The organism is Legionella drancourtii LLAP12 (assembly GCF_000162755.2).
Lineage (GTDB): Bacteria > Pseudomonadota > Gammaproteobacteria > Legionellales > Legionellaceae > Legionella > Legionella drancourtii.
In genome coordinates this window covers 1-50,289 of sequence record NZ_JH413796.1, presented here as the reverse complement: position 1 = coordinate 50,289, position 50,289 = coordinate 1, and the positions used below count along the sequence as shown (strand labels likewise).

The following is a 50,289-nucleotide window of genomic DNA, read 5'->3' as shown; positions in this document are numbered from 1 at the left end:
GAGTAGTTTTAACTTCCGCACTCTCAGGAGTAGTTTTAACTTCGGTGTTCTCAGGAGTAGTTTTAACTTCGGTGTTCTCAGGAGTAGTTTTAACTTCTGCACTCTCAGGAGTAGTTTTAACTTCGGTGCTCTCAAGAGCAGCTTTAGACCCCTGCACACTTATATTATCCATACCTTTAGATAAGGTAAACTCTTTTTGTTTCGCATTAATTGCTGCGTTAAGCTTTGTTTTCGCCTTATTTACATGTTCTTGCTGGCCAATTCCCGCCACCTTAGGAACTTGAAAAAAGTTTTTTTTCTGCATCTTTTTATAAAAGTTTAAAATAGAATCCAATTCGTCAACTGAAGCACACTTTTCTATTCTCTTAGTAAGATCCTCTGTTCTTTGTAAATAAGCATTATAAGCTTGATTCTGCTGTTGAACTCTTTTTCCCATTACCAACTCCTAGTAAATCAATGAACACAAAATGGGCATAATGTACTCTAAAAAAAGGAAAAAGACCACTGCAAGTTACAAAGCAAATACGCAATAAGTGTGTATTTTATTTACATAAATCACATCTAACTAAATTAATTTAAGCGAAAATTCCAACCTGTTAATGTTCCGAAAAGGAATTGGGTGTTATTATATTATCCATAAAGATTTATTTTTTACTAAAAACCCATTAACCAGGATGGTTAGCATAAAGAGGTAAGATCCTATGTTCGCTAAGACTGATGCAGATAAATTAAATCCTATCGTTGAAAATGATGTATTTAAAGAAATGGTAATGACCGAAATGACGTATAACAAATCATTAACATTATTAGACCTTATCCTCCACAATCACGATGTGAATGATAAGCAAGTTCTTTCAACCATAAAACCATTAGTCGCAGCTTTAAAAACCATTTCTGATAAACTATTGACCAATGTTGAAGAAGCGGTTAAGACAGAAACTACTGATGGCCCTAAATTAAGAGAACAAAGACGGCAGTTAATTACGGCCTTTTTCAATGCCTATAAGAGCTATGCAGGACTCTATCAGCAATTTTCTGAGGCCTATAAAAAAGATCGAAGTCAATTTAAAGAAATTAGCGCTTATATTCGTGGCGACCAACGACTCGAAAGTGAAGAAAATCCAGAGCTAGCGAATAAAATTTTAGAACTTATTGAGCGGAAAAAACCACTTGACCTCCAAGCTCATTTAATCCAACCCATACAGCGCGGCCCTCGCTACTTGTTACTTCTAAATGCTACAGAAAAATTAAATAGCAACGTAGATGAAACAAATATCCAAGAGCTAAAAAAATTAAAAAATATAGTCGCTGACTTTTTATTTTCGGTTAATGCCAATATACCCAAGAATAATTCAGAGAAACCCTATGAATTTGGAGATTATTCTAAAGCTCTTTTAGATTGGATTGCTACTCTTAATCAACCTGTAGTAGAAGAACAATCAAATTATCAACCTGGCGATTTGACAAAAGGAGCCATCAAAGCCTTATATGGTTTCTTCACCTCCTCTAAGCCCACACCAGAATCAACGCCAGCATCTGAGCAAACAAGTAATCAGCAACAAGCTGAAGAACACAAACAGGACGATGAGACCGACTTTACTTTTATCTAAAAGGTCAATCCTATGGAACATTGATACAGAAAATTCAATGTTCCATCTCTAAGCAAACATTTTTGGGTGGTTTGCGTCACTATTTTATGATAAAATTGTCTTCATTTTTCTCAACACTAAAACCAGGTATGCAAGACAACTACAGCCAATTTGAACAACGCAAACGCTGCCCTATAAAACTTGCGTAACGCCGTAGATAAAGGAGAAAGCATGCCGCTAGCACCAAATACTGACGAATTATTCCGTGGATTTTCAAAACTCTCACGTGACGAACGCTTTAAAAGATTGCTTGCCCTTGGCGCAGTAACCCCAGAAGATATTACTTTTCTAAAAAATGGCGGCATCAAAGATTTAAACCTCGCAGACAAACTCATTGAAAATGTTATCGGTTATTTTCAACTGCCTTTAGGCGTCGCCACCAATTTTAATATTAACGGCCAAGACTACGTTATCCCTATGGCTGTTGAAGAAACATCGATTATTGCCGCCCTATCCAAATCAGCCAAATGGATTAGACAGTCTGGCGAAATCAAAACCTGGGTAGCGGGTGATTGCATCCTCGGCCAAATTCAATTAGCCAAAGTAACTAATTTCCACAAATTTGCACAAACCTTTGCAGAAAATCGCCAATATCTGATTGAAAGAGCCAATGAAGATGTTGCTGCAAACATGGTAAAACGTGGTGGTGGAGTCATTGATTTGCAATTGCGCCAACTCAAAAGAGAAGATGGCCATGATATGGCGGTAATTCATTTAACCATGAATAGCTGTGATGCCATGGGTGCGAACATCATTAATCAAGTTCTAGAATACTTAAAATCACCGATTGAGGCGTTAACTGGTGAAGAAGTCACCATGTGCATTTTGTCCAACTTAAATGACCAAAAATTAACAACAGCACAAGTGACAATTAATATGATTGATCCGGTGCTTGGGCAAAAACTACAAGAAGCCTCTCTTTTTGCCGAAATGGATCCTTACCGAGCTGCCACGCATAATAAAGGGGTGATGAATGGCATTGATCCCGTACTCATCGCCACGGGAAACGATTGGCGTGCCGTTGAAGCCGGTGTACATGCTTATGCTGCTCGTGAGGGCCGTTATCAAGCCATTACCCGCTGGCGCTATCAAGATGGCGTTCTGACCGGACGACTCACCGCACCAATTATTGTTGGCACTATTGGCGGTGTAACCGCCCTGCACCCTACGGCGAAAATGTGTTTGCGTATGATGAATATCACTTCAGCAAATGAACTATCGCAAGTGATCGCAGCCGTCGGACTGGTACAAAATTTAGGTGCAATAAAAGCCTTGTGTACGGAAGGAATTATTCAAGGCCATATGAAATTACATATTGATAATCTACTCCTAGCCGCGGGTGCTAATGAAAACGAAATGCCAGAACTAAAAGAGCGTTTGCAAAATTGGCTTAATCTGCATAAACGAATCAGCCTGAATAATGCTCATGATTTACTGGCAGAAATCAGACAAACACCGATTGCTGTATGAAATGGTCAATCCCTGCCAAAACCTTTTTATTAGGTGAATATGCGGCAGTAGCCGAAGCTTCTGCCATTGTATTAACCACAGCCCCCTGCTTTGAGCTATCACTCACCGCAGAGCAAGGTTTATTAGGAATTCATCCTGAATCGCCCGCAGGCCTTTGGTGGCAACAACAAGCCTTAAACCAAGGCTTGGCTTGGCATGACCCTTATGCAGGTCGTGGTGGCTTAGGCGCATCCAGCGCGCAATTTCTAGCAAGTTATCTAGCCAGTTGCTCCATGCAGAATAAAACACCCGGGCTAAACACCATGCTTAGCGCTTATTATCAATCATCCTGGACTGGAAAAGGCTTAAGACCCAGTGGCTATGATGTGATTGCACAGTCGCAACAAGGATGCGTCTACATCAATAAACAAAACAGAATCATCCAATCTTATGATTGGCCCTTTCATGATTTAGCTTTTTTTCTAATTCACACGGGCGTAAAACTCGCCACTCATCATCATTTACAAGACACCGCCCTCCCCCCGAAAATCGATTATTTATCCGCTCTAGTTGATGAAGCCAAACAAGCTTTCGAAAAAGCTGATTCACAACAATTAATTACCTGCATTAACCGCTACCATGAACAATTAGCCCAATTAAACCTGGTTGCTGAACATAGTCTTAAGTTAATTAAGCAATTTAAAGAATATCCCGAAGTATTAGCAGTTAAAGGTTGCGGAGCTTTAGGCGCTGATGTTTTGCTCTTAGTTACTTCCCGAACCAATGCATCCTCACTAAATAATAAACTTAATGCTGAAAATCGCACGCTATTAGCGACAGAAAATTCTTTTGCTTTTACGAAAATGCATTCCCTCCATATAGATTGGCACTAACCAAGAAAAATTCTCCTCACAAAAATCATCTTAATCGCACCCACGAGTTGTTCAATAGAAAACCAAAAAAGCATTGGGTGCGCAAATAAATGAACCATTGTATGAGAAAATCACAAAAAAATAACAAAAATTGATAAAAACACTTGAAATTCTACGCTAATCCGGTATGATTTCAGCCTCTTTAGGGCCGTTAGCTCAGTTGGTAGAGCAGGAGGCTTTTAACCTCTGTGTCGTAGGTTCGAATCCTACACGGCCCACCAGTTTTTGTAGTAGACGTTGTAGTAGTATTGTTTTAAGAATTACCCTTGAAGGGCCGTTAGCTCAGTTGGTAGAGCAGGAGGCTTTTAACCTCTGTGTCGTAGGTTCGAATCCTACACGGCCCACCATTTTGGTCATCGTTTCGATTGTTCCGACCAAAATAAAATATAGTAAAAAGCACATCAAATCATTACCCCATTGCGCTCGTAGCTCAGCTGGATAGAGTACTTGGCTTCGAACCAAGGTGTCGGGGGTTCGAGTCCCTCCGAGCGCACCATTTAATCGTTTTAAAATCAAATAGTTAGCTCTTATCTTTTCAATTAACCTATTGCCCTAATTTCACACTGTGGGGATTTTGTGGGGATAGTGTGGGTTCCACCTTGTTTTACTCTCAGAATAGTAAGCTCTTTACTTTCTCGTCTGCTTTGAATAATTAAATTCGCAGCTTCCAATAAGTTGCTCAACTCAGCCTGAGAATAATGAGTAGTAATCCTGCCAGAACGATGCCCTAACAGATCCTGTCTATCCTCATAACTTACACCAGCTGCTCGAAGTCTTCTTCCAAAAGTGTGTTTTAAATCATGAACTCTCAGATCACTGAGATTTGCTTTTTTACGCGCATTTCGCCAAGCAGTGTTGTTCATGCGTGTAATTGGCTTTCCATTGTAAGAAAACACAAACTCAGAATGAATACCTCTAACCTCCTCGATGACTGCTTTAGCTTCGTCATTAAGAATAACCAGCCGGTCTTCCCCATTTTTTACGAGCTGTCTTAACTCGCCATCCCTATTAATATGGCTAGGGATAATAAAAACGCTCGTATTTAAGCTTGGAACACGTTTTTCCCATTCCCAACGTAACTGACATACCTCTTGCTCTCGGCATCCTGTATTGACTTTAAAGCGTGCCATTTGATTTAAATGAACTGGCAATGCTTCTAAGAACCTGGATTGCTCTGACCAAGATAAAGGAAATGGTGCTCGTGCATCTTTAACTGGCAATAATTTAATCTTAGGAGCAACCAGAAGCCAGGTTAAACTATTCTCATCAATCCACTCAGTTGCTGCAACGTTTAAAATATGCCGAACTAACTCCAGTGTATTATTAATTGATTTCGTTTTAAGTTTCGCTTCTTGTTTTGCTTTTATAAATGATTGCAACGTTCCTATATGCACTTGCTCCAAGGTCAAATCACCAATAAACGGGCAAATAGACTTTAGGAGTATTGCATCGGTATCAATGCTGGCCTTATGTTGATTTTCATTTAAAAATCGCACCGCAGCTTCTTTGAAACTGCGTTTTGGCCTTACTCCATAAATCGTTGCCTGTCTAATCTCTTCACACCGCCTAGCTAAGTATTGCTCCGCTTCCTGGAGCGACTTTGTGCCAGTGCTTTCTCGAATGCGATGTCCAAGGACTTGCTTTTCGATATGCCAAACTTGGCCTCTTTTAAATAGTCCTGTTGTTTGTTTACGTCCCATGGCTTTGTACTCCTTTGCTCTTTGCCGCCTGGACGCCCACTACACTGCTTATATTGATCTACCCAAGCATCCAGGTCAAGTCGATCAAACGCTACACCTTGTTTGCCTATAGGAATTTCTATAAGATTAGGTCTTACAAACGTATTAAATCGATTTCTGTCCATGCCAATATACTTGGGGACATCTTTCAAACGAATAAGCCGAGGTAGTAAAGCGATAGTAGACATATTAAAAACCAAAAAACACGATATGTTGTTTTATTTAAACATATCGTGTTTTTTGGTTCAATTGTTTTTCTTTAATTTTTTGAAAAATAATTTATTTGGAATGCTTACTATTCCTCATTGTCCCACTGTAATGCAAACTCGTGTAACTTATTTTGCAATACAGCTTTACTGATTAATTTGGTTTCATACTCTGCAATTAACGTTGGAGAAGCATGTCTATTCATCGCATATTGAACAACCTCCTCATCCTTCGTTTTGCAAATTAATATACCAATCGTTGGATTTTCATGTGCTTTCTTTATGTTTTTATCCAATACTTCTAAATAAAATTGTAATTGTCCTAAATGCGAAGGACTAAATTCAGTGCACTTTAATTCTATTGCAATCATACAGTTAAGCGCGCGATGAAAAAGCAATAAATCCACGCGAAAGTCTTTCATTCCTACTTGCAAAGGGTATTCCTCTCCCATCAAACTAAAATCAGGACCAAGTTCAAGTAGAAATTTCTTTAGGTTTGCAACCAAGGCTCGTCTTAAATCTTTTTCTTTGTGATCATCAGGCAAATTTAAAAACTCAAAAACATAACTGTCTTTAAACCTCCCCTTAGTCTCGGGTAATTCTGTCAGCACTGCTGACAGTTTTTGATCAGCAAGCACTGTTCTTTCAAATGTTCCAACGTTTATTAACCTTGAGAAATCGCGCTCAGAGTAATGATGTTTGGCAGCTAAACGTAGATAAAACTCTTTTTCTTCAATAGACTTTGTTTTAGACAAAATATGTAAATGATTTGTCCACGTAATTTCTGTCAGCACTGCCGACAGTTCTGTATTCTCATGATAAGTCTCATAAAATTGCTTCATTCTCCATATATTACGCGCTGAAAACCCCTTAATTGTTGGTAGCTCTATTGATATATAGTCCGCTAGTTCTTCTACAATACGCTTGCCCCAACCATCATGTGTTATCTTATTAGAGACATATTGTCCGATAGACCAATATAACTGAATAAGAGTTTTATTGACTTGTAGCCACACTCTGGATTTAGCCTCAGTAATCATTTGATGCACTTTAGCAAAATCCGTCTGATTGTTTCCTTTTAATTCTTTGGCCACTTATAAAATTCCTAAAAATTATTAAATTGATATACTTAACACGTCGGTTGGATGAGAGAACAAACTACCTTCACAAACTACTTTCGCACCATGCTTTTCATATAATCGATTTAAACTAGGTTTTAGCGTATCTAGCAAAACCAAATCCGATCCTGCCGCAGCTGCTAAACGTTTTGCTTCTTCAATAATCTGCTTGCCAAACCCTAGTCCTCGATAATTTTTATCTACATAAACGTACATTAGTTCACGCGCACTTAATTCGCGTGGATTGGGAAATTCATGTTCCAATAGAGCAAACATCGCCACAGGTTGTCCTGCATAAGTGCCAATATAGACATCATGACTCAACGAATGCATTACACCTTCACGATATTCAATTCCTTTGTTTCGTATGTATCCCCATTCCTCTTCAGCCCATTTAGCTGCAAGGGGAATATGCTCTATACAATCACTTAATCGTGTAAAAGTAAGTTTGTGCTTTGCTAACGCTGAACTAAACAATAACATTACAAATACCTCATTTTAATAGGCTAAAGCAGGTTCGACAGGAATCAATTTTCTTCGGCCTTGTTCACAAATCATTATGGAGCCTAATCCTATGATTGCTCCAAACATATAATACCAAGCAGGTGAAATAAAATTATTAGTTATATTTACCAGCCACATCATCACTATAGGTGTTGTACCGCCAAACAATGAAATACCCACATTAAAAGCAACGCCAAACCCGCTATAACGATACTGATGAGGAAATAGAGAAACCATATAGGCGTTGAGTGGTGCATAAGTAATAGCAATCAAGATAGACATAAAAACCAATCCCGTCGCCATCAAAACAATCTTTCCAGTAGCAAGTAGGTAAAAAATGGGAATACTCAAAAGCAACATGCCCGCCATACCCAATCGAACTACTTTTAATAGCCCGATTTTGTCTGCTAACAAAGCAATAAATGGTTCAAGTGTGGCATCAACTGCTAAAGCTATGGTGATAATTAATGTAGCTAAACCAAGTGAAATATGAAAATAACTATGCAGGTATGTAGCAGTAAACACATAAGTTCCAAAAGTCATGATACTCACCAACCATGCTATCCCTATAATACCAACTACTGCCAGAGGTGCTTCTTTTAGTGCCACCAGAAAAGGCAAACTTCGTTTATCATGTTGCGCAATATGTTCATATTCAGGCGTTTCAGCAACATGGGCTCGTAAATAAAAAATCAAAATACCAGCAATCAAAGCCAATCCAAAACCGATTCGCCATCCCCAGTCCGGCATAAACGAAGCCGTAAAGAATGAAGCGGCCAGGCCAGCTATCATCAAACCAGTACTGTAAGCTGAGCTGGTTAAACAACCATAAAATGCTTTGTTTTCAGGCTTAGCATGTTCAACAAGAAAAATAGCAGATCCAGTAAATTCACTACTTGCGACAAAACCTTGAATAACCCTTAACAAAGTAATAAGAAGAGGTGCTGCGATTCCAATATATTGGTAAGAAGGAATGACGCTTATTAGAGCCGTAGGAATAGCCATTGCTAAAATACTTAGAGTTAAAGCACGTTTTCTTCCGAACTGATCACCAATATAGCCAAAAAATAGTGAACCAATTGGTGCCAATAAATAACCAACAGCGAATACACCAAATGCACTTAAAAGCGAAGCAAATTGATTGTCGTTAGGAAAATAAGCCGCTGCAATAATTGGCGCGAAATAGCCAAACAGCGCAAAATCATACCATTGTAATGCAGTGCCAGAAACTCCAGCGAATAATGCTTTACTCGAAGAGGATATGTTCATCAGCAACTCCTATGCTCAACAAGTTATTAATACCCATTTGGTCACACTTAAAAATTTGCCAGTCTAATAAAGCGACCCCACCAATTTTTTTATAAAAATGCCTGGCCTCTCGGTTATTTCGAGATACCCACCACTCTATTCTTGAACAGTTATAAGCAGCTGCTTTACATGCAACATACTTGAATAAAGCACACCCAATACCTTGACGCCGATACTTAGGAGAAACATATAAATTCTCAATATAAATTCCCCGCGTTACATTGACGCAAATGTTATTTTGGGTGTAATTAAACATCACCAAACCACAAATTTCTTCTTCCACCAAAGCAACACCGATGAAATGGTGAGGCTCATCACAAAAAAGAAGTTCACCAAGCTGTAATTCCGTTATTTTAATTTTATCCAGAATGTTCTCATACTTTGCCAGTTCCAGGATTATTGCATAAATTTGATTCAAATGCTCGAATTTTGCTTGAATTATTGTCACCATAGGATATCTTAATAAGGGTTGTAAATAATGTGATCATAAACTATGAATAAGGATATAGTACTCATTCCTGGAGCATTGGCAACTCCAAAGCTCTGGAAGCAACAAGAACTTTTTCTTCAGCGGGACAAGCAGTTAAGGTACGTTGATGTGCTTGGCAGCGATTCAATTGAAGAAATTGCTAATCGTTTCATTCCACATGCCCCTAAAAAATTTACTTTAATTGGATTTTCGATGGGCGGTTACGTTGCTCTTGAATTGTACAGGCATATTCCAAATAGTATAGAGAAACTTGTTTTAATTAATTCTGCGGCCAAATTAGTATCTGAAAAAGGGCGATTAGAACGTGAACGCTCGCTTGATTTAATGAGTAAAGGAAAATTTGATTTCCTAATCAAGCTCATCTTTAAAAATTCAGTTTTTGATACACAAAAGCACAATGAGCTATTGCCTCTAGCCCAAGAAATGGCAATGGAAGTTGGGGTCGAGAATTATAAAAATCAACTCAACGCCATTTTAAATAAGCCAGATCATTCAACTTTATTGCCTTCAATTGAATGTCCGACACTGTTAATAGCCAGTAAAGAGGATAATGTCATGCCTCCTGAGCGCTCAGAGCATATGGCAAAGAATATAAAGCATTCCAAACTTATTTATATTGAGCAATGTGGCCACATGGCTATGTTGGAGCAACCGGAAAAAAATGAACCAAATATTAGACGATTGGCTGTAAGTAGTACTGCTGTCACAGGTGTAGCAATGCATAGCGTTGATGAAGATGGAACTATTTGTGTTAACTTAAATGACTATAATGAGTTATCAGACTCAATTCGGTTTCGTGCTAAAATTGATCACTTAACCGAGACATTAAATTGCCCAAAAGAAATATCTAATTTTTCTATTTCAATGCTTTTTCACGGCGGTCAACGGTATTACATTTCAAATCTATATCTTTGGGCTATTCCGTATAGGACTGAAGGATTGTATCGTGGAGATGTTGATCATGACCGCAGCATTTATAATGGCAAAGAGTTTTTTATTCAGCGAGATATAAAGTATGATGCAATGCAAATTCCCATTATTCAAATATTGGAAGCCCGTTACAGTTTAAGCACCACATTCGCTATGATTCGCCAATGCGATGAATGTGATTTAATTGTAGAAGCTTATCATTCTGAAAAAATAGCAGATCCCCAAAAGCTTTACTACCAAATCCGAGATACCTTTGAACAATTTATATGCCTTTTTCTGGATGCGATGTTGCCTGAAATAAAAACGGCTCTACCAAATCAAAAATGGTTAGCACTGTTTAATGATCAAGAGTTCAGAAACAATGTAATTATGCGAAAAGCAGTTAAAAAACCACTAACGCAACTCACACCAAGAGAACTACAATGCTTAAGTATGATTTCCAAGGGTATGACAATAAAAAAAATCTCTGAATACCTCCATCTATCCAGTGAAACAGTAAATACTCATGCCAAATCAATACGAACTAAAATGAACTGCGTTAATATTACCGAAGCAGTCTCAAAAGCATTTCGTTTAGGGCTATTATCGTAAAATACCCAAATTTGGGGATAGGATATCTTGCTGAACATTTTATACTCCACCATGTTGTCATAATATTTACACGGAGTTGTAACATGGGATGTATTGTAGAATTTAACGATGGCTTTCGGTTTGATTTTACTCAAAATAAATGTAAGCAGAAGCTATGGATTGATGTTTTACTACGATTTAGTAAGTCAAATATTGAACATTTAGCACACATTATTGATGTGCCAGTTAAAACATTAATTCAAGTTCACCAGGGAAAATCTTATCTGGAGGATGAAGCAGCTAAATGTTTAGGCCAGTTGTTCTTAGTCACATTTTGTGACTAAGAGTTACCCTGAAACAGGCTAATTAAAACGGAATAGTCTTTATCTTTTTTAGATTATGGATCACTTCCAACTCACGTAGTTTTACGTATTGATACATCTTCCCACCTATTTGTATACTTATTGTATCGTTTATGTTTGGGAAAATAGAAATGAATCAGCCTCTACGAATTTTTGTTGTCGGTCACCATGGGGCAGGCAAAGCGTTGCTTGCGAAGAATGTAGCCCAATCATTAGGATGGCGATTTATTGATGCAGATTTTGGATTGGAATCTCATACTGGCCGTCACTTGTCTGAAGTCCTCGGCAGCGAAGGAAGTCATGCTTTTTATGATTGTCAATTTGAAATTTTAGCCTCCTTGTGCACTCAAGAGCATATCGTTGTGACAACCGATCCTAGTGTTGCCTGCTCCGAAAAAAATCGCCAATTATTGTGCCAAGAAATGACCGTATTTTTGGATGTTAGTACGCCAGTTCAAGTCGAACGCACTTCACGCAATGCAACCTATTTATTACCTGTAGCAAGTTTGCATGATTTTTTTGATCAATTGCATAATGAACGCGATAGTTTATATAAAAAAATAGCTACACTGACGGTTCAGGGTGATGATGGCAAACTAGAAGAGCATACACATTCTATTGTTAAAGCTATTTTAGGAAATGAAAATATACCGTCGAGACCAAGCTTAAAATCAACTTTAGAGAAAAAAGATAGGACACTATTCCATAAAATATCTCATACAAAAGTTGATTTGTCTGAACAACAGGCCATATACCTCAAGTTACTAGCTCAAGGAAAAACAGCTAAAGAAATTGCACGGGAAACCCATGTTTCCTATAGGACAGTTGAAGGAACTATTGCCAAATTGATAGAATCTTTAGGTTGCTCTTCAAGTAAGGAATTAATTGCTTTATATCATGAACAACCGTGAACTAAGCTCATAAATTCCTTCAACCGACCACTTAGCTTCCCATGCCGCTGTACTAACATAAATCGCGTTGGCTCACAGGCGAGCCTCAACCTATATTGGGCTAGTGCTTCATAAATGCACCATAGCACTTGCGCCAATTGAAGTGCCTCTAATAAACGCTCTTTAAAATCAAAGTTAATATAATTTCCCAAATAGGCGTCTATAAGCTGTAAATAGGCCTCATCTTTATCGGTTAAAGCATGGTGTGTTTTAACCTGTCGCAAGCAACCTACCAATGAAAAAAATGGATGTGAAATCACGATTTCACCCAGATCAATAAACGTACTATTTTTTGATTGTTCTTCTATCAGGATGTTATTGTCGTGGAAGTCACATTGAACCAATGTTTCTTGGATAGCATAGTCAGATAATTGGTTGCATAAACTGGAAACCGTTGGCAGTAGTCTTTTTAATTCATCAATGTCTACTTCTAAGAGTCCATCGGCTAACAAGATCTCTTTTTGTGACAGCAATTGCCTGTATAAATTGGGTAAGTTATCCAATCGCCAATCAGGAACACCCATGGCAAAAAACGCATCGATACGAGCTGCAACCATTATTTGGAGTAATGAAAATTGCTCCATAGCGTGACGGAACAAATTGACATCAAATCTTGTTTTCAAAATTTCTCGTAATGGCCTGCCTGCGTCTTTCATCAAAAAACAATGAAGTTCGGTATGATGAGCAATAATTTCTGGAACCGGAGCTTGATACTGGGTATACAAAACCTGCGTGATAAGAGCCTCTAAGGCAAGCTGTTCGGGTGTTTGCTTCAGATAAATAAGGCCCTGATCGGTTATAAAGCGCATCACACAAGACCAAGGAGTATCTTGAACTTTTTCTGGTAAGCTGCTCTTTAATGTAAACCCAAGAGATTTAAGGGTATTGTAACCCCAATTAATGATCTCTCGATTTGGATTATCTTGGTTCAATTCAGTGGTCCTTTGTTTTTGATTTCTCTTGACGATGATCTTTCATCACTTCACTAATAATCCCTAACCACGCTTGCTTATCTGTATTACTGGAAGTTGCAATCCCTGAAACCAAAATTAATGCTTTCCATAATGCCCAAGCACGTCCTCTGGCTACTGTAGCTTTATCAAGTTGCAAGGTTTGGAACAATGCTTCACGGCTTTTCTCTTCAAAAAATACCCAAGCAATAGCGAGGTCGCAGGCTGGATCACCTACAGCCAATTGGCCAAAATCAATAACCGCGCTTAATTGGCCATTGCTTACCAGAAGATTTCCTACGCTAATATCACCATGTACCCATACTGGCTCATCTTGCCACTTAGTAGACAAGGCCGTCTCCCATATTTCTATCGCTAAAGGGACATCAATATCATTTTTTAATAGTTCAATTGCTTGTCGTGTTTCAGCATCATAAACAGCAATATCACCACCGCGATAAAAACTTTGAGGGCCAGCAAGTGGGCCATTTGTTGCATCAATACTCTGCAACGCTTTGAGGAACTCCGCCAGTTGAACAGCAAATTGGGATAAATCGTCAATTTTGGAGGTTGCAGCTGGATTTCCTGGAAGCCAGAGATTAATAGACCATGTCCACGGGTAAGCCTCTTCTGGCTTTCCAAGCGCAATCGGTGTAGGTATGGGAAGAGGAAGATGTGATGCAAGTTTAGGCAACCATATCTGCTCTTTCTTGGCTTGCCCCGCATACTCGGCAGCACTTGGCATACGAATAAGCATCTCCGTACCTAAATGAAAAGTTCTATTATCCCAACCACTATTGTTTACTGGCTCAATAGATAAATGACTCCACTCTGGGAACTGTTTGTTAATCAAATACCGTGCTAATACTTTATCAATAATTAGTTTATTTGCCATTACCGCATACCAATTTTATATTGCTAAATAAAACATTCGATTTTATCACAAACAAGCTCAATTAATGTAAACTAGGACAACGTAAAAAATGTGCTTGATTTATGAACTACTCGCAACAATCTCATAGGAATATGATCAACATTATTGTTGAACATCACTTTGCGGAACTACCAAAAAAAATTAATCGTATAACAATCGGTATTTGTAACGAGGTGTATCGTATCGCTTTAGACGATCATGATGTGATTATTCGTTTGAGTACTTCCGATAAATATTTACGCGGCTCAGAGGTTCATATCCCTGAGTTTAAACAGCTAGGCATTAAAGTACCGGATATATTAGCTTCGGACTATAGCCAGACTCGCATCCCTCTTTGTTATCAAATTCAAAGTAAAATAGAAGGACAAGATTTGGGTGTTGTGATTGAATCATTAAATCAAACCGAGCTTATGGGGCTAGCACGAGAAATCGCCACCATTTTTAGCAAGGTTAAAACATTACCAGTAACCACACAATTTGGAGTAATTTGGGGTGGTGATAACGATGTCAGTGATAGCTGGGCAGAGCGAATGAAATTATGGATACAAGAGTCTATTAAGCATGGACGTTTAACAGGGATAATGAATCAACAATTTGAAGGTATTGCAAAAGACCTTTACCGTAATTACGAAACATACTTTGATTCAATAAAACCGACCATGTACTACGGTGATATTTGCTCAAAAAACGTCATGATAAATCAAGGAGTTTTCAATGGATTGGTTGATTTAGATGGGTTAACACAAGGAGATCCTCTGGAAGCTTTGAGTCGGATCAAATTAAGCTGGTATGGCACATCTCATGGCGAATTTTATTATAATGCACTTATTAAGGAGCTTGAATTAACTCAATCCGAACAACAACTAATTACCGTATATGCTCTACTTAATCAGCTATCCTGGATGTGTGAAAACGGCATTCAGTTTAACCAAAATACAAAACCCATTGTTAATTGGGAAAAAGCAGAGAGTGATAAAAATATTTATCTCCAATTAGCCTCCGATCTCAATAATAAATAATAAATAGGAAAAACATGCTTAAGCTGTTACAAATAATATTCATTTCATTCATTACCAATAACGTAAGCGCCTCATCACAACCAAACGATGTAAAACCTCCTATTGTTGATACCAAATTACAGGCTATAGAACATGAGCACCATCTTAAAATAGGTATTTATGCGTTGGACACTAATAGCGGGCGAGTGATTACCTACCATGCTCATGACAGATTCCCTTTTCAAAGCACCTGTAAATTTATAGGGGTATCCGCGCTTTTAGCAAGCGATAAAACGCTTTTAGAGAAAAAAGTGTTAATAAATCCAAAAGAACTTTTATTCTGGCATCCTATTTCAGGGCAATACGTAAACCAGAAAGTTCCGTTAAAAACACTGGCAGAAGGAGCAATCTCCTACAGTGATAACACTGCAATTAACATAATTATTCGTGAGTTGGGAGGGCTTGGAGCAATTAACCAATTTGCACAGAGCATTGAAAACTCATCCTTTAAAATGGCGCATTATGAAATCAATTTAAATTCAAACCCCCAAATAAATGAAGATACATCAACACCTAAAGATATGGCATTAAGTCTTAAAAAAATTATGTTGGGAGACATATTGACTACCCCAAATAAAGCCTTACTTCTTGATTGGATGAGAAATAATACCACTGGTTATAATCGGATTAGAGCAGGCGTTCCTCTTGGTTGGTCTGTGGCTGATAAAACGGGCAGTGGAAGCTATGGTATTGCTAATGATATAGGTATCGTTTGGTCACCTGTATGTAAGCCAGTTATATTATCAATTTTTACTGTGAGCAATCAATCCGATGCAAAACCCAGTGATGCAGTCATTGCGCAAATTACGAAAGCCGCATTTGAAGAATTTGCACCACACCATAGCTGCTACAAAGTAACGAAATTTAATTGATTCAGAAGATTCTTAACCCTTCCTTTTCTTGTAGGACTGATATGCCCTAGCTATTGTGCCATTCGGTAGAAAATTAGCTTGCAGGTATTCAAGCGACTGCATCCGCTCTTCCTCACCTTCATTAGATAAAAAAATATGTTCACAATATTCACCAATATCCTGAATAATGCGTTCAAAACGATAGTAAGCAATGGCATCCTGATTGATGTCCGTTGAACCATACCCCTGATAAAACAGGCTTTCTTCTTCAGGTACGGTACGCCCAGTATCTCCAATACCTGCGCCAATAAACATCAAATCCCGTTCTTTAGGCGCGTAGATGAGCGTATCCCAATCCACTACAAACAGCGCAGCCTCTTTACTAATTAACAAGTTCCATCCATGGATGTCTGCGTGGCATAAGATATAATCGAGCGATTGTTTCTCTAACACACTGACAAGATATTCAGAGTGCCTCAGCAACTCAAGAATCTCCTCGCTTTTAGACTTCAAAAACACAGCCATTCGGGCTTCAATAGCGTCTTCAAAAACCTCATGTTGAATTCGGGCAAGGAAAGCTTTTACTATTTGTCGCCATTTAGAAGCGAAGGTTTCCTGTGGTACATCGCTTGTTATTGTGTCAGGAATATTGGCGCTATGAAACTTTTTCATGGTTGCACCAAATTCAATCCAGTGCTGATCTGATAAATTAGCTTCGATGGAATTGCTCCCCTCTACATAAGGATAGAGAATCGCCTTAAACGATGCCAAGCATGTCCAAAGTTGACCTACATTGGTTTTAAGCGGTGGAATCACTTGTTTAAGCCCCAGATTGGCAAGATGTTTTGGAACCAATACCGCAGCTTCATTAAATACTTCACGCCTTAACTTCAAAAAGTAATCCATTCCGCTGTTTGTTGTAACTCGGTACACCGCCGTATTCAGATCCGCACCCAGCGGAAGGAATAAGATTCTCTTCACGTGCAATCCATAGGCAGTGTGTAAACACTTAACGATTTCTTCGTCTTTGAGATCAGGTTTTATCAGCATAGTACCTTCAAACTTCTTTTAAATGCGGTATTACAGCTATTTTACCACTGCCGCTATCACCACCTATAAAATATATATGTGTCATGAGGTCAATCCTATATCTTCTTCTGTATGCACGTTGTTATTTAGTTTTTTTGTGTTATTCCTACAACATCATTTGATGTTTTTAATACTACTTTAATCAGTTGTTCTAATTGTTCGATATCGCGCATATTGTTCAGCACACTCTCATAGAGTTTTAATACATTTCCATCGTTTTCTCTCAGGTATTCGAATGATTTTTTAGGTCCAAGATAACGTAAATGACGAAATGCAAAGTAGTCTTCAATTAATGTATGCACTATCCATACACGCCGGTACGTGCCATCTACATCGCTTATTTTTGCCCTCATCAACATTTTTTCATACCAAACTCGTCTCACCTCAAGCTCATACTCCGCTAACTGAGGTGGAATAAGAACCATGGCGTTGATTTGTTTTAATAAAGAAGTACCAAATTGTTCCTTTTCTTTCAGAACAATACCATCATGCATAATCAAATGCTCTTCTTGAATAGAATGAAACGCTGATTCGGGATAAATAAATAGATCAATAAACACTTGGTGCGTAGGATCAAATCTTGATATCCGCGACATCTTACCTTCTTTAAAAATTCCAGCAAGATCATAATCACTGGTTGAAGTAGCTTTCCCAATAGCTCGGGAGCCGTACAGGATGATTGTATGACAGCTGTACTGGTTTGAGAGTTCATCATAAAGTGCTTTGATTACTGGATCATCCAATTTAGTGTCTTTATTTTGGCTCATCAAATGACTCCAATAATTTCTATTAATTGAGGTAATATATTAATAAATTATAAACGCTGAGTGCGTATCCTATCCAAGCGGCTCTGAATTAAACACTGCAATTTATCCTTATCAAAATTAGGGCAATATCGTGGATAAACCCGGTCCAATCCATAAGACCATTTTTCTAGCAAAGCATGATCGTACTCAATCATTTCTTCAATAAAATAGTTTTCTCCATAATAACTGTCGTGATGAACACCAATACCCCCATCATAGAGCTCACCAGTAGGTAAACGCAGTGCAATATGCCAACATTCTTCATGCGATTTCATTAAGATAAATACAATATGAACTTTGTCTGTAAAGCGTTCATTCCAGGCATCAAAAAATAATTTAGCAAATACCCCGCAAGGACCATAATTAATTCTTGGGGTGTTTTCATAAATACCTAACCATTGGTTTATCTCATGTTGCAAATCAGCTAATACAAGTTGAGTTAATGTTTTTAAGATAAAATTGACTCGACCCTCAATGGGTAAAAGAGGTACATCGATTAAGGTATATCCACAGTGCTGGTAGCCCTCTTTACATGCGCTGTAGGTTTGCATCGCCTCCCTAAAGTCCTGCTTCCGCTCCTTATCATTGGTGTAAATTTCTTCCCAAGGTGGAAATAAAAAGACTGCTTGACAATATCTGTACTGCTTCACGGCATGATTCACTTGGCTCTGCTCTTTATTACAAAAAGTTTTTGCATATCCGTATAAATCAGGTATTCCTCTATCAAAAAAAACAGCGGTCTGTTTTTCCTGCATCTTCTGATAATCATCAAGAGAATAACGCAACATCAACTCTAAAAAGGCATCTCTATCCCCTGTATGGATCGCATTTCCACCAATGAGTTGCTGTTCTTTGATAATCTTTCGTCCAACTTCTGGTACTGTTAAAAATCCTTTTTGAGCTAAAACAGTTAGAACTGATGTTTTTCCAGAACCAGGACCACCCGTTAAAATAAAAAAATTAGGTTTAGTCGTAACCATATTGACCATACTCACTCAAACAATCTATCCAATTACTAAAAAAGATCACTCAACAAATCCTATTAATCTTATCGGCGCTTCTGTTCCTCCTAAAATATACAGAGGAGCCACCAGAATAGTACTTCCGATAGGCGGTAATAAATCTGAATTAGCAACATTTTCCACTAAATATTTTCCCTGACCTAAAATAATCTGATGCACAGGATAGCCACTTTCGGCCGTATCTGGCCCCAGAGTATCGATACCAAGACCTACAATATCACGCTCAATCAACAATTGGGCTGCCTCTTTTGACACGGAAGGAAACTGCAAATTATTCCGGTATTGCGTAGGCTGTGGCCAATGACGCGCCCATCCAGTACGAATAATGACAAAATCACCAGGTTGGATAGATTGATGCTGTTTTTCAAAATGCAAGATGTCTTGGGTAGAGCATAGATAGGTTTCATGTGCTTTTTCAGAAATATCAATGATGACGCAAGGAGCAAGACAATCTTTCAGTAAAATAGCATCAATTGTTTTACCCGCAGGGTCACAATGTGCGGGGGCATCCATATGCGTACCAATACCCGCTGGCATATTAATGCCTTGAACTCTAAACTTAACCTCACTCGTACAATCAGCATAATCCAATGAAGTGGTATGCTTAAAGCCGCATGAATTATCCCATGAGGGCGTACTTGCTGTTAATGGGTGTGTTAAATCAACTAATTTATATGGGAAAGTCATAAAGCAATATCCATAACGGTCACGTCATGCTCTTTAAACTTATCCATCCCTACCATATTCCATCCTAGCTTAGAATAGTAATTGGGTAATGTAGGATCAAAAGCAAATAGGTATAGGTGGTTAAAACCGAGCTGTTTCGCTTTTTGCTTAATAGCATTAATCAGCTTGAGCGCAATGCCTTCTCTCTGATAATCAGGGTGAACAACAAGAGAACCAAGCCACGGTGCTAAATCAGGACGAATACCATCATTTTCTCGTAAGCTGCACATAGCTACAGGCATATCATCACAAAAAGCAACAAGTGTTACTGGTAGTTGGTTTTCATTTAAGTGTTCTTGAAAACGCGCTATAACACGCTCAACAGCAATATCAGGAACCCATATACTGCCTAATACCTGATGCCAAATCGCTGCTAATTCTGGAATGACGTTAGGATGATTTTTAAGTAAGTCTATGTTTATCGGTCGGCCATCTAATCGTTTTTCCATAAGAAAGTTAGTTAATGTAACTCCACCTGGACGCGGTTTATTTTGTTCTTTAACAACAAGGTATCCCATGTCTTCAAAAAAAGGTTTGGCCGTAATACTCGCTTCTGTCGTTATTTTCTTTACTCCTCGCAAGAGCAGGTGTAACTCCAGTTTTTTAACGAGCGCAGAGGCAATACCTTGGCGTTGATAATCCTTGTGAACAAATAACCTATCCAGATAGCCTTCACTAGTGATATCTGCAAATCCAACAACTACATCATCAATCTCCACCAAATAGGCGATATTATCTAGCAAGCTTTTCCATCGATTATCTCCATGGTGTATGTGATGAGGAGCCCAAACTAATAATTGCTCTGTGCTATAGTCTTTAGCATTGACGTGATGAACTGTTTCTTTGAACAGAGTAACAATAACCTCTAAATCTTTAGCCTTAATTTCTCTCATACGTAGACGAGTCTCTTTATTCATTTAAAAAACCTCTCTTTAAGGCGATAATCGTCTTTGGATAATTATATTATTATCAATTAAATACTCCCAAACATCAGATAACTCATCCAAGCGATAGCTATAAAAAACAAACCGTTTAGGCTTAATTGCAATACCACAATAATCGGGTGAACAAGGTAAAACAGTGTCTTTAGAAGACTGTTCTAAGCTCCGTCTCTTGTGTTCTAGTAGTTGTTTATCATCAATCGGCTCCCCTGATGTCGGAGCATAACTACAAAAGCGTATTTGAGCCGATTTAGGATAGGCATCCCAATAATGTGCATTTTGCTCTGCTGATAGAAAGCTGGCTTCACCCTCCACCATGACTTCTCGTGCATAACGCTCAAACCAAAAGGTAAGGGCTACCTGATTATTATTCTTTATCTCAAATACTTTTCTCGTTCGTTTTTGAGTAAACAATATAATCCCGTCTTTTGTTAGTTCACGAATGGAGACGATACGGCCATGAGGGATGCCATCTAATCCCTGTGAGGACAATACGGCATGTTGTGCATATTGGGCACCCATCGATTGTTCTTCTTCAATCCAAGTGTTTAATAATCCAATCGGATTAGGTTGCATTATTAAATTCCTTAATTAAAAAATATAACGTTGAATGATGTTCATACCCTTCACGTTGAAACTCAACTTGATATCCTAGTTTTCGATAAAAGCCTAAAGCCTCCCAATCCATAGTGTTAATGGTAGAAAAACGACATTTTTTTTGTTTTCCTAAACACTCACTCGCTTCAATCAATTGCTTTCCTATTCCTTGTTTCCTGTGACGTTCATCCACCCATAATTGATCAATGTAGAGGCAGCCATAATACATACTGCCATTACATCCACCAATAATAACTTCATCTGCATCACGGACAAAAAAAGCAAAGGACTCTATAGGCTGTTGCCCTTTTTTTAAATAAGCGTACTCAGAAATACCTTGACTTAAAAAATCGATATCTTCTTGTCTTGGTTCAGATTCATAGGTAAGATTCATCTTTTCTCTCGTAAGTCACTACAGCTAAATCACCATTTATTCCTTGAAACGTACAAAAATCCAATCATCCGAAGGTTTTCCAGATAAAGAATCCACACAATAGTTTTTAAGCGTTGCCTCTAAAATAAATCCACATTTTTCAGCAACTCGCCGGCTGGCATCATTACCTACCTGTGTCACAATTTGGACACGTGCAGCTTTGAACGATTCAAATGCAAAACGGGTTAATGCTTGCACCATTTCTGTAGCAAGTCCTTGACCTGTAAACGCAGTCTCTAACCAATAACCAATTTCAAACAGTGGTACTTCTGGTTTCGAGCGATCATTAAAACCACTGGCTCCAATAATGTATTGTGATTCTTTATGGATAATTACCATTGGAAAGTCACGTGGCGCATTCGATCCCCAACTGATAATAGCCTCTTTAACGAAATTAATAGTTGGTTGCATGCTTGGATCATTTGCCCACGGCATCCACCTCTGTAATTCTGGTAATGATCGATTAATTGCTTGATTCAGTGGTTTTTCATCTCCAAGCTTTGGAGGTCTTAAAATCAATCGTTCAGTTTCTATTTCTAGTAACATCTGTTTTCCAAATTAAATTAATGAATACAGTCGCTCGGCATAAGCCGTAAGCTGACGCGCTTTATCAAGCATAGCGTCCTCAACATACCAACAAACACATAAAATAGCTTGAATAATACACCAGCTTAAGACACGTTCCCGATTAAATGCAGTCAAGTCAATGACCCAATCCAGGTTGCGTGCTAATTCTTTGGTTTCAAGCGGGTCCTCAACCACACAGAATGGATTTCTTAAAAAAGCACCGATTTCAAATTCTCTTTCGCCAACAATCCCCTTAGGATCAATTGCCAGCCATTCTGATTGATGCTGTAAAATGTTGTAGTGATGCAGATCACCATGCAACAGAACTGGCTCGCCTTGACTTGATATCAGTTCTTTTGTACGACTAATCACAAAATCCCTGAGTTTCTTGCTGACCAATTGTTGTAATGATGCTTGAGCATCAAGCTGTTCCAAACATCCAAGCCATTCTTCTAATGAAATAAAAAGCAGTGGTTCTGTAACCGGTGTCCACAAACGTTGCATGACACTTACTGCAATGGGAATAGCTTGCTGCTCATCAAGCACATCGACCAATCGTGTTCCTGGCAACAGACGCTCAATGAGCATCCAACCTTCTTCAGGATTTGCAGCAATTAATCGAGCTGAACCTCTCCCATTAAAATGTCTTAATGCATGAATTTCTTTTGAGAATTCATTATGAGGAACATTAACTTTTAATACCCATTCCTCTTCTTTTGGACCTAAAACTGGAAGCACGTAGTTGAAACTTAAATGTTCAAACGGGGTCAGTAAGGTAAGCTTCTGTGTACGAGCAAGGTGCTCAAGAAATTGAGGTAAGCGCTGCCACCATTGTGTTCCAACATCACCATGTACCAACGATACGGTGTTTTTAAGCGTGTTGAGGTGATTAGTAGACATGAGATACTTCCTTGTTTGCGATTAACCATAGCTCATGGGTTTCTTCTTTTGTTAAGCAAGGAATAAATCCTGCCTTTTGATAACAGGCGATTGCACTGTGATTCTTAATATCTGGCGTGACTAGTGCTGTATCAAATTGCTGAAAAACAGTATGCTGGACAAATTGCATCAATGCTGCGCTGCCAATCCCCTGTCCTAAAACTGATTCTTCACCAAGATAAAAATCAATGGCGGCTATTTTTTTGAAATCAAAAGTCTTATTAGCAGGTAGAGGAAGAAAAGCGCGCGCATCATAATACTGAATATATCCTATGGGTTGCTCATCCAGCACAATAATAAAAGCAAAAATGGATTTTTTCTTTCCATTTTCTATCTTATATTGGTTTACATAACTGCTGTATTTTTGAGAGATTTTATCTAGTGTCCAAACCACTTCATTATCCCACCAGGTTTTGACATGGGGCGTTTCTAACCATTTTAAAAGAGATGGAAAGTCTTGCTCTGATAAATTGCGAAAATAAATTGGGGCGCAGAACCTAATGTGTTTTTGTAATTTTTCGTTGGTTCTATCTGTCATTTATCTTTGTTCCTTTTAACTCATATCCACTTTGAGATAAATAAACTTGCACCACGTGCCCCGCTTTGTTTCGTAAAAATTGAAATCTTATGTCAGGTAAAATAGAATAAAATATCGCTTCTGTTTGCGCATGAAGTGTAATAACAGGCTGATTAGAAAAGGCCGCTTCGAGTTGGCCATTGTTTAACGTGATGATCAGTTTCAAATTCAGCTTAATGTCGTATTCTCCAACATATTGCTCGAGGGTTTCAGAAGTGTCCTTTATCGAGCATTTTTCCGATGGAAGAGTCACCTCTATGCCATGTACCACCGAAAGTAATTTCAAGGCAATGTTTTGAGCTATAAACCCTATGTCCCAAACATAACCAAAAGTATTCAAATTGGATAAAACCACGATGGTTGTCTTAGTAGATGGCACATAAATGAGTGCTGTGTGAAACCCATTGATGCCTCCGATGTGCATCACTACGTTAATGCCATCAATCTCTTTGACTTCAACACCAAATCCATAGTGATCCATAAAGGATGTAGTCATCTTTTTCACGGAGTTAGCAGACACAAGCTTAAAATTGAATAGTCCTTGTGTCCATTTCAATAAGTCTTCTGTCGTTGAATAAAGTGAACCAGCAGCATAGGGCAAGCTCATATCCAAGTATTCTGCATTCGTTATTTGTGCATCAGGATCTTTTAAATACCCTGATGCGCGATAAGGTATAATTTCTGTAAAAGAATCATATCCTGAGTCGTTCATATTTAAAGGGGCAAAGATAGCGTCATGAATAAAGTGCGCGTACGATTGCCCAGTTAATTGCTCAATCAGAAATCCAAGTACTACATAACCAGAATTATTATAGCAATAGTGTGTTCCAGGCTCAAAATCTAAGGGTTTATCGATAAAGAGTTGTATTTGCTCATAGGGCGTTTTTGTGCAAAGAGTTATTGCTCTAAACTCGGGAAGTTGTGTGTAGTTTGGAATACCATGCGTATGATTAAGCAAATGAAATAGTTTTATATTGCTCCATGCCTTCGGCGCGTCAGGCAGGTACTGTGTGATATAATCATCCGTCTTCAATAAGCCGCGCTCTTCGAGCAGCAAAATGCCGGCGGCTGTAAATTGCTTTGTAAGAGAACCGAGACGAAACTTTGTGTTTGTATCATTCGGAACAGTCCACTCTATATTAGCAAATCCATATCCCTGATGCACAAGAATATCATTATCTTGGGCAACCAATACAGTCCCCATGAATTCTTTATCTTGGACATAAAAATTAATTAACTCTTGCATCCTTTGTATTAGGTCTTTATTCATAGAAACTCCACTTATGTCAATCCTGCTCCAGGAAACATCAGCATCAATACCAAAAATCACTGTAGATACTTTCTAATCTCTACAACGACCCCTATTATCTGAGCCTCTTGAGCGTCCTTAATACTGACTGTTGCCCATAAATCACTACTTGCTAATAACTGAAAATGATAGCCATCAGCTTCTCCATATCGGCGTAATACAGTCTGTTTTTTCTGGGTTAAATAAACTAAAACATAGTGGCCTGGATTAGGTTGTAAATCTCCATCAATAACGACTACATCTCCTGGGGTAAGCTCTGGTTGCATACTGCTATCGTCCACTGAGGTGGCAAATAAAGCTAAGCTTTTAATCGAGGGATTCAGTGAATCAACCAAAATTGTTTTTTCAAAAATAAAGGGTTCTTGTTGTCCTAAAATTTCTCTGGCATGAAGCGCTTCTTTCGTATTCAGTATAGGGATGTGCCGAAACTTATTTTCAGGATTCTGGATCAGATCTCCTTGAGGATTATCCGTTAAGCACAACAAATAAGAAGCAGAAACTCCCAATTGTTCTGCAAGCAATTTGGCTTCTAAAGGACCAGGGCTTCGCGTGCATTGCTCCCAATTACTAATCCTTGCAGGTGAAAGCGTTACCGTTCTTGCAGCTAACTCCTTAATCGTAATACCCAACTCTTTACGGGCTTTGGTAATACGATTACCTATTTGTTCTCTGATATCCATTGTGATCCTTCAAAAAAAATGAGACATACCCATTGACAAAAACACGTTTCGTTTTATATTATAAATTAATTAAAACGTAATGTGTTTTATAAATTAGTGATACATACCATATTTAATCATAAATTTATTTAAAAATCACATCTTGTTTTATTTTTCCTTTCTTATTCATTGATAATAGGGTCATGTTATGGAATTTTTTATTATCACCCATCAGGAACTTTCTGCACTCAGTGGTTTGCCTTATCTACAACAATTAACTTATCTTCAAGGCATTAAACCCTACGTTGATTACAAAACGGGGATAGTAGGTATTCGCCGTGGTATTAGCTATCAGTCATTGAGTGAAGCACTTTACATAGAGCCTCACTCTGGTATTAAAAGCGGTAGCCCAAGTAAAGATCAATTGCGACGTGCTTTGAAAGGACTGGAGAAGGTAGGGTTAATTCAAATCCAGTCTTGGGAAAGGAAGCTTGTTTTACGTTGTTTATTACTGGACAGGCATGATTCTGTTCATAATAAAGCAGCCATAAAAACACATGACTATAGCGCACCTCAAAAATCACGAAAAAGTCTATTAAATTCAACAAAATCCAATACAAATAAATTAGATCCCGACACAAGCCCGAAGCATGATCCCGCCACTCCTCAAGATAGTAATAATTATTATTTTATTTCTTTATCTCAAGCCTTTGAAGAATTCTGGGGGTTGTATCCGCTGAAAAAAGAAAAAGAAAACGCTTTTGAGATGTTTAAAAAGCTAAACCTTTCTCCAGCCTTGATGCAAGGAATCATAGCTAGCCTGACAGAACACATCCAATTTGACCAACAAAAGCGTTCCGAGGGTATTTGGATGCCTGCTTGGAAATATCCAGCAAACTGGTTAGCACAACGATGCTGGGAAACAACACCCACGATTATTGAAGCAAAGGAGTATGAATATGCAATCCATGAAACAAATCGTCCACACCAATCATCTACACACAGCATCTGGGCTACACAATCAGGCGAAAGCATTAGTGACACCGAGTTCCAAAAGCTCTGGAAAATGTACTGAGCAAGTGAATAAATTGTTTCTGAAGTTTTCAACTTTTTATGGATACATATGGCGTAGCCAATTCAAAAATGAATATTACTCGGAGTTTGCGCGCAGAGAGTGGTCGAAAGCTCTGGAAGAGTTTGATGAAAAACTGATTGATCAAGCCATTGACGAGTGCCTAAAAAATCGTGAAATGCCTCCCGCATTGGCTCAATTTATTGAGTGTTGTAAACAACTATCAGCCAGAAAAAAAGAGTGTTTTCACAGAGAACCTTATAAACCTTGTAACCCTATTGTTGCCAACACACACCTGAAAAAAATAAAGGCAATCTTAAACATAAAATAAAAACAACCGGAGAAAAATAATGTTGGTACTGACAAGAAAAAAGGGTGAACAAATATTAATTGATAAAGGGCAGATCGAAATTCACGTCATTTATCAGCGAAGAGGTGTCGTTGCTTTAGGCATTAAAGCACCACCTCATATTGATGTGGATAGAAAAGAAATTTTCTTAAGAAAACAAGCAAATCCTGAATACAACGATGATAAGGAATAACAATGAACTCAATGATTCGCCTGCCCATGATTAGTGTACTCAGTGTGCTTGCTTGCTCCTCTCTTGCCGCGAATGTGACACAAATTAATCGATATGCCACTGTTGCCAATAAACCATTGGCAGCACAAATAAATCCTTTATTAGCGGTTCAACAAGTCCATTTCCCTCAAGAAGTGCAAACAATAGGTCAAGCGATTGAATGGTGGTTGAGGTTTTCGGGTTTTTCTTTGGTATCCAAAGAAAAACTATCTGAAAGTCTGCAAGCAGTCATGCGTCAAGCCTTACCCCAAATTGACAGAACGCTTGGGCCTCTCACTGTTAAAGACGGACTCGAAGTACTTGTTGGTCAACAATCCTTCGTCCTAATTGAAGATCCTCTATTGCGGCAAGTGAATTTCAAATTAAAACCTGGCATAAAAACAGGGAGTAAAGCATGATTAATTATAAATACCTATTAGCTGCTGGTTTAGGGCTAGCTGTAGCCTGCGGCATTGTTTGTATTAAATACCACTCACCACATCAAGCTCAAAATTCCGAAGCCATTTCCAACCGTCTTGATACCATTCAGGCACAGCTCGGAGCATTACATCAAGAAGTGAAAAAACCGACAGAGGCAGTGGATTTAAGCGCAATCAATCAAGACTTCAATAGACTAACCTCTCTGATTGAACAATTAAAAAATAATGACGAAACTACCCTCAATCGCCTGATTAACGAACATCGTAGCGAGTTAACGCAAAAGCTAGATTCGTTGCATAACATGGTTACGGCTTTAAATAAAAAGCAGCATCCCATCAAATATCTACCTGTGACTTCCTTGCCATTTAAGGTCATCAGTATAGATAGCATTCAACATGTCAGTGTGGCCACAGTGGCCTACAACTTTAAAACCACTCCTTTAGAAAAAAGCGACAGCCTGGCTGGTTGGACAGTGATAAACATTGATTTTGGTTTACAACGTATGGAATTGGAAAACAGCAATAAAGAACATGTTGTTGTGACGCTGGATGTAATTCAGGGAGAATCCAATGCTTAAATATTCTGTCTTTCTGCTTCCCTTATTAGCCCATGCTGAACTGAATATCCCTGGGCTAAACCAACAACCCCTAAATCACCTTGCCATTAGGGATCAAACGCTAGCAAAAACCGGATTAACGGTTAATGAAGACGAACTGACTTCGGATCAAGATATTAATAAAATCACGCTCAACGAAGCACAACGCCATGAAGCAAAAGTCTGGGAGTTAACACCGAAAGAAGAAAAGCGCTATATCTTGCTCATGCAAAACAAAAGTAAATTCTATTATGAAGGATTAAGGCAAACACCCGTTGATATTCTGGGACTTAATGCCCGCAATGAAACAGAACGTAGTCACTATGCAGAACTAGCAGCAAAACAAGAAGCACAAAAGGTTTCAAAAAACATTGCATGGAACAATGCTTTTTACAAAGCCTACAACACATTATTTACCAATATACCCGTGGTCGGTGAGTTTGATCCTTCACCCTATTCACCCTATGCCCATAAACCAGTGCAGTTAAACCAGGGCGATACTCTGTATTTTTTCATCAACGAAAAAGATGCTGTAAAAACCATTTTGATGATGCTCTTTGAAGCAATAGAGCAAACATCAAACACTCAATTGCATTTAATGCTATTAGGTATGGACGATACAGCAATCCAGATATGGGCTAATCAGCATCAAATTCCACAACATCTTGTAAACAACAGCCGTATTAGCATCAATCACGGCGAGCTAAGTTATCAATCCCTTAAGAGAAATAAAAAATCACTGCCTCTGTTGCTGCTGTCCAAAAATGGCCATTCCAGCATTGTTGATTTAGGGAGATTTTGAGATGCGCAAAACTGCACTAGTTTTGGGACTGTTAATGATTACCTCTTGTTATGCTTGGCAAGTTATTAATCCAGAACAATACATCAAAGAGGCTCAAGCCCAATTAACCGAAGAGTCGTTAAAACTGCAAGAAAAACTGGATGCAAGACTTCCTGTATCCAGCAAGGCTACTGTTGGTGAAGTTGTGAACCGAAAAGTAACACTGGTCAATTTCTCATACCCTATATTTATTATTGGAGATGATGCTACCTCACGCCAATGGTTACAAGAACATGCAAAAAAACTGGAAGAAGCACAGGCATTAGGTTTTGTTGCCAACATCAGCAACAGCGAACAATTACAATCACTGCAACAACTCACCAAAGCGCCTTTATTACCCGCCAATGTCGATGACTTGATGAGCCTTTTTCAAGAAAGCTATTACCCACTTGCTTTTTTTGAAGGTGACTTATGGCAATAAAGACGACAACACCCAAACCATCAAAAAGAACAGTCATGAGTCTCATGGTACTTGTCCTGCTCGCTTGGTTAATCCTTATGGGTTGGGTATCCAGTCTTTGGTGCGTCTCAGGATTTGATCAGGCATTGCATGCCGTCATGGCGCTGTCACAAAAACAAACACAAGCTATTACAGGATTTAGTGGTATGAAAATCGCCAACACAGTGAAATCCTGGTTTGGCAACATACCCACACAAGCACTGACCGATAAGGTAGATCAAACCAGCTTGCTCATTAAAAGCAGTCTGAATGAGGTGATCCCTGATGACATCAATGAATTAAATAATGCAGCAGAACATTTTATTTACATAGCGAAACAAATCTGGTTACTGATGGGGTTAACAACTCAAGTAATGCTCATCAAACTCGTTATTCTCATCTCGGCTATCCCTTTATTTTTGCTAGCAACTACCGTAGGACTTGTTGATGGACTCAATCAACGCGCCATACGCACAGCATCTCTGGGACGCGAATCATCCTATGTATTCCATCAGCTAAACCGCTACTTCAAACGTGGTCTTTTGCTGTTACTGAGCTTATGGCTTGCCTTGCCAGTAAGCATAACCCCCGCTTTTGTTTTTGTGCCAGTGAGCTTGTTGTTAAGCATTATAGTGTCTGTCACGGCGAGCCGCTTTAAGAAATATTTGTAAGGAGAAAAAATGAAACGCTTGTTATTAGTACTGATATTAAGTCTACCTTTAGCCAGCCATGCGCAAGAAGATGCGCTAAACCAAACCTTAGTCAGAGTGATTAATCAGATTAACGCCATTATGCCGCTGCTTGATGAAGCACAAACCGAAATCGAACCGAATACTCGCATTCAATTGCATATCGAAAATTTTGAAGGCTCTGACAGTAAAACACATGCTGGACTTCGTACTGATCTGTTGGCTATTCGTAATGCACTGATTGATTACATCAATAAACCAGCACTTTCACCTAAAACCATTAAACCTTTAGAACTTGATTTTATCGGGAAGTAATCATGAGCAAAGTGGATATTGCCAAAACGTTTGCAACAAGTTTCAAACAAGCAGCAGGCAACACGGCTGCAAGTGCTTACTCAGGATGCATCCGCTTTATCGCCATTATGTTGGTCATTATCGGGATTATCTGGTGCATCAATCAGTTCATGGGCAATACGGAAAAAGATCAGGAAGGATTTCTCATTCTGTTGGGATCACGCTTAATCCGCATCGTATTAGGTTTTTGTTTATTCATTCTTATTTTAATCGTTAAGGGGAGTTAATTATGAAAAAGTCGATTGTAACTATCAAACAATGGGGGCAACGAATGAGCTTAGGACTCATGACTTTAAACTATGCACCAGCGCTTTTTGCAGACAGTTGGTTTCCTAGAATCTTCAATGCGGATGACATTAGTGATGGCAGCAAAAGCATGATGAGCGTAGCTGGTAATTACGTCAAACAAGGCTTAGGACTTCTTCTCTTTATTGCTGCCGTGATGAGTTTTATCAAATTCATTACCACCATTCAGCATGGGATCGAAGAATCCAAGAAGAATGATGGTTCAATGGTCGCATTTGGTACTTTTGCCGTGATGGGAATTACCTATCTTGCCATCAGTATTGTAGCGGGCTATGTCGGTTACAGCATGATCACCAAATTCAAGATTTAGGAGGCGTTATGAACCAACCATCCTCACGCCACCTGTCTCACGATTATGAGGCTTATAAAGGATTAAGCCTAAGAGAGTTATTTTGGATAGTACTAGTTACAACACCAGTCATTAGTATTTTGTTCTCTTTAGCTGGTCTTTTGATTGATTATCCACTGGCTTGTGGCTGTGTTGGTTTCATCGTGGGGTTTATTGTCTCCATTACCTTTTGCCCCAAACGTGCGGCATCGATTAAAGCAGGAAAACCTCATGGTTATTTGATGAAAAAGACCCTGCTGCTATTAGCGCATTGGGGATTAAAACGCTCGCCCTATCTTCATCATATTGGTGTCTGGCAAAAATCCAAACTAGTGAGGTAATTCATGTTTCATTATTGGAAAAAAGTAGACAGTTTAAATCATATCAATCGCTTGTTGCTTGCCTTTGTTGCAGTCCTCATTCTGATTGTGGCAGGACTGATTACAACGCTTGCCAACATGCCAAAACGTTTTGAGTTTTGGTTAACTCCTATAATGAGCGCCAATGGCGGTTTAATCAAGGAAAACCAAATATCTAAAGAGTACGTGCAAGGTTTTGTTGCAACCCTTTTGCCTACGATAAACACCTGGTCAAACGGTGGAAAAACAGAGTTTGCCAATAATCTTTCAGGATTTCATTACTATTTCACAGCACGCCATCAGGCATTAATGAATAAAACATTAAACGCCTATAAAGATGCTCAGCTTTTTGATCGAGTGCAAGTAGCCAGTTTGTATCGCTTTATGGAAGACGATGATGTGAAGCCTTTAGGAAATAACACATGGGAAGTTCATCTGGTTTTACGCATGACTCAAAGACTTAAAGACGATAGCCCGATGGTCATTGCTGACAAAGTGGTTGATTACCATGTGCGTGTAGTCAAGGTCGATCTGTCGCGTCTTCAAAATCCTTTTCAATTGGCTTTGGATGGTTATACCCAGCCAGAGGTTCTGGTTAATGATTTATTGGCAACTGATTTAGGAGGTACACAACATGAAAACAGGTAAATGGTTATTGGCCTTGCTTGTCTTGAGCGTGAGTCAGCACGCATTGGCACTTAATGCAGAGCATGTCTTGTGGGATAAAACACCTATTCCACTTGAACTCCCTTTAAATGAAGAACGGTTGGTGCACTTTCCACAAGCAATAAGCATCATAGATAATGAAGCTGCTGACAAAATTGCGGTTTTAAAAGTCCAAGATACTTTGTACTTAAAAGGCAAAGAAGCTTTTCAAAACAAACGGCTTTTGGTGCAGTTAATGCCTCAAGGCGAGGTCATTATTTTAAGCTTAAACGTTAATGACAAAGCACATGATGTTAAGCCAGTCGATATTCTCTTGGAAACTAAAGAAGACAACACCAAGCCCACAGAAGAAATAAGTAACCCTCTGGACTTGAATGCCGTAACGCTGACTCGTTTTGCCATTCAATCATTATATGCCCCACAAAGATTGTTGGTTATTCCTGAGGGCATAGGGCGTATTCCCATGCAAACTAGAAAACAGATTAGCCTTTTTTATGGAGCAAGTATTGAAGCAAGGCCACTCATTTCATGGCATGGCGGCTCTTTTTATGTCACTGCGGTGGAATTAAAAAATCTTCTTAACAAGGAGATGATAGTCGATCCTCGTCAAATGACCGGTAATTGGCAAACCGCAACCTTTTATCCCACCAATACGTTAGCACCTCGTGGGAAAGAAGATACTACTACTGTATTTCTGGTATCAGACAGACCATTTAGCACGGCATTAGCCTCTGGTCGGGAGTATGTACGATGAAAAAGAATACTGGACTTAAAGTATTAACCGGCGCGGTAATTACTGTAGTAGCACTCGTAATGATGAACAGCAGTCACCATGAGAGTGAAACATCAGAGCAGCAACATAAAGATCCCAATAACTTAAATGAGGCCATTGCCAGCCAGTTTAATGACAACATTCGAGATGTCGCAGCAAGACTACAGGAAACAGAAAAGAAACTGGCAAACATTGAAGCATTAAAACGTCAAAACTCGGAGGTGCCAGCGACTTATCCTTCTGAAGTGATCAAGGAAATTGAAACATTGAAGGAGGAGTTGGCTCGTTTCAAGAACAATCAAGAGAGCCAGCAAGAACAGCCATCTTATACAGTTAATGGAGAAAACAACTCACCGAAGGAGCAAGACGTTAAAGATATTGATTTGCTGTTGATGAAACAAGAAGGCAATCCTAACGAGCTGGCTTATTGGAATCGTATTAAGAAAAAACACCAGAAACTCACTCAAAGAAACAAAACTACTCAATCCAGTAACAATGATAAAAAAAACATTCCTTATTACACCATTCCAGCAGGCTCTGATCTGGGGCGAACCACTCTGCTATCGGCATTAATCGGCGAAGTACCTGTTGAGGGAAAGTTAATGCAACCTCTTTTTCCTTTTTCAGCCATCATTAACCGTGGCGATTTAATGGCAGCCAATGGTATTCCTTTGCCACCGAATATTGCAGGGATGAAAGTCAATGGTTATGCCATAGGTGTAGGTTCTTTTTTGGATAATATCAGTTGTGTCCGTGCCTATGTGACTTCTGCCTTGTTTGTCTTTGATGACGGGCATTTTGTTACTGTGGGCAAAGAGCAAATGACTGGCACTACCGAGATGGTCAATAACGAAAGTTTGGGCTACCTCACCACCGCATTTGGCAATCCCTGCATCAAAGGCCAATATTTCACCAATGCCCCCAGGGTATTAGCCGCATTGATGGCATCAGATGGCATTAAAGGTTTTGGCAATGCACTGTCTCAATGGCAAATGACTTATACCGCCAATGCCAATGGCGCGACCGGAACACCTACGGGTTCAATGGGTAACTATGCTTTAGGCGGGGCCTTGTCTCAGGGAACAGTTAAAGCAGGCGATTGGCTCGAAAAACACATTCAGGGCAGCTTTGATATGGTTTTTGTGCCCGCGTCTATCGGGTACAGACCGACACAGCTTTCATTCCACATCACACAAACCATCAACCTTGATAAAGAAACCAATGGGAGGGTATTGGATTATGGCCATTTACAACAAACTGCACACGATTTTAGCCTTAGGTAGTGCATTGATATTAAGTTCTTGTGCATCAAGCTCAATTAGCTCTACAGCGATTCCCGAAGGTGGACTCACTGTAAGTCAGCTGTATCAACAAAGCTTAGGCGATGCCATGCCTGGATGGTCTGTACCTAAAAGACAGACCAAACCAGTAAATTATGCAGGTTATACAAGAGAAGCATCCAACGAGATTCAAAATTTATTCAAACCTTTGGATAACCCACAAATTCCGATTTACGTGTTTCCACATGTGGCACTGATTGGTGATGAGCAATTGTTAAAGCCAGGCTACACCACCGGATTTTTCCTTTACAAGCAAAACCAGTTTGCGCTGGCTTCTGAGCGTTATTAAGGGGAGCGTATGATATCACTCGTGAATCAAATAAGTGATTGGCTGGTAGGCAAGAAAAGCCTGGCTGTGCTTACAGAGCAAAGCATCAAAAAAAGATTTGAAAGCCCTAATCCGTCATTTCCCGATATGCTTTCTATTGTTGATTTTAATGACGAACTCAATCTCTTCTTACTCAATGACGGCATCAGTATTGGTTCAGGCTTTGAGTTAGCCAGTATTCCGGCAGAAGCAGCCTCCAAAGAACATTTGAATGCTGTCTTTAACAAAATCAAAGATACGTTTGCAACCGTTGTTCCTTTGCATAAGGAAGATCCCTGGATTATGCAAATGTATGTCAATGACGAGTATTGTTTAAAACCAGTCCTTCATCATATTCAACAAAGCATTGCACCAGAAATTGCCACAACACCGTTTACCCGTGATTATCTGTCTCGTCTTGATGATCTGTTTTCCAAAATGACCAGACCGAATGGTTTGTTTGTTGATCCCAAAACCGATGCGCCTTATCGTGGCAGACGAAGACGGGTACGGGTTTTGTTTTACCGTTTATATCAACAAACCCAAACAACACGCGACAATGCCCTGATTGAGCATCAGGAAGTCATCGCACAAATTGAAAGCAAATTAAAATCACCTGGGCTTCAACTGAAAAGACTAACCGGAAAAGATTATTATCAATGGTGGGTACGCTGGTTTAATTCTAATCCAGAGGAAATCCTGAGCCGCTTTCCTTATCCCACAAACAAAAAACCTGCCGGATACAGTTTAAGCCAGAATGTTTTGTTTCATGAACCTCAAAGTGCTGAGCAAGGCTTCATTTTTGATGGCACTCATCAACGTATTTTGTATGTTGATGGATTAAAAGAAGCACCCGAAATTGGGCTTATTTCTCGTGAGAAATCTCAAGCCAATCCGAAGCACCGATATGCTTTGCTGGATAAATTACCAGAGGGAGCAACCTATACCATCCAAGTTACCTTTGGTAATGATGAAACTTTGGATGCTCATTTGATGCGTCTGGAAAAAGGAATTGTTGGAACCAGTCTTAAGCCACAGCAAGTCAGAGAGGATATCAAAACAGCACGCGATGAACTGTCTATGGGAAATCGTTTATTTTGGGTCAATCAGGCCATATTTTATCGCGCTCAAACAAACGAAGAAGCTCTTCAGATTGAAAAAGAACTCAAGGACTTATTTATTGAAGCCAAAATGCCTTTGATTCCTTCCTGTTTTGACCTTCACCCAATGAACAGTTATTTGAATGCCTTGCCTTTTAATTTTATCCCTCAATACGCTCGTCAGTATTTACGTTTTGACAGGCTGATGTATGCCTCAGAATTGGCAGCACTGCTGCCCGTTTATGGCCGTAATCAAGGTGCAAGACACCTGCCCTGCTTCACCTTTTTAACCGCTTGGGAGAACCAGTGCTGTTTGATGTCTTGCATCATGATTTTATCAGCCAAAACTCCCATATGGCATTATTTGCCAATTCGGGTGGCGGTAAATCAGTGGCTACAGGCTGGATGATTAATTCTCTTATGGCCACCAAAAATGCACGCATCATTCTTTTTGAAATGGGTAACTCCTTTGATCGTATGCTCATTCACGCCAAAGCTCATGGCAAAAAAAACCAAGCAGTTGTTACTCAGCAATAAAAAAAGGTGAAGCAGTTCCGTTAAATCCATTTTGTGAGGCATACAAAGCAATTCCTGAACTCAGCGACAATTTAAACGCAGCAGAAGCAGCTCGCATTGCTCAAAAAATGATGGAATTAAAAGGGAATCTTGCACAACCAGCCAATGTGAGCGAATTTGCCAATGATGAAGGTTCACAAAGCTATTTGGCAGAGCTTGCTTTAGCTTTACGGACGATGATTACCGAAGCCAATGCATTGGAAGAAGAGCAATTTACCTTGGCGGATGAAACACTCTTAATTGAAGTATTAAGCGATGCTATTTTAACTTCATTCAACAATGATGTGCCACAAATGTTGACTGAGCATGTGGTCGCCGCTTTTAAACGGCGAATAGAACTAGAAACGGTTGCCCGCAAAAAAGACCGTATTCTGGATATGCATGACCGCTTGAACAGCTATGTAATTAATAGTGCCAAATCACGCTTTTTTAATGTGCCAACAGAGCCCTTAGGCGACTTTGATATTTTCCACATTGATATTTCAGCCATTAAAGACGATACCGGAAAACTGGCTTTGGTTATGGTGTCTCTATTGCCTCGAATTCTGGCTATGGCAGAGGCAACCCAAAACGATAACAGACCTACCTTTCTCTTTATTGACGAATCACATCTGCAATTTCAAATTCCCTCCGTTGTCACCAGCTGTCTTTTGGTAGCGAAAGTCGCAAGAAAACTCGGATTGTGGCTTGTTGCCATTACGCAAAACGTCACCGATATGAACTCAGAAAAAGCCACCAAAATTTTATCGCTGATTGAAACCTGGATTTTATTAGGTCTGGATGAAAAAGAAATTAATGACGTCAAACAATTTAAACAGTTAACTCCGCAACAAGAAGACTTAATCAGGGACATTGATTCACAAAAAGGCTTATATGCGGAAGCGGTCTTGTTAGGTTCACGTTATCAAGGATTATTTCGTGTCATTCCACCCCGTTACCTGCTTGCCCTTCTTATGAATGAAAAATCAGAAAAAGCAGAACGTTATGCCTTGGAGAAAGAACATGATGTCCTTAAAGCTGCTGAACTTATTGCGGAACAACTTGAGAACAAAAAACAAAGTCAAAACAATGATGCTTGTTTCTATGATGATTAGCACCAATCTTCATGCAACAGAGAGTATAGAGCCTCCTCACTCTATCAGCAGTTTTGGTATTGCAACTAAAGTTTTAAGCAAACTCTTTAGCAACAGCCACTATAAAGTGATCGGCTCTTGCACTTGGGCGGTAGGGAGATTTCCTCCTAAACTGGTGGCCGTTCCTGCGATAGAACAATTCATGCCGGATTTGATTGTCACTGTGGCCAATCGCCCTGAAACCAATCCCTGGATTGAGGCAAAAGCTCTTTATGAAAATCCAGCAAGCCAAGCGCTGTATCAGAAAGCCTATAAATTAGCGACTGGTTCAGAACTAGGTTTTGGTGATGCTGCTGGCCAAACCAATGCCATGCACATGAATGAAGAACGTACACGTGTTGTGGATGTTATTGGTAGTCCAGCTGGTTTGTATCGTTTACCGTATCTATCACATAAACCTGAAACACGTTTTGGATACCCCTACTATTTAAGCGAAGCCGATGCAGTATCAGATCGCACAGAATTAGCTGAAATTGCTTATATGGCCACCCATCCTCATTTGCTATTTAACCACGATATTGGCAGCACAACCCAAATCTGGGGGCATGAAATCCCAAGATTGATGCGAGTGACTCACCCCTCACGATTTAGAGCCTCTATGGTCGCGGCCTTACATGCCGCTGACATTGTCACCAATAAAAACAGCCTTCATGTGACTCAAAGTACCAACAATGCCTGTGGTCCTAATTGCGTGGTATCTAATGTGATATTTGATGCACACAACAAAAACATCATTTGGCAAGAGGTCTACCCAAAAAACCGCAACATCAATTTCAATGATGCCACTGATATGGGCATAGAAGATGAGCAAGCCGGAAATGGAAATTATGTGTTTGTGATTTGGCGCAAATACCGAGGCTGCATTCAACATGAAGGGAAATTTATCCGCTCACTTTCATTCCCCAAAGTGGGTTTCCTCAAAAACGTTAGGAGTTAACGATGCAAAAACTGTCTCTTTCTTTACTGGCACTACTATTGCCTCAAACCCTGCTGGCAACCTCGTTTATGCCCAATGAATCGGATTATTATTACAAACTGGGTGGTTCATCCAATCTTTATATACCTCCTGTTAATAATGATCAAACGCTTACTATTGGTGGTATCGTCGATGGACGACTAGGTTTTACCTGTAGCGGATTCAATCCGGTAGTATCCATTACCAATACTTTTCAGGATATGAAATCCTCTGCCATGAATATTCCAGGTGGGATTATTGATAATCTCAAGGGTTCAGTGGCTGGTTTTCCACTTTATAAACTGCAACAGTCCATGCCCGCTCTTTATAACGTACTGCAAAATACCGCAGCTTATGCGCAAAATGAATTTAGCGTCAAAGTTAAAGATTGTCAGGATGTAAAAAAGACATTGGAAGAAGGCCAATCGCCAATGGAAAGCATGTTGTCTGTCTCAGATAGTCAGGGTTGGCTTGAGGCAGCTAAACGTGCAAAAACCCAAAATGTCGATGTGACTTCCACAGCGAAAAGCATTGCCCAAAAACGAGATGAATACGGACTGCCCTGGATAGGTCAAGAAAGTGGCAATGCGGGCGGGAAATATCAACGTCCGATCAAAGTCATTAATGACGTAGTGATTGCTGGTTATAACATTTTATTAAACCGAAAACCGCTTAATAACGATAAGAAACCAGACACTAGAACACCTATGACTCAAACCTGGCCAACACCCACCGATGCAAGCCAGTGGGCAGTCAAAGTATTAGGCGATCTTCATGTGAGTTCTGCGAATGATGCAGACAAAACCAAGCATGATGCCAAAGCAGGCATTGGTTTATCTGCATTATTGCAAAGCTGCGACAGCTCTAATACGTGCACCTCTAATGTATCTAAAGCGCTATGGAATCTAGTAGACAGACAATGGCCGCTGACTGAGGAAAAACTCAGAATGGTCAGCGCCTCCAATTTGATGATTACTGATGAAATCATCATCACCATTCAGCGTATGCCACGCGAAGAACAAATCCTAACCGTTTCCAAACTAGCAGAAGAAATTGCCGTACAAAACATGCTAGACAAAGCCTTAATGATGCGCCGCATGATACAGGCAGGATCACAGGTACAAGAAGTGCAAAATTTAAAGCCCGCTTTAGACATGGTGAAGTTCGCCTTAAAAAAACTGGATGACGATATTCATTCTTTGGCTTTCGAAAATGAAGTACGTAAAAAAATGATGACTGAAACGTTAGGTCTTCTCATGGATTTGCGAGGCAATGACATCGCAAAAGGATTGCCTGGTGATGATCATGAGCAATCACAGGTTAAAAATGGCGCGGTCTACGTTAAACCTGCGAAAGGAGCATGAGATGATTGTATTTAGCCCTTTGTCGCTATACACCACCTATTTAGGCTGGCAACAATACGAGGTTATTTTCAATGCCCTGTGGCAGACAGGATTGTTATATCTGGGCTTTCTTATGGTGGGGTATCGTTTCCTAAAAAATGTGCTAGCACCAAGTGGTGCAACACATCATGCAGCAGAACATGCCTTGAATCATTTCCTCTATGAGCTGGCTGTAACTTTTTTGATTTGTGGGATATTTATTTATCCTTGCGTGCCGTTAGAGGAAAAGGCCATGACGTTTAAACCCATGTGTGGCATCAAAAAAGGAAGTGACGCAAAAACATCAACACTCAAAGATACAGGAACAACCTACGATGAAGCCTTTGCTGATGTATTAACCAACAACGTCAAAATGCCTGTGGGCTTTGCTATTCTGCAAAACTATATGTCAGGTATCACTTATGGATTGATGAGAGTAACTGGCTGCACAGACAGTTTGCAGGCTATTGAAGGCGATTTAATCTCAACTTATCTGCCTGCGGATGTACGCAAACAAGCATTAAAATTTCATAGGCAGTGTTTTCTGGAAGCGCGTAGCAGTTATAACAATGAGCCTCCCGATCAAAAAAAGGTTGATGATATTTTAAAAAAATACGGTGGTGAGGAGGATTTAACTTGGGTTGGCTCTAAAGTATATCAAACACTTTATTACGATAAGATTTACGCCAGACAGCCCGTACCAGGTTTTACCTTCAACGAAGCGCCTAATAAAAATTTAGAAAAAGCAGCTGAACGGGGGGACATTGATGCAAAGCATTTACCAGAGCATGGCTATCCCACTTGCAATCAATGGTGGAAAAAACTAAGAAATGATCTGGTACTGGTAGCCAACAACGCGAGTGTTTTTGACAGTCATCTTAACTACTTTGCTGTCTTGGAGAGAGTACGCACCTTTAAAAAAAATCATCCAAAAGCCTGGGGTTCACAACTTAGCTCAGAAGAATATATTGCTAAGATGTTGCTTAATGACAGCCGTGATGTACAGGCCAATAGCGTTAAAAACCTGATGAATAATACCAATGGAGCTTTAGGTGGCGCACTGTCTCATGGGCTGGTCAACATCGGACAGTGGACTAAATCATGGACATCAACCCCATTAAAGCGTGAAGCCATCATGCAAACGCTACCAGTCATGCAGGCTTTTCTTTATTTTTTCTTGATTATACTGACTCCTGTCGTTTTGGCTTTAAGTGGTTATAACCCTAAAGCATTAGGCAGTTTATGTGCTTTGTTTATCATGACGATTTTCCTGCAATACCTTTGGCATTTAGTCGGGTTTGTAGAGCGCAGTGTGCTCGATCCATTAGGTCAGAACGATGCGATTGCAGCCATGCGCAATATGGCGGTCTTGTTTTACTTTATCGCACCCATGTTGCTCTTGAAACTGTCGAGTCATTTTGGTGGTGAGGCAGGCGCAGGACTTGCGGGTTTAGTCGAGAATGCCGCTCAACACAGCAATCAGGTAGCAAGCTCGGGTGTTGAAACCTTAAAACAGGGGGCAAAAATAGCAAGCATGGGGAAAATAAGATGAATACCTCTCAATCAATCGCCATGAATATGTTCGGCAAACTCTGCTCCACTAATAACGCCATCTTCATAAAGCTGTCGAGCTTTTCCTGCGGTCAAACGTGTTTTTTTATCGTCATCCGATGCAAAAGCAACAATAACTTGCAACGCAATCATACTAACCTTGCCAAGCATTTTCAATGCCTTAAAAGCCGTAGACTGCGCTGGTTTCGTGTTCCTAATCATAAGGAGTGTTCCCATGTCCAATAAACATATTAGTCGATTCATTATAGGCATAAGCAAAACCGTTCTGCCAGTAGTGCTTATTTTATTGCTAGCACCTCAATTCATCCGATTCAGCTCTGAACTCAATAGTGCCAGCCACTTTTTTCAGGCACATCAAATAAAATTTCTTATCATTCATAGCTTTTTTTATCTCGCTTTATATTGCTGCTGGCCAAGATTGATTACTGTTCTTAGTAATCGTTGCCACCATGAAATTAATGATTCTCAAATCAAATTAGCGTTGCAAGCCAGAAACTATTTATTGGCCGCTTTAATCTTTTTTGAGTTGTTGGTTTGGTGGAGGTAATGATGAGCCAATACCCTGTTGAAAATCTATTACGAGAACCCACGGAACTTTATACCAGTTTAACTTGTGGTGCACTGGCAACACTGACCATAACACAGCCTTATCTTTTTTTACTGACTCAAGGTATGGGTTATTACGCAGGGTTAAGCCTCATGACTCTAAGCCTTATACGAGGCTATCAAGGATTGCGTATTAAACGCTATCATAAAAGATTAATTGCCATGCCGTATTACGCTTTATCTACCACAGAAATTCCAGTTTCAAAGAAATGGCTTTTTCTTGGCAAAGGTTTTCGCTGGCTTCCCCATCACACTCAACGCCTTCAGCAAATCAAACAAATTAGAAACGAATCGTTTATGCAACGCAGTATCTACTATCGCGCAGCACGAAACTATTGTAAAAACCATGAGGAGACTCTATTGGCCAAACTCCTTAATAAACCATCACAATTAAATCCATTTAGACCTGATCCACCCGTAGGAGGCAGCTCCTATCTGCATGGATTAGGCGAGCAAGACAGCTCTATCGCTATTCCACAAGAAGTACGTGTTGGGCATACCTTTGTAGTAGGTACAACTCGCGTGGGTAAAACACGACTGGCTAGTATCCTAATCAATCAGGATATTAGAAATGGGGACGCGATTATTGTTGTTGATCCCAAGGGCGATTTAGATTTAGTGCGCGATATGTACTCTGCCTGTCGTGCTAGTGGAAGATTGCATGATTTTAGAGTGGTACACTTAGGTTTTCCTGAATTATCCGCTCATTACAATCCATTAAAAAACTACGATCAAGTCAGTGAAGTCGCTACGCGCATTACCGATGCAATTCAAGCCGAAGGTGAAGGCAAACAGTTTGCCGCGTTTGCCTGGAAATACGCCAACATCGTGGCACTTTGTCTTGAAGAAATGAGGCAACCGATTTCTTATAGGTCTATAGCATTTTATGTTAGTCGTCTGGATCAACTACTCATGACCTATGCAGATTTTACACTGCCTACACACGATCCAAATTATCACGAAGCAATAGATGAAATCATAGCCAATAATGATTGCCGCATAGACAAATACGGCAAGACCCCACCACCTATGAGTCGATCAAAAGCAGTCGTTCAATATTTGCAAGAATACATCAGCAAAACTATTACCTCTGGTAATGTTGAAAGCCTTCATGATCAAGTGATCATTGATCTGTTTGATGCCGCCATCATGGACAAAAGTTATTACGATAAAATCACAGCCAGCATTGGCCCTGTATTGTCTGAAATTAATAAAAGCAATGCATCAGGCATCTTTTCGTTTCAACAAAGCTCTTGCGAAATTGAACTAATGAGTGCCATTAAAAACAAACAAGTCATCTATATCGGATTAGACAGTCTAACAAATCCCAACATCGCTCAAGCAGTCGGCAAAGCCTTCTTATCTGATTTGGTATCCACCGCAGGAAAAATATATAAAGAAAGTAACGCACACTACCGCCTCAATTTACATTGCGATGAGCTTTCTGAAATCATCCAAGACTCTTTCGTAAAAATTTTAAACAAGGCGGGTGGGGCAGGATTTCAAGTCACAGCCTATGCACAGACTAAACAAGACTTGGAAGTAGCTTTAGGCTCAAAAGCCAAAGCAGAAGTAACCGAGGGAAACCTAAACACCCTTATCATGCTACGTGTCAAAAATGAGGAAACAGCAAATTTATTAGTCAAAGTTTTACCAAAAGTTGACGTAGTTGATTACTCTCAAGTGTCTATGGTCAACGACACCCCACACGGAGAGGACGGTGTTTACTTCAATACCACCAACGAAGATCGAGTACAAACTACGCAAGTCAACATGATTGATGTCAACGACATCATCTCGTTACCCAAAGGTCAAGCCTTTGTTTTAGTGAATGGCGGAGAGCTATATAAGGTAAGAATCCCCTTACCTGTTAACGATGGATTAGCCCCCAAGGATATCAAAAGTGCTATTCGTGCAATTAACCAATTGAATGATAACCTTGGAGATTAAAATGAAAGCAGAAATAACTTTAAACCTTCGTACACGGGAAGTGTATAAGTTATTCGAGAGAAGGATTAGTGGAGATAGACTTTTTATTGAGGCTATTTTGCACAAGATGAACATCGTCATTGGGCGATGTCGCAGGCAAGAGCCAGCAGCTCTTAAAATGTTGTATGAAATGGAGCAACAGATCAATGCGCTAACCCAGGAATTTGCTTCTGAAATTAAACACTTTGAGATGCTTCTTTCTAAGAAAAAAGAGTTTAAAGACAAGCAGATTAATTTTGTGGTGCAGTTTTATCCGAGGATTATCGTATGCAATCCCCTAAGTATGAAATTAGCTGAGTTGATTGAGGTTTATGACCAACTCATTGCGACTTTGAAATTACTTCGGCTTGCCGGGTGTTTTGAGACCGATCAAACATACTTCACCCACATGAAACAAAAACAAAAGCTTACTAACCAATCACTCAGTAGAATTATCTCGGGCTGAATGAGAGCCAAATATGGCATTGAACTATAAACTGACAATGCCATAAAAAAAACGATTCAATCTGACATGATTAGGTCGATGATTTATCTTTTTCAAAATCTTTAAATATTGCCTCTGCTTTTTTCTGTTGTTCAAGAAGATTGCAGTAATGCTCTCGCATAGAAACATCCTTGGCATTTTTACACAACTGCTCAAATGTTTTTACGCTACTTTTTTCGGCTTGATCCGCAAAAATCAGGGTAGGGAAACACAATAAAACAAAAATCAATTTTTTCACAATTACATCCTTAATGAATACAACAATACTCCAAGCAAAATTTCTGAATGAACCCTTGCTGAGTTTAGAATAATACAATAGCGCTTATTAGCGCAACTTTTATCCAAATGTTTTTAATTTGGGTTAACTGGCAATGACTGTTAAATTTTTTCCTGTTGTTTCTCTAACATATAGGTCAGTTGCCCCTAACAACGCAGCAACATCATTACTTAATAAATTAATATCCAGACCCGGTTGAACTATGAAAATTTTATATTCTTTTTTCAGCCTACCTCCGTGTACTTTCAAATGATCAAAACTCCTATACTCCCCTTGTTCTATACGTGAGGATTGATCTTGATTTATACGCTTTCTCTCCCTCGCTTTAAGATGATTTATTATGTTATCGAGTTCACCTACCCATTTGCAATTTTTTATCACTTGGCCACACACTTCATAAAAATCACCAATTCTTGATCCTGCTAAACTCTTTTGCGAGAATTTAAGATGGTAAAATTCTATTAAAAGGAGTCCATTTTCTTCTTTAAAAGCAACTATATCTGCAATTTCCCCAGCCCCATCATCATTAAAAATAAACCAGTAATTTTTTTGTTTTAATTCACTGAGTAGCACATACTGTATAGAGTTACTATCCTTCGTACTTCCTTGTGACTCCTTACGAATATCTATAGTCCATTCAAACTTAACGAAACAATCCTTATGTATGTGTGGAATGGTATATCCTTCTGGTCTTACAATATGAAAGCTATCAAATACTTTAGAACCATCAGAAAAATATACTACAGGCGAACAATTTTGAGAAAACTCATCATGTAAGGCTACTTGAGAAAAGTCCTTTTTAACTATATTTATTTCTTTGTTACTAGTTTTTTTAACAACATAAGATTGATTTTGAAGTACATATTTATAGGAAACTTCGATATTCTTGAATTGAATAATAAATGCTATTGAATTTGATGTGTAATCAATTAATTTTATCTCAGCTTCATCTAAGGAAAATTTTTCGTCACCAATCACTAAATTTATTTCTGACAAATCACCATTTTTATAGTAATAATCAGGCCAATCGATTGCTATAGGAATCAAACCAACTGGAAAAGTACTTATTTCTTTAGTGCGCAATACTTTGTTAAGAATTGAATTTGGATCTATTGTGGGATCCTTTAGTTTTTGCCCTATATCATCACACCACATCATCCAATTTACTAAGGATGTGGATTTCATCGACCAAATTCTACCTTTATAAGAACACCCTAAGCTAACTTTATTTCCGTTATAATATCCCTTGCCAAATAGATTAGATTTATATGAAGCTCCTTGTACTAATTCATTAATTGCAGATTCAATATCGATACCAGTATACATTACATAACGGAGAGGGCCTCTTCTACCTCTGTTTAAACCTGCGTTCTGCAAGGTTAATCTTTCAATGTTTCCAAAACACTTAAAAACATTATCTCCTTTAAGCAGCTTTGCTTTTTTAGATATACACTGAGCAAGCTTTTGTCTTGAACCTGACTTCGAAGAATCATGGATAAAAAGCATGTTGTTTTTTTGAGTTAGATAAAGCACGATGAGACGCCACTCAGGTATTGTAAAATTACCTTGAGGAGACCATTTTGTTTGAATTTCAATCTTTGTTATTAAAATTACTAACTGTGAATCTGAAAAAGTTATTTTTGAAATAAGCTCTTCGTGATTTTCAAGGACAAAGGATGTTTGCTCATTAAGATTAGCTTTATCAACTTCATATACTACTGTACTAAGCGCCATGTTAATGTTGTCTAAAGGAATATCTGCTCCCATTTTACTAGCACTTAATTCCATTTTTTGGGTTTCAATTTCATGTTGGATACGGCTTTCACTGATGCGCTTTAAAACCATGTTCCAATCAGGATCTTCCTTGTATAAATCTTTGAGAACATCCTCAACATTTTGATCACAAATATTAGCAATGAATGTAGGATCGCCAAGATCATCTCTTCCTCGAATAAATCTCCCAGCAAATTGTAAAGTAATTGCTAAGCTTTTATGTATATCATGAAGTGCGCAAATTTTTAGTTCGGGCAAATCAAATCCCTCACCAAGCATATCGACACAAACAATAATTTTATGTTTTTTTGCAATAATTGCCTGCAATTTTTTATCTCGTTGAGGTACGCTGCTATGTATCAAAATTGGATTTAGAGCATCATAGTTTTCTTGATATATTTTGAAAACTTTGTCAGCCTTTTTTTTTGTATTACATCTAGCCATTAAAATATGATTAAAACCAGATGATAAATCTTGTCTAAGCCGAGATACGGCCTCTTCTGCAATTTTTCTATCTGCTTTTTCTTCATGAATTTCATAGATAGCTTTAAAGTTAATTGGCCTAAAAAAGCCTTGTTCTTGTGCAACTGATATTGGGTAATTATAAATAAACAACCCCTCTATTTTTTTTCTATCTTCTCTAAAGGGTGTTGCAGTAAATTGTATTACAGGCTTATTTATAAATTTCTTTTTAATAAGCTCCCATGTGTTAGCTCTTATGTGATGAGCTTCATCTACGAAAAGATGTGAGCATTCTTTAAATAGCTTAGTACGTAACTGCTCATCAGCCTTATTTAAAGATTGTGGAGTAGTCACTATTACGTTTGCTTTTAAGGCAAGATCTAACTCCTCTTGAGTTGATATTCCCCCGGTCAGTAATGCTGTTATAGGATTTAACGTATTTTTATTTATAGCTTTTAACTCTCGTAATCGACCTAAGCATAAAAATTTTTTAAATGTTTGCTGTCTTAAGCTAATGGTAGGAACTATAACTAGGGCTCTTTTTACAGGTAAACTACATATTGACGCTAACATAGTCTCTGTTTTTCCTGTACCAGTAGGCATTACAACCGTGGCATCTCCTGATTTATGATTTGTACAATGAGCTAAAATTGAAAACAATGCAGAAATTTGAGGCTGACGTAAGCACAGTTCGCTCTCTGCGTTAATTGCATCAAAAGGAACTACACTTAAACAACCGCGCCATGATTTATATATTTGCTCAATAAGATCCGTATCAAGTTCTTCATTATTACTGACTGTGTCTAAGGCCAGATATGCGATTAGAACAGATTTAGCCTCTTTTCGAGTGAGCTTATTCTCAAATTCAAATAAATCAAGCTTAGACATACTGACTCTCTTTAATTGCAAACTCATTCAAATATAGCATAATTACCCAGCAATTTATTTAAGCATCACAACAGGCTGCGTCACTGCTATATCCGCAGTGACGCAGCCGAAGGACTGCGAAATTTTCAAATAAATTCAACATACTACTCTTGATTGAGCAATCGCATGCAACGCGATTGCTCAAAATAATCATCAAAATCCCCTTGTCCAACACAAATCGTTTTGCTAATCTTTCATTAAGCATAACTGATGAGTCCGGCGCAATTCCGGCGAAACCTCAATAGGTCTTATGCAATAGCCACCCTCATTCCTTAATCTTGTGGCAGAACGATAAGTCGGGAACACAACAACACCTGCACTTTGCAGGGCTCATTGCAATCAACGTAATGTAATTCTTAAGAATTGAACCACACAATACCTCTTCTGTATTGCCCCATGCGCAACAATGAATTCGTATAGACTTTGTTGCCCCCTAAACTCATTTCAACCTAAGGAGGCCATCCCCCAAAAAACTCAGTAGTACCGATGTTATCAGGTCAATATAAGTTTGCAGTTTAAAACTGATTTGCCCCTGAACTGAGCCTTGAGGCTTCATGCCTGGTACCGCACTCTTGCAGGCCGCTCTACCAACACTAAACCAATATCAGGGCAAATAGTTTTAGAGGTTATACCAATGAGAAAAAACCAACTCAGGCAACAAGTTGATCATTATTGCCATCATGATCACACTGGATCATACCGAGCCAGAAAGCACCGTCATTTTGTGCTTCACAAAATGATTCGTGATTTATTTCATATAGGCCATGTTCCACCAAAATGGCATGCTATCACTCACGAACATATTCAACGCCTTGTTACACATTGGCAAAAAGAGCGCCTCAAGCCATCAACTATAATGAAGTACATGACTATCATCCGTGATTTTTTTCAAAAGATTGAGCATGCCATCCCAGATATTAGCAATCAAAGCATGGGAATTAAAAACCAAAAATCCAGCTCAACAGGAATTCATTTACCAGAAGATATTTCTGATCGGCTAGTAAACCCTACTGCAAAAATATTGATCGAACTACAAATTCATTTTGGTTTAACTTTAAGTGAAGCAATGCGTCTATGCCCAACCATTCACGTGCAAGAACATCAACTATGGATTACAAGAGATATTGCTACAAACAGCCACGATAGGACGATCCCTTTTAGAAATGAGGCACAAATAGAAACGAAAAACTCACTTTTAAGTTTATGTAGAGAGCAAAACCTAATTCTAACGTATGGGTATCATTCTGTACGCGGCGCGTACAGTAATGAATTGAAAGCAGTAGGTGTACCTTCATCCAAGAGCTATCGGGGTGTTTATGCCAAAAATATGTATCCAGAGCTGAGCAAAACTCTATCCCCTTATTTAGCAAAGCAAACCATCCTGCGCGAAATGGGACTACAATCCAGGCGAACGCTTTGGAGTTATCTTAATGAGTAATACAAAATTGCGCGCAGCAAAATTTTCAATTAACGAACTGGTTAAAAAAGCTCATGGCCATTCCTATGCAAGCCAAGCAGACATGCGCCATATGCTCTTTCGATGCGTCAAAGATTTACATGAGCTAGGGTATAAAATCGGTCACATTAAAGGATTAAAAGCAAAGCACATCTATGTGCTGGTGGAACATTGGAAATCACAAGGCAAAAATCCAGGAACAATTAAAAACTACATGTCCAAACTACGAAAGACAGCTTATTTACTGAACGATCCAAAACTGGTTAAGTCAGATAATGCGGCGTACAGCATTAACAAGCGTTCGTATGCTTCAACCATTAATAAAGCAATTCATCATATCGATTTATCCAAATGCACCGATCCTTATATTAAGCTGTCATTAGAGGGTCAAAAGCTCTTTGGCCTACGCCGTGAAGAATCCATGAAATTTACATTAAGTGAAGCTCATCATGGCAATCATTTAATCATTAAACCTAGCTGGACAAAAGGAGGTATTGGACGCACATTAAACATAACGAAGGAAGGTCAACGGCAATGGTTAGCCAAGGTTTCTCAACTTGTTCGCGCAGGAGAGTCACTTATTCCGTCCAATAGGACTTATAAGCAACACCTAAGTTATTACGAAGAGCAAGCAAAAGCTATGGGGGTCAGTAAACTACATGGTTTAAGACATGCCTATGCGCAAGAGCGATATAGAGAGCTGACTAAATCCTTTGATCCCAATAAACAAGGAATGGCATGTCCATTTGAAGGTGGCAAAAAATTTAAAGAAATGAATGCAGCGGAAAAGGCAATAGATCGAAAAGCACGTCAAATCCTCAGCTTTGATATGGGTCATTCTCGCATTTCAATAACAAGGATCT

General features: G+C 39.1%; 54 protein-coding genes, 3 tRNA genes and 3 pseudogenes. 36 read left to right on the top strand and 24 right to left on the bottom strand.

The genetic code is table 11. The features are described from left to right. A partial coding sequence (locus LDG_RS19475; RefSeq protein ID WP_040534076.1) for a hypothetical protein occupies positions 1-436 on the bottom strand: 436 nt, incomplete at its 3' end. Positions 437-701: 265 nt separating this feature from the next. Here LDG_RS19475 and LDG_RS01050 point away from each other — a divergent pair. The 6 genes from LDG_RS01050 (at position 702) to LDG_RS01025 (ending at position 4,526) form a co-directional block, all read left to right on the top strand. Continuing rightward, positions 702-1,610: a RhoGEF domain-containing protein gene (locus tag LDG_RS01050; RefSeq protein ID WP_006869220.1), complete on the top strand. Its 909-nt coding sequence runs from the start codon at positions 702-704 to the stop codon at positions 1,608-1,610. A 210-nt stretch (positions 1,611-1,820) separates the two neighbouring features. Next, positions 1,821-3,119 (top strand): hydroxymethylglutaryl-CoA reductase, degradative, encoded by a 1,299-nt coding sequence (locus tag LDG_RS01045; RefSeq protein WP_006869218.1) that lies wholly within the window; start codon positions 1,821-1,823, stop codon positions 3,117-3,119. Further along, positions 3,116-3,991: a mevalonate kinase family protein gene (locus tag LDG_RS01040; protein WP_006869217.1), complete on the top strand. Its 876-nt coding sequence runs from the start codon at positions 3,116-3,118 to the stop codon at positions 3,989-3,991. Before LDG_RS01045 ends, LDG_RS01040 begins: the two co-directional genes overlap by 4 nt. Before the next feature lie 184 nt (positions 3,992-4,175). Next, a tRNA-Lys gene (locus LDG_RS01035) sits at positions 4,176-4,251 on the top strand. A 50-nt stretch (positions 4,252-4,301) separates the two neighbouring features. Beyond that, positions 4,302-4,377, top strand: a tRNA-Lys gene (locus LDG_RS01030). 72 nt (positions 4,378-4,449) lie between these two features. Further along, a tRNA-Arg gene (locus LDG_RS01025) sits at positions 4,450-4,526 on the top strand. A gap of 43 nt (positions 4,527-4,569) precedes the next feature. Here the strand turns inward: LDG_RS01025 and LDG_RS01020 are convergent. The 5 genes from LDG_RS01020 to LDG_RS01000 all read right to left on the bottom strand — a co-directional run bounded on the left by LDG_RS01020 (position 4,570) and on the right by LDG_RS01000 (position 9,356). Further along, positions 4,570-5,730 (bottom strand): tyrosine-type recombinase/integrase, encoded by a 1,161-nt coding sequence (locus tag LDG_RS01020; RefSeq protein ID WP_006869216.1) that lies wholly within the window; start codon positions 5,728-5,730, stop codon positions 4,570-4,572. Positions 5,731-6,064: 334 nt separating this feature from the next. After that, on the bottom strand, positions 6,065-7,069 hold the full coding sequence (locus LDG_RS01015; RefSeq protein WP_006869215.1) for a PDDEXK nuclease domain-containing protein: 1,005 nt from the start codon (positions 7,067-7,069) through the stop codon (positions 6,065-6,067). A 21-nt stretch (positions 7,070-7,090) separates the two neighbouring features. Beyond that, positions 7,091-7,576 carry a GNAT family N-acetyltransferase gene (locus LDG_RS01010; RefSeq protein ID WP_006869214.1) on the bottom strand — a complete coding sequence of 162 codons (486 nt, stop codon included), beginning with the start codon at positions 7,574-7,576 and terminating at the stop codon, positions 7,091-7,093. Positions 7,577-7,591: 15 nt separating this feature from the next. Beyond that, positions 7,592-8,866, bottom strand: coding sequence for an MFS transporter (locus LDG_RS01005; protein ID WP_006869213.1), 1,275 nt, complete (start codon positions 8,864-8,866; stop codon positions 7,592-7,594). Beyond that, the gene (locus tag LDG_RS01000) at positions 8,844-9,356 is read right to left on the bottom strand and encodes a GNAT family N-acetyltransferase (protein ID WP_006869212.1); all 513 of its coding nucleotides are present in this window, start codon (positions 9,354-9,356) and stop codon (positions 8,844-8,846) included. The genes LDG_RS01005 and LDG_RS01000 overlap by 23 nt, the downstream gene beginning before the upstream one ends. 42 nt (positions 9,357-9,398) lie before the next feature. On the opposite strand from LDG_RS01000, the gene LDG_RS19965 reads away from it, so the two are divergent. The 3 genes from LDG_RS19965 (at position 9,399) to LDG_RS00980 (ending at position 12,168) form a co-directional block, all read left to right on the top strand. Then, entirely contained in the window at positions 9,399-10,916 is a 1,518-nt protein-coding gene (locus LDG_RS19965; RefSeq protein WP_006869211.1) for an alpha/beta fold hydrolase, read from the top strand. Between the two features lie 83 nt (positions 10,917-10,999). Then, on the top strand, positions 11,000-11,239 hold the full coding sequence (locus LDG_RS00985) for a hypothetical protein (protein WP_006869210.1): 240 nt from the start codon (positions 11,000-11,002) through the stop codon (positions 11,237-11,239). A 149-nt stretch (positions 11,240-11,388) separates the two neighbouring features. Further along, the gene (locus tag LDG_RS00980) at positions 11,389-12,168 is read left to right on the top strand and encodes a shikimate kinase (protein WP_006869209.1); all 780 of its coding nucleotides are present in this window, start codon (positions 11,389-11,391) and stop codon (positions 12,166-12,168) included. On the opposite strand, the gene LDG_RS00975 is transcribed toward LDG_RS00980, so the two are convergent. Both LDG_RS00975 and LDG_RS00970 read right to left on the bottom strand, forming a co-directional pair. Continuing rightward, entirely contained in the window at positions 12,153-13,139 is a 987-nt protein-coding gene (locus LDG_RS00975) for an aminoglycoside phosphotransferase family protein (protein WP_006869208.1), read from the bottom strand. The two genes, LDG_RS00980 and LDG_RS00975, sit on opposite strands and share 16 nt — an antisense overlap. A 1-nt stretch (position 13,140) precedes the next feature. Next, positions 13,141-14,052, bottom strand: coding sequence for an aminoglycoside phosphotransferase family protein (locus tag LDG_RS00970; protein WP_006869207.1), 912 nt, complete (start codon positions 14,050-14,052; stop codon positions 13,141-13,143). Positions 14,053-14,183: 131 nt separating this feature from the next. Here LDG_RS00970 and LDG_RS00965 point away from each other — a divergent pair, with 131 nt between their 5' ends. Further along, the gene (locus tag LDG_RS00965; RefSeq protein WP_006869206.1) at positions 14,184-15,110 is read left to right on the top strand and encodes a phosphotransferase family protein; all 927 of its coding nucleotides are present in this window, start codon (positions 14,184-14,186) and stop codon (positions 15,108-15,110) included. 14 nt (positions 15,111-15,124) lie between these two features. After that, entirely contained in the window at positions 15,125-16,021 is an 897-nt protein-coding gene (gene bla / locus LDG_RS00960; RefSeq protein ID WP_006869205.1) for a class A beta-lactamase, read from the top strand. Positions 16,022-16,033: 12 nt separating this feature from the next. Here bla and LDG_RS00955 read toward each other — a convergent pair whose 3' ends face one another. The 13 genes and pseudogenes from LDG_RS00955 to LDG_RS00900 form a co-directional block, all read right to left on the bottom strand. After that, on the bottom strand, positions 16,034-17,050 hold the full coding sequence (locus LDG_RS00955; RefSeq protein ID WP_006869204.1) for a phosphotransferase enzyme family protein: 1,017 nt from the start codon (positions 17,048-17,050) through the stop codon (positions 16,034-16,036). A 125-nt stretch (positions 17,051-17,175) separates the two neighbouring features. Further along, on the bottom strand, positions 17,176-17,856 hold the full coding sequence (locus LDG_RS00950) for a nucleotidyltransferase domain-containing protein (protein WP_006869203.1): 681 nt from the start codon (positions 17,854-17,856) through the stop codon (positions 17,176-17,178). Positions 17,857-17,903: 47 nt separating this feature from the next. Beyond that, positions 17,904-18,884 (bottom strand): AAA family ATPase, encoded by a 981-nt coding sequence (locus LDG_RS00945; protein ID WP_040534074.1) that lies wholly within the window; start codon positions 18,882-18,884, stop codon positions 17,904-17,906. 36 nt (positions 18,885-18,920) lie between these two features. Beyond that, positions 18,921-19,604: a cyclase family protein gene (locus tag LDG_RS00940; protein ID WP_006869201.1), complete on the bottom strand. Its 684-nt coding sequence runs from the start codon at positions 19,602-19,604 to the stop codon at positions 18,921-18,923. Then, positions 19,601-20,092 carry a GNAT family N-acetyltransferase gene (locus tag LDG_RS19960; protein ID WP_050805495.1) on the bottom strand — a complete coding sequence of 164 codons (492 nt, stop codon included), beginning with the start codon at positions 20,090-20,092 and terminating at the stop codon, positions 19,601-19,603. The genes LDG_RS00940 and LDG_RS19960 overlap by 4 nt, the downstream gene beginning before the upstream one ends. 51 nt (positions 20,093-20,143) lie before the next feature. Then, positions 20,144-20,536, bottom strand: a pseudogene (locus LDG_RS19955) (GNAT family N-acetyltransferase); the annotation flags it as partial. 39 nt (positions 20,537-20,575) lie between these two features. Next, complete coding sequence (locus tag LDG_RS00930; protein WP_006869199.1) at positions 20,576-21,160, bottom strand: pyridoxamine 5'-phosphate oxidase family protein; 585 nt, start codon at positions 21,158-21,160, stop codon at positions 20,576-20,578. Further along, complete coding sequence (locus tag LDG_RS00925) at positions 21,150-21,575, bottom strand: GNAT family N-acetyltransferase (RefSeq protein ID WP_006869198.1); 426 nt, start codon at positions 21,573-21,575, stop codon at positions 21,150-21,152. Before LDG_RS00925 ends, LDG_RS00930 begins: the two co-directional genes overlap by 11 nt. Before the next feature lie 36 nt (positions 21,576-21,611). Continuing rightward, positions 21,612-22,160 carry a GNAT family N-acetyltransferase gene (locus tag LDG_RS00920; RefSeq protein WP_050805493.1) on the bottom strand — a complete coding sequence of 183 codons (549 nt, stop codon included), beginning with the start codon at positions 22,158-22,160 and terminating at the stop codon, positions 21,612-21,614. A 12-nt stretch (positions 22,161-22,172) separates the two neighbouring features. Next, positions 22,173-23,081 carry an aminoglycoside phosphotransferase family protein gene (locus tag LDG_RS00915; RefSeq protein ID WP_006869195.1) on the bottom strand — a complete coding sequence of 303 codons (909 nt, stop codon included), beginning with the start codon at positions 23,079-23,081 and terminating at the stop codon, positions 22,173-22,175. Next, positions 23,071-23,658: a GNAT family N-acetyltransferase gene (locus LDG_RS00910; RefSeq protein ID WP_006869194.1), complete on the bottom strand. Its 588-nt coding sequence runs from the start codon at positions 23,656-23,658 to the stop codon at positions 23,071-23,073. The genes LDG_RS00915 and LDG_RS00910 overlap by 11 nt, the downstream gene beginning before the upstream one ends. Further along, positions 23,648-24,967, bottom strand: a complete 1,320-nt coding sequence (locus LDG_RS00905; protein ID WP_006869193.1) for a serine hydrolase domain-containing protein — start codon at positions 24,965-24,967, stop codon at positions 23,648-23,650. Before LDG_RS00905 ends, LDG_RS00910 begins: the two co-directional genes overlap by 11 nt. 56 nt (positions 24,968-25,023) lie before the next feature. Continuing rightward, complete coding sequence (locus LDG_RS00900; RefSeq protein ID WP_006869192.1) at positions 25,024-25,686, bottom strand: LexA family transcriptional regulator; 663 nt, start codon at positions 25,684-25,686, stop codon at positions 25,024-25,026. Between the two features lie 187 nt (positions 25,687-25,873). Here LDG_RS00900 and LDG_RS00895 point away from each other — a divergent pair, with 187 nt between their 5' ends. The 20 genes and pseudogenes from LDG_RS00895 to LDG_RS00800 all read left to right on the top strand — a co-directional run bounded on the left by LDG_RS00895 (position 25,874) and on the right by LDG_RS00800 (position 41,432). Beyond that, the gene (locus LDG_RS00895; protein WP_006869191.1) at positions 25,874-26,740 is read left to right on the top strand and encodes a hypothetical protein; all 867 of its coding nucleotides are present in this window, start codon (positions 25,874-25,876) and stop codon (positions 26,738-26,740) included. Between the two features lie 4 nt (positions 26,741-26,744). Further along, complete coding sequence (locus tag LDG_RS00890; protein ID WP_233491386.1) at positions 26,745-27,068, top strand: Vir protein; 324 nt, start codon at positions 26,745-26,747, stop codon at positions 27,066-27,068. 19 nt (positions 27,069-27,087) lie between these two features. Then, positions 27,088-27,279 carry a carbon storage regulator gene (locus tag LDG_RS00885; protein ID WP_006869189.1) on the top strand — a complete coding sequence of 64 codons (192 nt, stop codon included), beginning with the start codon at positions 27,088-27,090 and terminating at the stop codon, positions 27,277-27,279. An 11-nt stretch (positions 27,280-27,290) separates the two neighbouring features. Further along, the gene (gene pilL2, locus LDG_RS00880) at positions 27,291-27,716 is read left to right on the top strand and encodes a PFGI-1 class ICE element type IV pilus protein PilL2 (RefSeq protein ID WP_148263477.1); all 426 of its coding nucleotides are present in this window, start codon (positions 27,291-27,293) and stop codon (positions 27,714-27,716) included. Then, positions 27,713-28,315, top strand: a complete 603-nt coding sequence (locus LDG_RS00875) for a hypothetical protein (RefSeq protein WP_006869187.1) — start codon at positions 27,713-27,715, stop codon at positions 28,313-28,315. The genes pilL2 and LDG_RS00875 overlap by 4 nt, the downstream gene beginning before the upstream one ends. Further along, positions 28,308-29,135, top strand: a complete 828-nt coding sequence (locus LDG_RS00870) for a TIGR03759 family integrating conjugative element protein (RefSeq protein WP_006869186.1) — start codon at positions 28,308-28,310, stop codon at positions 29,133-29,135. The genes LDG_RS00875 and LDG_RS00870 overlap by 8 nt, the downstream gene beginning before the upstream one ends. 1 nt (position 29,136) lies before the next feature. After that, positions 29,137-29,595, top strand: coding sequence for an integrating conjugative element protein (locus tag LDG_RS00865; RefSeq protein ID WP_006869185.1), 459 nt, complete (start codon positions 29,137-29,139; stop codon positions 29,593-29,595). Continuing rightward, positions 29,586-30,284: a TIGR03747 family integrating conjugative element membrane protein gene (locus tag LDG_RS00860; protein WP_006869184.1), complete on the top strand. Its 699-nt coding sequence runs from the start codon at positions 29,586-29,588 to the stop codon at positions 30,282-30,284. The genes LDG_RS00865 and LDG_RS00860 overlap by 10 nt, the downstream gene beginning before the upstream one ends. Before the next feature lie 9 nt (positions 30,285-30,293). Then, entirely contained in the window at positions 30,294-30,617 is a 324-nt protein-coding gene (locus LDG_RS00855; RefSeq protein WP_006869183.1) for a hypothetical protein, read from the top strand. Positions 30,618-30,619: 2 nt separating this feature from the next. Continuing rightward, entirely contained in the window at positions 30,620-30,883 is a 264-nt protein-coding gene (locus LDG_RS00850) for a hypothetical protein (RefSeq protein WP_006869182.1), read from the top strand. Between the two features lie 2 nt (positions 30,884-30,885). Beyond that, positions 30,886-31,272: a hypothetical protein gene (locus LDG_RS00845; RefSeq protein WP_006869181.1), complete on the top strand. Its 387-nt coding sequence runs from the start codon at positions 30,886-30,888 to the stop codon at positions 31,270-31,272. A gap of 8 nt (positions 31,273-31,280) precedes the next feature. Continuing rightward, positions 31,281-31,631: a TIGR03750 family conjugal transfer protein gene (locus tag LDG_RS00840; RefSeq protein ID WP_006869180.1), complete on the top strand. Its 351-nt coding sequence runs from the start codon at positions 31,281-31,283 to the stop codon at positions 31,629-31,631. 3 nt (positions 31,632-31,634) lie between these two features. Then, positions 31,635-32,297, top strand: a complete 663-nt coding sequence (locus LDG_RS00835) for a DUF2895 family protein (protein WP_006869179.1) — start codon at positions 31,635-31,637, stop codon at positions 32,295-32,297. Then, positions 32,284-33,069, top strand: a complete 786-nt coding sequence (locus LDG_RS00830) for a TIGR03749 family integrating conjugative element protein (protein WP_006869178.1) — start codon at positions 32,284-32,286, stop codon at positions 33,067-33,069. The genes LDG_RS00835 and LDG_RS00830 overlap by 14 nt, the downstream gene beginning before the upstream one ends. Next, positions 33,066-34,370, top strand: coding sequence for a TIGR03752 family integrating conjugative element protein (locus tag LDG_RS00825; protein ID WP_006869177.1), 1,305 nt, complete (start codon positions 33,066-33,068; stop codon positions 34,368-34,370). The genes LDG_RS00830 and LDG_RS00825 overlap by 4 nt, the downstream gene beginning before the upstream one ends. After that, a complete protein-coding gene (locus LDG_RS00820; protein WP_006869176.1) occupies positions 34,327-34,716 on the top strand; it encodes a TIGR03751 family conjugal transfer lipoprotein in 390 nt (129 codons plus the stop codon). Before LDG_RS00825 ends, LDG_RS00820 begins: the two co-directional genes overlap by 44 nt. 9 nt (positions 34,717-34,725) lie before the next feature. Continuing rightward, a pseudogene (locus LDG_RS00815) lies at positions 34,726-37,504 on the top strand (conjugative transfer ATPase). Then, positions 37,479-38,473, top strand: a pseudogene (locus tag LDG_RS00810) (TIGR03756 family integrating conjugative element protein). The pseudogenes LDG_RS00815 and LDG_RS00810 overlap by 26 nt, the downstream one beginning before the upstream one ends. Positions 38,474-38,482: 9 nt before the next feature. Next, on the top strand, positions 38,483-39,862 hold the full coding sequence (locus LDG_RS00805; RefSeq protein ID WP_006869171.1) for an integrating conjugative element protein: 1,380 nt from the start codon (positions 38,483-38,485) through the stop codon (positions 39,860-39,862). 1 nt (position 39,863) lies between these two features. Then, complete coding sequence (locus tag LDG_RS00800) at positions 39,864-41,432, top strand: conjugal transfer protein TraG N-terminal domain-containing protein (protein WP_006869170.1); 1,569 nt, start codon at positions 39,864-39,866, stop codon at positions 41,430-41,432. 11 nt (positions 41,433-41,443) lie between these two features. On the opposite strand, the gene LDG_RS00795 is transcribed toward LDG_RS00800, so the two are convergent. After that, complete coding sequence (locus LDG_RS00795) at positions 41,444-41,653, bottom strand: hypothetical protein (protein WP_040534089.1); 210 nt, start codon at positions 41,651-41,653, stop codon at positions 41,444-41,446. A gap of 13 nt (positions 41,654-41,666) precedes the next feature. Here LDG_RS00795 and LDG_RS00790 point away from each other — a divergent pair, with 13 nt between their 5' ends. Genes LDG_RS00790 through LDG_RS00780 form a run of 3 tightly spaced genes read left to right on the top strand, consistent with a single transcriptional unit; the run spans position 41,667 to position 44,492 of the window. Next, complete coding sequence (locus LDG_RS00790) at positions 41,667-41,999, top strand: hypothetical protein (RefSeq protein WP_006869168.1); 333 nt, start codon at positions 41,667-41,669, stop codon at positions 41,997-41,999. 2 nt (positions 42,000-42,001) lie between these two features. Next, positions 42,002-44,008 (top strand): type IV conjugative transfer system coupling protein TraD, encoded by a 2,007-nt coding sequence (gene traD / locus LDG_RS00785; RefSeq protein ID WP_006869167.1) that lies wholly within the window; start codon positions 42,002-42,004, stop codon positions 44,006-44,008. Position 44,009: 1 nt separating this feature from the next. After that, positions 44,010-44,492, top strand: coding sequence for an AcaB family transcriptional regulator (locus LDG_RS00780; protein ID WP_040534087.1), 483 nt, complete (start codon positions 44,010-44,012; stop codon positions 44,490-44,492). A 70-nt stretch (positions 44,493-44,562) separates the two neighbouring features. Here LDG_RS00780 and LDG_RS00775 read toward each other — a convergent pair whose 3' ends face one another. Together LDG_RS00775 and LDG_RS00770 are read right to left on the bottom strand one after the other, a co-directional pair. Continuing rightward, entirely contained in the window at positions 44,563-44,769 is a 207-nt protein-coding gene (locus tag LDG_RS00775) for a hypothetical protein (protein ID WP_006869165.1), read from the bottom strand. Between the two features lie 123 nt (positions 44,770-44,892). Then, entirely contained in the window at positions 44,893-47,931 is a 3,039-nt protein-coding gene (locus LDG_RS00770) for a DEAD/DEAH box helicase (RefSeq protein WP_006869164.1), read from the bottom strand. A gap of 673 nt (positions 47,932-48,604) precedes the next feature. On the opposite strand from LDG_RS00770, the gene LDG_RS00765 reads away from it, so the two are divergent. Next, positions 48,605-49,408, top strand: coding sequence for a phage integrase N-terminal domain-containing protein (locus LDG_RS00765; protein WP_040534072.1), 804 nt, complete (start codon positions 48,605-48,607; stop codon positions 49,406-49,408). After that, on the top strand, positions 49,401-50,289 hold an 889-nt coding region (locus tag LDG_RS00760; RefSeq protein ID WP_040534071.1), incomplete at its 3' end, for a phage integrase N-terminal domain-containing protein. The genes LDG_RS00765 and LDG_RS00760, both read left to right, overlap by 8 nt.

What these genes read in the sequence shown, in the direction of transcription:
- LDG_RS01050 (WP_006869220.1), top strand. Translation starts at nt 702, where the DNA reads ATGTTCGCTAAGACTGATGCAGATAAATTAAATCCTATCGTTGAAAAT.
- LDG_RS01045 (WP_006869218.1), top strand. Translation starts at nt 1,821, where the DNA reads ATGCCGCTAGCACCAAATACTGACGAATTATTCCGTGGATTTTCAAAA.
- LDG_RS01040 (WP_006869217.1), top strand. Translation starts at nt 3,116, where the DNA reads ATGAAATGGTCAATCCCTGCCAAAACCTTTTTATTAGGTGAATATGCG.
- LDG_RS01020 (WP_006869216.1), bottom strand. Translation starts at nt 5,730, where the DNA reads ATGGGACGTAAACAAACAACAGGACTATTTAAAAGAGGCCAAGTTTGG.
- LDG_RS01010 (WP_006869214.1), bottom strand. Translation starts at nt 7,576, where the DNA reads ATGTTATTGTTTAGTTCAGCGTTAGCAAAGCACAAACTTACTTTTACA.
- LDG_RS01005 (WP_006869213.1), bottom strand. Translation starts at nt 8,866, where the DNA reads ATGAACATATCCTCTTCGAGTAAAGCATTATTCGCTGGAGTTTCTGGC.
- LDG_RS01000 (WP_006869212.1), bottom strand. Translation starts at nt 9,356, where the DNA reads ATGGTGACAATAATTCAAGCAAAATTCGAGCATTTGAATCAAATTTAT.
- LDG_RS19965 (WP_006869211.1), top strand. Translation starts at nt 9,399, where the DNA reads ATGAATAAGGATATAGTACTCATTCCTGGAGCATTGGCAACTCCAAAG.
- LDG_RS00985 (WP_006869210.1), top strand. Translation starts at nt 11,000, where the DNA reads ATGGGATGTATTGTAGAATTTAACGATGGCTTTCGGTTTGATTTTACT.
- LDG_RS00980 (WP_006869209.1), top strand. Translation starts at nt 11,389, where the DNA reads ATGAATCAGCCTCTACGAATTTTTGTTGTCGGTCACCATGGGGCAGGC.
- LDG_RS00970 (WP_006869207.1), bottom strand. Translation starts at nt 14,052, where the DNA reads ATGGCAAATAAACTAATTATTGATAAAGTATTAGCACGGTATTTGATT.
- LDG_RS00965 (WP_006869206.1), top strand. Translation starts at nt 14,184, where the DNA reads ATGATCAACATTATTGTTGAACATCACTTTGCGGAACTACCAAAAAAA.
- bla (WP_006869205.1), top strand. Translation starts at nt 15,125, where the DNA reads ATGCTTAAGCTGTTACAAATAATATTCATTTCATTCATTACCAATAAC.
- LDG_RS00955 (WP_006869204.1), bottom strand. Translation starts at nt 17,050, where the DNA reads ATGCTGATAAAACCTGATCTCAAAGACGAAGAAATCGTTAAGTGTTTA.
- LDG_RS00950 (WP_006869203.1), bottom strand. Translation starts at nt 17,856, where the DNA reads ATGAGCCAAAATAAAGACACTAAATTGGATGATCCAGTAATCAAAGCA.
- LDG_RS00945 (WP_040534074.1), bottom strand. Translation starts at nt 18,884, where the DNA reads ATGGTCAATATGGTTACGACTAAACCTAATTTTTTTATTTTAACGGGT.
- LDG_RS00940 (WP_006869201.1), bottom strand. Translation starts at nt 19,604, where the DNA reads ATGACTTTCCCATATAAATTAGTTGATTTAACACACCCATTAACAGCA.
- LDG_RS19960 (WP_050805495.1), bottom strand. Translation starts at nt 20,092, where the DNA reads ATGGAAAAACGATTAGATGGCCGACCGATAAACATAGACTTACTTAAA.
- LDG_RS00930 (WP_006869199.1), bottom strand. Translation starts at nt 21,160, where the DNA reads ATGCAACCTAATCCGATTGGATTATTAAACACTTGGATTGAAGAAGAA.
- LDG_RS00925 (WP_006869198.1), bottom strand. Translation starts at nt 21,575, where the DNA reads ATGAATCTTACCTATGAATCTGAACCAAGACAAGAAGATATCGATTTT.
- LDG_RS00920 (WP_050805493.1), bottom strand. Translation starts at nt 22,160, where the DNA reads ATGTTACTAGAAATAGAAACTGAACGATTGATTTTAAGACCTCCAAAG.
- LDG_RS00915 (WP_006869195.1), bottom strand. Translation starts at nt 23,081, where the DNA reads ATGTCTACTAATCACCTCAACACGCTTAAAAACACCGTATCGTTGGTA.
- LDG_RS00910 (WP_006869194.1), bottom strand. Translation starts at nt 23,658, where the DNA reads ATGACAGATAGAACCAACGAAAAATTACAAAAACACATTAGGTTCTGC.
- LDG_RS00905 (WP_006869193.1), bottom strand. Translation starts at nt 24,967, where the DNA reads ATGAATAAAGACCTAATACAAAGGATGCAAGAGTTAATTAATTTTTAT.
- LDG_RS00900 (WP_006869192.1), bottom strand. Translation starts at nt 25,686, where the DNA reads ATGGATATCAGAGAACAAATAGGTAATCGTATTACCAAAGCCCGTAAA.
- LDG_RS00895 (WP_006869191.1), top strand. Translation starts at nt 25,874, where the DNA reads ATGGAATTTTTTATTATCACCCATCAGGAACTTTCTGCACTCAGTGGT.
- LDG_RS00885 (WP_006869189.1), top strand. Translation starts at nt 27,088, where the DNA reads ATGTTGGTACTGACAAGAAAAAAGGGTGAACAAATATTAATTGATAAA.
- pilL2 (WP_148263477.1), top strand. Translation starts at nt 27,291, where the DNA reads ATGATTCGCCTGCCCATGATTAGTGTACTCAGTGTGCTTGCTTGCTCC.
- LDG_RS00875 (WP_006869187.1), top strand. Translation starts at nt 27,713, where the DNA reads ATGATTAATTATAAATACCTATTAGCTGCTGGTTTAGGGCTAGCTGTA.
- LDG_RS00870 (WP_006869186.1), top strand. Translation starts at nt 28,308, where the DNA reads ATGCTTAAATATTCTGTCTTTCTGCTTCCCTTATTAGCCCATGCTGAA.
- LDG_RS00865 (WP_006869185.1), top strand. Translation starts at nt 29,137, where the DNA reads ATGCGCAAAACTGCACTAGTTTTGGGACTGTTAATGATTACCTCTTGT.
- LDG_RS00860 (WP_006869184.1), top strand. Translation starts at nt 29,586, where the DNA reads ATGGCAATAAAGACGACAACACCCAAACCATCAAAAAGAACAGTCATG.
- LDG_RS00855 (WP_006869183.1), top strand. Translation starts at nt 30,294, where the DNA reads ATGAAACGCTTGTTATTAGTACTGATATTAAGTCTACCTTTAGCCAGC.
- LDG_RS00850 (WP_006869182.1), top strand. Translation starts at nt 30,620, where the DNA reads ATGAGCAAAGTGGATATTGCCAAAACGTTTGCAACAAGTTTCAAACAA.
- LDG_RS00845 (WP_006869181.1), top strand. Translation starts at nt 30,886, where the DNA reads ATGAAAAAGTCGATTGTAACTATCAAACAATGGGGGCAACGAATGAGC.
- LDG_RS00840 (WP_006869180.1), top strand. Translation starts at nt 31,281, where the DNA reads ATGAACCAACCATCCTCACGCCACCTGTCTCACGATTATGAGGCTTAT.
- LDG_RS00835 (WP_006869179.1), top strand. Translation starts at nt 31,635, where the DNA reads ATGTTTCATTATTGGAAAAAAGTAGACAGTTTAAATCATATCAATCGC.
- LDG_RS00830 (WP_006869178.1), top strand. Translation starts at nt 32,284, where the DNA reads ATGAAAACAGGTAAATGGTTATTGGCCTTGCTTGTCTTGAGCGTGAGT.
- LDG_RS00825 (WP_006869177.1), top strand. Translation starts at nt 33,066, where the DNA reads ATGAAAAAGAATACTGGACTTAAAGTATTAACCGGCGCGGTAATTACT.
- LDG_RS00820 (WP_006869176.1), top strand. Translation starts at nt 34,327, where the DNA reads ATGGCCATTTACAACAAACTGCACACGATTTTAGCCTTAGGTAGTGCA.
- LDG_RS00805 (WP_006869171.1), top strand. Translation starts at nt 38,483, where the DNA reads ATGCAAAAACTGTCTCTTTCTTTACTGGCACTACTATTGCCTCAAACC.
- LDG_RS00800 (WP_006869170.1), top strand. Translation starts at nt 39,864, where the DNA reads ATGATTGTATTTAGCCCTTTGTCGCTATACACCACCTATTTAGGCTGG.
- LDG_RS00795 (WP_040534089.1), bottom strand. Translation starts at nt 41,653, where the DNA reads ATGATTAGGAACACGAAACCAGCGCAGTCTACGGCTTTTAAGGCATTG.
- LDG_RS00790 (WP_006869168.1), top strand. Translation starts at nt 41,667, where the DNA reads ATGTCCAATAAACATATTAGTCGATTCATTATAGGCATAAGCAAAACC.
- traD (WP_006869167.1), top strand. Translation starts at nt 42,002, where the DNA reads ATGAGCCAATACCCTGTTGAAAATCTATTACGAGAACCCACGGAACTT.
- LDG_RS00780 (WP_040534087.1), top strand. Translation starts at nt 44,010, where the DNA reads ATGAAAGCAGAAATAACTTTAAACCTTCGTACACGGGAAGTGTATAAG.
- LDG_RS00770 (WP_006869164.1), bottom strand. Translation starts at nt 47,931, where the DNA reads ATGTCTAAGCTTGATTTATTTGAATTTGAGAATAAGCTCACTCGAAAA.
- LDG_RS00765 (WP_040534072.1), top strand. Translation starts at nt 48,605, where the DNA reads ATGAGAAAAAACCAACTCAGGCAACAAGTTGATCATTATTGCCATCAT.